Origin of the sequence: Psychrobacter sp. 4Dc (genome assembly GCF_002836715.1) — a bacterium.
GTDB lineage: Bacteria > Pseudomonadota > Gammaproteobacteria > Pseudomonadales > Moraxellaceae > Psychrobacter.
Genome location: NZ_PJAT01000040.1, coordinates 1 through 57,671, shown reverse-complemented (window position 1 = coordinate 57,671; position 57,671 = coordinate 1). Strand labels below are relative to the sequence as shown.

Annotated in this window: 50 protein-coding genes, 1 tRNA gene and 1 other RNA gene (1 of these 52 running past the window's edge); 28 read left to right on the top strand and 24 right to left on the bottom strand. The window is 43.0% G+C overall.

Translation table 11 applies throughout. The features are described 5' to 3' along the window. From fba to CXF61_RS02380, 3 genes are all read right to left on the bottom strand, one after another. A protein-coding gene (gene fba, locus CXF61_RS02390) for a class II fructose-bisphosphate aldolase (RefSeq protein WP_165597024.1) crosses the window boundary here: on the bottom strand, positions 1-1,028 show its 5' portion. Its footprint begins 10 nt before the window's first position; 1,028 of the gene's 1,038 nt are visible here — the first part of the coding sequence; its start codon is at positions 1,026-1,028; the stop codon falls past the left edge of the window. Between the two features lie 427 nt (positions 1,029-1,455). Next, the gene (locus CXF61_RS02385) at positions 1,456-1,821 is read right to left on the bottom strand and encodes a hypothetical protein (protein WP_165597023.1); all 366 of its coding nucleotides are present in this window, start codon (positions 1,819-1,821) and stop codon (positions 1,456-1,458) included. 257 nt (positions 1,822-2,078) lie between these two features. Further along, positions 2,079-3,293, bottom strand: a complete 1,215-nt coding sequence (locus CXF61_RS02380; protein WP_165597022.1) for a phosphoglycerate kinase — start codon at positions 3,291-3,293, stop codon at positions 2,079-2,081. A 505-nt stretch (positions 3,294-3,798) separates the two neighbouring features. On the opposite strand from CXF61_RS02380, the gene CXF61_RS02375 reads away from it, so the two are divergent. Beyond that, entirely contained in the window at positions 3,799-4,128 is a 330-nt protein-coding gene (locus tag CXF61_RS02375) for a TraR/DksA family transcriptional regulator (protein ID WP_165597021.1), read from the top strand. Between the two features lie 65 nt (positions 4,129-4,193). Here the strand turns inward: CXF61_RS02375 and CXF61_RS02370 are convergent, their stop codons facing one another. Both CXF61_RS02370 and CXF61_RS02365 read right to left on the bottom strand, forming a co-directional pair. Next, the gene (locus CXF61_RS02370; RefSeq protein ID WP_165597020.1) at positions 4,194-4,862 is read right to left on the bottom strand and encodes a thiamine phosphate synthase; all 669 of its coding nucleotides are present in this window, start codon (positions 4,860-4,862) and stop codon (positions 4,194-4,196) included. 87 nt (positions 4,863-4,949) lie between these two features. After that, positions 4,950-6,032 carry a serine hydrolase gene (locus tag CXF61_RS02365; RefSeq protein ID WP_165597019.1) on the bottom strand — a complete coding sequence of 361 codons (1,083 nt, stop codon included), beginning with the start codon at positions 6,030-6,032 and terminating at the stop codon, positions 4,950-4,952. 393 nt (positions 6,033-6,425) lie between these two features. On the opposite strand from CXF61_RS02365, the gene CXF61_RS02360 reads away from it, so the two are divergent. The 3 genes from CXF61_RS02360 (at position 6,426) to CXF61_RS02350 (ending at position 10,732) form a co-directional block, all read left to right on the top strand. After that, entirely contained in the window at positions 6,426-7,061 is a 636-nt protein-coding gene (locus tag CXF61_RS02360) for a response regulator (protein ID WP_101206382.1), read from the top strand. 34 nt (positions 7,062-7,095) lie between these two features. Next, entirely contained in the window at positions 7,096-8,853 is a 1,758-nt protein-coding gene (locus CXF61_RS02355) for a sensor histidine kinase (RefSeq protein WP_165597018.1), read from the top strand. 166 nt (positions 8,854-9,019) lie between these two features. Then, positions 9,020-10,732, top strand: a complete 1,713-nt coding sequence (locus CXF61_RS02350) for a sigma-54-dependent transcriptional regulator (RefSeq protein ID WP_165597017.1) — start codon at positions 9,020-9,022, stop codon at positions 10,730-10,732. Positions 10,733-10,806: 74 nt separating this feature from the next. Here the strand turns inward: CXF61_RS02350 and CXF61_RS02345 are convergent, their stop codons facing one another. Both CXF61_RS02345 and gpmI read right to left on the bottom strand, forming a co-directional pair. Continuing rightward, the gene (locus CXF61_RS02345) at positions 10,807-12,276 is read right to left on the bottom strand and encodes a S41 family peptidase (RefSeq protein WP_165597016.1); all 1,470 of its coding nucleotides are present in this window, start codon (positions 12,274-12,276) and stop codon (positions 10,807-10,809) included. A 234-nt stretch (positions 12,277-12,510) separates the two neighbouring features. Beyond that, on the bottom strand, positions 12,511-14,169 hold the full coding sequence (gene gpmI, locus CXF61_RS02340; RefSeq protein ID WP_165597015.1) for a 2,3-bisphosphoglycerate-independent phosphoglycerate mutase: 1,659 nt from the start codon (positions 14,167-14,169) through the stop codon (positions 12,511-12,513). Positions 14,170-14,416: 247 nt separating this feature from the next. On the opposite strand from gpmI, the gene ssrS reads away from it, so the two are divergent. Beyond that, a non-coding RNA gene (gene ssrS, locus CXF61_RS02335) (6S RNA) lies at positions 14,417-14,612 on the top strand. A 106-nt stretch (positions 14,613-14,718) separates the two neighbouring features. On the opposite strand, the gene CXF61_RS02330 is transcribed toward ssrS, so the two are convergent. After that, a complete protein-coding gene (locus CXF61_RS02330) occupies positions 14,719-15,315 on the bottom strand; it encodes an FxsA family protein (RefSeq protein ID WP_165597014.1) in 597 nt (198 codons plus the stop codon). A gap of 258 nt (positions 15,316-15,573) precedes the next feature. Between CXF61_RS02330 and ruvC the strand changes: the two genes are divergently transcribed. Next, positions 15,574-16,158, top strand: a complete 585-nt coding sequence (ruvC, locus tag CXF61_RS02325) for a crossover junction endodeoxyribonuclease RuvC (protein ID WP_057760973.1) — start codon at positions 15,574-15,576, stop codon at positions 16,156-16,158. A 144-nt stretch (positions 16,159-16,302) separates the two neighbouring features. Here the strand turns inward: ruvC and CXF61_RS02320 are convergent, their stop codons facing one another. The 4 genes from CXF61_RS02320 to CXF61_RS02305 all read right to left on the bottom strand — a co-directional run bounded on the left by CXF61_RS02320 (position 16,303) and on the right by CXF61_RS02305 (position 21,431). Beyond that, positions 16,303-17,253, bottom strand: a complete 951-nt coding sequence (locus CXF61_RS02320; protein WP_165597013.1) for an META domain-containing protein — start codon at positions 17,251-17,253, stop codon at positions 16,303-16,305. A 486-nt stretch (positions 17,254-17,739) separates the two neighbouring features. Further along, positions 17,740-18,402, bottom strand: coding sequence for a glutathione S-transferase family protein (locus tag CXF61_RS02315; RefSeq protein WP_101206376.1), 663 nt, complete (start codon positions 18,400-18,402; stop codon positions 17,740-17,742). A gap of 219 nt (positions 18,403-18,621) precedes the next feature. Further along, entirely contained in the window at positions 18,622-19,260 is a 639-nt protein-coding gene (locus CXF61_RS02310) for a peroxiredoxin (RefSeq protein WP_058025912.1), read from the bottom strand. 431 nt (positions 19,261-19,691) lie between these two features. Then, a complete protein-coding gene (locus tag CXF61_RS02305; protein WP_165597012.1) occupies positions 19,692-21,431 on the bottom strand; it encodes a glutamine--tRNA ligase/YqeY domain fusion protein in 1,740 nt (579 codons plus the stop codon). Positions 21,432-21,724: 293 nt separating this feature from the next. Here CXF61_RS02305 and CXF61_RS02300 point away from each other — a divergent pair, with 293 nt between their 5' ends. Both CXF61_RS02300 and CXF61_RS02295 read left to right on the top strand, forming a co-directional pair. After that, positions 21,725-22,240 (top strand): peptidylprolyl isomerase, encoded by a 516-nt coding sequence (locus tag CXF61_RS02300; protein ID WP_057760980.1) that lies wholly within the window; start codon positions 21,725-21,727, stop codon positions 22,238-22,240. Between the two features lie 122 nt (positions 22,241-22,362). Then, positions 22,363-23,262, top strand: coding sequence for a UDP-2,3-diacylglucosamine diphosphatase (locus tag CXF61_RS02295; RefSeq protein ID WP_165597011.1), 900 nt, complete (start codon positions 22,363-22,365; stop codon positions 23,260-23,262). A 119-nt stretch (positions 23,263-23,381) separates the two neighbouring features. On the opposite strand, the gene orn is transcribed toward CXF61_RS02295, so the two are convergent. Then, positions 23,382-23,969: an oligoribonuclease gene (gene orn / locus CXF61_RS02290; RefSeq protein WP_057760984.1), complete on the bottom strand. Its 588-nt coding sequence runs from the start codon at positions 23,967-23,969 to the stop codon at positions 23,382-23,384. Between the two features lie 230 nt (positions 23,970-24,199). Here orn and rsgA point away from each other — a divergent pair, with 230 nt between their 5' ends. From rsgA to secB, 4 genes are all read left to right on the top strand, one after another. Continuing rightward, a complete protein-coding gene (gene rsgA, locus CXF61_RS02285; protein WP_101206372.1) occupies positions 24,200-25,303 on the top strand; it encodes a ribosome small subunit-dependent GTPase A in 1,104 nt (367 codons plus the stop codon). Between the two features lie 221 nt (positions 25,304-25,524). Continuing rightward, positions 25,525-25,980 carry a rhodanese-like domain-containing protein gene (locus CXF61_RS02280; protein WP_057760987.1) on the top strand — a complete coding sequence of 152 codons (456 nt, stop codon included), beginning with the start codon at positions 25,525-25,527 and terminating at the stop codon, positions 25,978-25,980. Between the two features lie 350 nt (positions 25,981-26,330). After that, positions 26,331-26,594, top strand: coding sequence for a glutaredoxin 3 (grxC, locus tag CXF61_RS02275; protein WP_021813631.1), 264 nt, complete (start codon positions 26,331-26,333; stop codon positions 26,592-26,594). A 192-nt stretch (positions 26,595-26,786) separates the two neighbouring features. Then, on the top strand, positions 26,787-27,239 hold the full coding sequence (secB, locus tag CXF61_RS02270; protein WP_057760989.1) for a protein-export chaperone SecB: 453 nt from the start codon (positions 26,787-26,789) through the stop codon (positions 27,237-27,239). Between the two features lie 193 nt (positions 27,240-27,432). On the opposite strand, the gene adk is transcribed toward secB, so the two are convergent. The 6 genes from adk to CXF61_RS02240 all read right to left on the bottom strand — a co-directional run bounded on the left by adk (position 27,433) and on the right by CXF61_RS02240 (position 34,576). After that, on the bottom strand, positions 27,433-28,086 hold the full coding sequence (gene adk, locus CXF61_RS02265; RefSeq protein WP_180952604.1) for an adenylate kinase: 654 nt from the start codon (positions 28,084-28,086) through the stop codon (positions 27,433-27,435). Between the two features lie 334 nt (positions 28,087-28,420). Continuing rightward, positions 28,421-29,701, bottom strand: a complete 1,281-nt coding sequence (gene ccmI / locus CXF61_RS02260) for a c-type cytochrome biogenesis protein CcmI (protein WP_101206371.1) — start codon at positions 29,699-29,701, stop codon at positions 28,421-28,423. Then, positions 29,698-30,255, bottom strand: coding sequence for a cytochrome c-type biogenesis protein (locus CXF61_RS02255; protein ID WP_101206370.1), 558 nt, complete (start codon positions 30,253-30,255; stop codon positions 29,698-29,700). Before CXF61_RS02255 ends, ccmI begins: the two co-directional genes overlap by 4 nt. Further along, positions 30,252-30,929 (bottom strand): DsbE family thiol:disulfide interchange protein, encoded by a 678-nt coding sequence (locus CXF61_RS02250; protein ID WP_165597010.1) that lies wholly within the window; start codon positions 30,927-30,929, stop codon positions 30,252-30,254. The genes CXF61_RS02255 and CXF61_RS02250 overlap by 4 nt, the downstream gene beginning before the upstream one ends. A 1-nt stretch (position 30,930) precedes the next feature. Next, positions 30,931-32,961, bottom strand: coding sequence for a heme lyase CcmF/NrfE family subunit (locus tag CXF61_RS02245; protein ID WP_165597009.1), 2,031 nt, complete (start codon positions 32,959-32,961; stop codon positions 30,931-30,933). Between the two features lie 280 nt (positions 32,962-33,241). Continuing rightward, positions 33,242-34,576, bottom strand: coding sequence for a DUF445 domain-containing protein (locus CXF61_RS02240; RefSeq protein ID WP_165597008.1), 1,335 nt, complete (start codon positions 34,574-34,576; stop codon positions 33,242-33,244). Between the two features lie 502 nt (positions 34,577-35,078). Here CXF61_RS02240 and mrdA point away from each other — a divergent pair. From mrdA to scpB, 8 genes are all read left to right on the top strand, one after another. Continuing rightward, positions 35,079-37,064 carry a penicillin-binding protein 2 gene (mrdA, locus tag CXF61_RS02235; protein WP_165597007.1) on the top strand — a complete coding sequence of 662 codons (1,986 nt, stop codon included), beginning with the start codon at positions 35,079-35,081 and terminating at the stop codon, positions 37,062-37,064. Positions 37,065-37,163: 99 nt separating this feature from the next. After that, positions 37,164-37,850 (top strand): 16S rRNA (guanine(966)-N(2))-methyltransferase RsmD, encoded by a 687-nt coding sequence (gene rsmD, locus CXF61_RS02230; protein ID WP_165597006.1) that lies wholly within the window; start codon positions 37,164-37,166, stop codon positions 37,848-37,850. Positions 37,851-38,060: 210 nt separating this feature from the next. Then, entirely contained in the window at positions 38,061-38,489 is a 429-nt protein-coding gene (gene rplM, locus CXF61_RS02225; protein ID WP_057761004.1) for a 50S ribosomal protein L13, read from the top strand. Between the two features lie 10 nt (positions 38,490-38,499). Next, a complete protein-coding gene (rpsI, locus tag CXF61_RS02220; protein ID WP_021813618.1) occupies positions 38,500-38,886 on the top strand; it encodes a 30S ribosomal protein S9 in 387 nt (128 codons plus the stop codon). Between the two features lie 331 nt (positions 38,887-39,217). Beyond that, a complete protein-coding gene (locus CXF61_RS02215; protein ID WP_165597005.1) occupies positions 39,218-40,306 on the top strand; it encodes an LpxL/LpxP family acyltransferase in 1,089 nt (362 codons plus the stop codon). A 108-nt stretch (positions 40,307-40,414) separates the two neighbouring features. Next, positions 40,415-41,500 (top strand): tryptophan--tRNA ligase, encoded by a 1,086-nt coding sequence (locus CXF61_RS02210; RefSeq protein WP_165597004.1) that lies wholly within the window; start codon positions 40,415-40,417, stop codon positions 41,498-41,500. 180 nt (positions 41,501-41,680) lie between these two features. Further along, positions 41,681-42,499: a segregation and condensation protein A gene (locus CXF61_RS02205; RefSeq protein WP_193834164.1), complete on the top strand. Its 819-nt coding sequence runs from the start codon at positions 41,681-41,683 to the stop codon at positions 42,497-42,499. A gap of 124 nt (positions 42,500-42,623) precedes the next feature. Beyond that, positions 42,624-43,184, top strand: coding sequence for an SMC-Scp complex subunit ScpB (gene scpB / locus CXF61_RS02200; protein WP_165597003.1), 561 nt, complete (start codon positions 42,624-42,626; stop codon positions 43,182-43,184). Positions 43,185-43,304: 120 nt separating this feature from the next. Here the strand turns inward: scpB and lolA are convergent, their stop codons facing one another. The 3 genes from lolA to rplU form a co-directional block, all read right to left on the bottom strand. Next, positions 43,305-43,991: an outer membrane lipoprotein periplasmic chaperone LolA gene (gene lolA / locus CXF61_RS02195; RefSeq protein WP_057761010.1), complete on the bottom strand. Its 687-nt coding sequence runs from the start codon at positions 43,989-43,991 to the stop codon at positions 43,305-43,307. Between the two features lie 425 nt (positions 43,992-44,416). Next, positions 44,417-44,674 (bottom strand): 50S ribosomal protein L27, encoded by a 258-nt coding sequence (gene rpmA, locus CXF61_RS02190; protein WP_021813611.1) that lies wholly within the window; start codon positions 44,672-44,674, stop codon positions 44,417-44,419. A gap of 91 nt (positions 44,675-44,765) precedes the next feature. Continuing rightward, positions 44,766-45,077, bottom strand: a complete 312-nt coding sequence (gene rplU, locus CXF61_RS02185) for a 50S ribosomal protein L21 (protein WP_057761012.1) — start codon at positions 45,075-45,077, stop codon at positions 44,766-44,768. Between the two features lie 569 nt (positions 45,078-45,646). On the opposite strand from rplU, the gene CXF61_RS02180 reads away from it, so the two are divergent. The 5 genes from CXF61_RS02180 to hemB all read left to right on the top strand — a co-directional run bounded on the left by CXF61_RS02180 (position 45,647) and on the right by hemB (position 55,254). Then, entirely contained in the window at positions 45,647-46,672 is a 1,026-nt protein-coding gene (locus CXF61_RS02180; protein ID WP_165597002.1) for a polyprenyl synthetase family protein, read from the top strand. Positions 46,673-47,501: 829 nt separating this feature from the next. Next, positions 47,502-48,902 (top strand): efflux RND transporter periplasmic adaptor subunit, encoded by a 1,401-nt coding sequence (locus tag CXF61_RS02175; protein WP_102091000.1) that lies wholly within the window; start codon positions 47,502-47,504, stop codon positions 48,900-48,902. 34 nt (positions 48,903-48,936) lie between these two features. Continuing rightward, the gene (locus tag CXF61_RS02170; RefSeq protein ID WP_165597001.1) at positions 48,937-52,167 is read left to right on the top strand and encodes an efflux RND transporter permease subunit; all 3,231 of its coding nucleotides are present in this window, start codon (positions 48,937-48,939) and stop codon (positions 52,165-52,167) included. After that, on the top strand, positions 52,164-53,978 hold the full coding sequence (locus CXF61_RS02165) for an efflux transporter outer membrane subunit (RefSeq protein ID WP_165597000.1): 1,815 nt from the start codon (positions 52,164-52,166) through the stop codon (positions 53,976-53,978). Before CXF61_RS02170 ends, CXF61_RS02165 begins: the two co-directional genes overlap by 4 nt. A 268-nt stretch (positions 53,979-54,246) precedes the next feature. Then, positions 54,247-55,254, top strand: a complete 1,008-nt coding sequence (hemB, locus tag CXF61_RS02160; protein WP_101206356.1) for a porphobilinogen synthase — start codon at positions 54,247-54,249, stop codon at positions 55,252-55,254. A gap of 90 nt (positions 55,255-55,344) precedes the next feature. On the opposite strand, the gene CXF61_RS02155 is transcribed toward hemB, so the two are convergent. After that, on the bottom strand, positions 55,345-56,322 hold the full coding sequence (locus tag CXF61_RS02155; RefSeq protein WP_165596999.1) for a glutathione S-transferase family protein: 978 nt from the start codon (positions 56,320-56,322) through the stop codon (positions 55,345-55,347). Positions 56,323-56,633: 311 nt separating this feature from the next. Here CXF61_RS02155 and CXF61_RS02150 point away from each other — a divergent pair. After that, positions 56,634-56,710: transfer RNA gene (locus CXF61_RS02150), tRNA-Val, on the top strand. Between the two features lie 242 nt (positions 56,711-56,952). Here CXF61_RS02150 and CXF61_RS02145 read toward each other — a convergent pair. Then, positions 56,953-57,177, bottom strand: a complete 225-nt coding sequence (locus tag CXF61_RS02145) for a helix-turn-helix domain-containing protein (protein ID WP_165596998.1) — start codon at positions 57,175-57,177, stop codon at positions 56,953-56,955. Between the two features lie 150 nt (positions 57,178-57,327). On the opposite strand from CXF61_RS02145, the gene CXF61_RS02140 reads away from it, so the two are divergent. Further along, the gene (locus tag CXF61_RS02140) at positions 57,328-57,543 is read left to right on the top strand and encodes a hypothetical protein (RefSeq protein WP_058025596.1); all 216 of its coding nucleotides are present in this window, start codon (positions 57,328-57,330) and stop codon (positions 57,541-57,543) included. Positions 57,544-57,554: 11 nt separating this feature from the next. Further along, positions 57,555-57,671: Arm DNA-binding domain-containing protein (locus CXF61_RS02135; RefSeq protein WP_165596997.1), on the top strand; the 117-nt coding region annotated here is incomplete at its 3' end.

The window sequence follows — 57,671 nt, the reverse complement described above, 5'->3', positions numbered from 1 at the left end:
AAACTCACCATACCTTCAAGACTGGTTGGGCGAATTTTGTGTGCTTGACCTGCAGAGCCGAACGCTTCAAAACGATTGGTACAGATATCTGACATCGCTACCATAGACGCTTTGAAGTATTTGCGTGGATCAAATTCACTTGGATTTTTTGCAAGGAATTCACGGATAGCGCCAGTGGATGCCAGACGTAAATCCGTATCGATGTTTACTTTGCGTACGCCATGTTTGATCGCTTCAACGATTTGCTCAACTGGCACACCATAAGTTTCGCCGATATCACCGCCGTTTTCATTGATGACTTTTAGCCATTCTTGCGGCACTGATGAAGAGCCATGCATCACAAGATGCGTGTTAGGAATACGGGCATGAATCTCTTTTACACGCTCAATCGACAAAATATCGCCTGTCGGTGGACGCGTGAACTTATAGGCACCATGGCTAGTACCGATAGCAATCGCTAACGCATCGACATTGGTATCTTTTACAAACTGCTCAGCTTCATCAGCACTGGTCAATAGTTGCTCATGATCTAGCACACCTTCAGCGCCAGAGCCATCTTCTTCGCCAGCCATACCAGTTTCCAGACTACCTAAACAACCGATTTCGCCCTCTACAGAGACACCGCAAGCGTGAGCCATCTTGACAACTTCGCGCGTGACGCTAGCGTTGTAGTCATAGTCCATTGGCGTTTTGCCATCTTCACCAAGTGAGCCGTCCATCATCACTGATGAAAAACCTAACTGGATTGAGCGTTGGCAGATAGCTGGCGACATACCGTGATCTTGATGCATTACTACTGGAATATGTGGCCATTCTTCGATCGCAGCGATAATCAAATGACGCAAAAATGCTGACCCTGCATAGTTACGTGCGCCTGCACTGGCTTGGACAATGACAGGTGAATCACAAGCATCCGCAGCCATCATGATTGCACGCATTTGCTCTAAGTTATTGACGTTAAAGGCAGGAACACCATAGCTGTGTTCAGCGGCATGATCTAGAAGTTGACGTAAGGATATTAGGGCCATAAGACGCTCTCTGATTAGATTTTGAATAGTATTTTAAAAAACAGCTTGATAGCAATCATTTCACTGTATATTTGACCATACTGACCGTATATAGGCTAGTGAAAGTCTGAATGATATTTGGATATGATTACCACGCGGTGATTATAGCAAAAATTGTTCTGTCTTCGTAGCGGTTGACCGACTATTTGTCAGTCTATACCGTCTCTTGATATCAGTTTAATTTTATAAACTGTTACTTTATAAAATGTAACAATGGCATACAACGCAAAAAGCCTTGGCAATCACCAAGGCTTTTCTAGTATTTTGAGGCTTATAAAGCAATGACCCTTTTTAAAAGTTATTTACCAATGAGCATCTATCAATCGATAGCGTCCCAGTAAATCAGTCATTATAGTGCTTAGTTAATAGTGCTTAGTTATCGCGTAGCTTAGTACTGTTGCTCTGCATCAACTGCAACATCATTTGCGCCATCAGCAACAGCTTCAGCAGTATTTTCAACCGCTGTGTTAGTGCCTTCAGCGATAGCATCGCCAGTGTTTTCTAGAGCGTCTGTCGCAGCTGCACCAGCAGTTTCAGCGCCTTCAGCGACTTCTGTACCAGCGTCTTGAGCAGCAGCTTCGGCTTCAGCAGCAGCAGCGTCTGTTTCAGCGGCAGCAGCATCAACATTCGCAGCAGCATCATCGCCAGCAGATTCAACAGCAGCTTCAGTGTTTTCTTCTGTTTGTTGGCTACATGCAGTGATTGCAAAGGTACCAGCAAGTACGCTAGCAAGTAATAAATGACGTTTTAACATAATAAACCTCTCGTAAATAATGCATGTCAAAATACATGGTCGCGCTATTTTATAGAGTGCGAATCAGACATGCAATAATAATTTTCAGTATATAAATAAATAATTACTGCTTAATAATAATCGATGGCTATTGCGCTTACTTATGTCAATAAAAACAAGCAAATCAACAGCCAAAATATTATTTTTACAGACTACCTTAGTTATTTAAAGTTAGTTGTACGTCTAATGTTACTAAGCTACAGAGTATCGTTAACTAATTAGGCATCTATTTGCAGCGCAGCGACTGCCGGAAGCACTTTGCCTTCTACAAACTCCAAAAACGCCCCACCACCAGTTGACATATAGCTCACACCATCAGCAACTTGATATTTATCAATAGCTGCTAACGTATCACCGCCGCCCGCAATAGAGAAACCATCACTGTCTTTTACAGCAGTAGCTAATATTTGTGTGCCTTGCCCGAAAGCATCAACTTCAAAGACACCCACTGGACCATTCCACAAGATAGTTTTTGCATTAATAATGGCATTGGCAAGCTGCTTTGCGCTTTCTGGTGCGATGTCCAGTATCATGTCATTGTCACCGATCGCATCAACTGATTTGATCGTTGCAGTGGCTTTTTGCAATGAGCCAGTAAAGTCAGCGAAATCGATGTCATTTTTATCAGCGACTACGACGTACTCAGGCAGCAAAATTTCAGTCTTGGTCATAATGTCACGTGCAGTATCGAGCAAATCTGCTTCGTACAATGAGGCGCCAACACTGTGTCCTTGTGCTGCTAAGAAAGTATTGGCAATACCGCCACCAACGATAATCTGTGTGCAAACTTCAGCCAAGCTATGTAGCACTTCTAATTTGGTTGATACTTTTGATCCACCAACGATAGCAAGCATTGGCTGTGCTGGTGTTTCAAGTGCTAGGCTCAAAGCATCAAGCTCAGCAGCTAACAATGGCCCTGCACACACAGTTTTGTCTGCTTGACGCATTGCTTGCGTAACACCTTCTGTTGATGCCTGTGCACGGTGCGCTGTACCAAAAGCATCCATCACAAACACATCGCACAAATCAGCGTACTTTTTCGCTAGCGTGGCATCATTTTTCTTTTCACCGTCATTGAAGCGTACATTTTCTAATAGAACCACTTCGCCAGATTTTACATTGGCACCTTGGGTGAGGTAATCAGTATTAAGACGTACAGGTGTCGATAGTTGCGAGCTTAATTTTTCCGTCAGATAATCAGCAACCGGTGCCAATGAATATACAGCTTCAGGATTGCCTTCTGTTGGGCGGCCTAAATGTGAGCAAACAATTACCGCATCGCCCTTTTCGAGCGCCATCTTGATGGTAGGAAGACTGGCTTGCAAGCGCGCATCGCTCGTGACCTTACCGTCCTTAATAGGCACATTTAAATCTTCTCGGATTAAGACCACTTTATCCGTTAAGTTCAACTCACTCATACGCAAAAAATTCATCACCTGCTCCTATGCATCAATATATCTGTTAATTTGCGATTACTATCGTTACTGATATGACTATTATAATCAGCTCTATATAAATCAGACCCATTGCTAAGCTCGATCGATCTACTATTTCGTAGCACTCTCACTAACCGGCTTTATAAATACGCTATTTTATATCCAAGCTATATAGTCACTATCAGCTTTATTAATTTTTAATGTTTTTTAACGCTTAGCTCTGACACTTATTAAGCCACTCTGGTGATTCGATCAAGTAAGCAGAACTCAGCGGCGGTGTATTCTACCAGTTTTCTAGCGCAGTCTCACAAGCAACCTGACACAAATTTCAGCACGTTTAAAATATTTAGTCTAAATTCTCAGAGCGTTATTCAATGGCAACAATTGCAGTTGCTAGCTTTAAGCATAGTCAATAAACCGTAACATTTCGTGGTGGTACTCAGCAGTCAAGCTCTTTATGATAGAAACATTGACAATAAAAATAATCCATTAGGAGAAAATAATGAACATCAACTTAGACACTGCGAAACAAAACCTATTAAAATTAAAAGATGAGTATGAGTCTCGCATTAATAAAATTGAAGATCACATTCAAAACCCACAAGATGATCTTAATGAGCACTGGGAAGATCAGGCCATATCCTATCGTCAAAATGACATGCGCAAAAATTTGATGAGCGAGGCGCGTCAAAGCTTAATCTATGTCGAAAATGCATTGAGTCGAATTGAAAGTGGTACTTATGGCGAGTGCGAAGTCTGCGGTGAACAGATCGAAGAGCAACGCTTAGAAGCGCTACCCTATGCCACCTTATGTATGGAACACGCTGAGTAGCGCTGTCATATTAATATTCTATTGTAAGACTATTGCTACTCCAAAACCTCTCTAAGAAGCGTGCTTCAAGTAGGTGTTTTCCATTTAGAAAATGCCTGCTGCCACTCACAACAGCGCTGAGCTATGTCTGCTACTGGCAAGTCCATGATATCCCCGACTACTGCCACAAGCGCAATGGGCAAATTTACCAGCTCTGAGACATTTTCTGCGGTTAGCCCGCCTATTACACAGATTGGTATGCCTTGCTGACACCCTTCCTCAAGCTGCTGACGTGAAATAATATTAGCATTTGGCTTAGTTGTAGAAGTAAATACTGCACCCATCGCAGCATAACTTGCACCGTCATTTTTTGCTTCTTTAATCAGCGCTACATCACCATGGCAGGTACGACCGATGATTTGATGCGGTGATAGAGACTGTAGAGCATCACCGATACTGCCGTCTGTTTGACCAAGGTGTACCCCAACGCCAAGCTTTTCGGCCAACTTCACGTCATCATTAATTACAACTGGCACGCTATACGTTTTAGCTAACTCAACGAGTTCTTGTGCCTCATCAAAAAGCTTTAAAGCTCCATCAGGTAGGCTAAGAACTTGCTTACGGCGAATTTGTAATAGCGCAATTAACCCTGTCGATAAGGCTGCCTCTAGCTTTTGATACAACAGCTCGAACTCATCGTCGTTGGTCAACAAATATAGCTTAGGCATAACTGAGGAGAATGGTGAATAACTCATAGCGTGCATCCTTAATTCTTAAATTCAACACAATAAAAAAGCTGTTATATGATATAACAGCTTTTTTATACATTTAGAACCGATAGCTTATACTGTACGGCGTGTAGCCAAACTATTTAAGATATTTTTAGCATCGCCCCAACGTGTTGCTGAGCTGTTTGCTCCTAAGATGACAATAATCGCAGGGCGATTGTTGACACGAGTTTCCATCACAACACAACGCCCAGCTTCATTGATAAAGCCTGTCTTAGAGATACCGATTGGATAGCTACCGTCACGAACCAACGTACTGGTATTACTGGCTTTATATGTTCGGTTACCACTTGAGTAGTTTGAGACAAAAAAGTCGTAGCTCTTAGTGGTAGAAAAACGACGAATCACATCATAGTTGCCAGCAGCACGTACCATTTTGACCAAATCTTTTGAAGAAGCTACATTACGCTTATCAAGTCCAGTTGGATCACCAAAAAATGCCGTATTCATGCCCAAATCTTGCGCTTTACGATTCATCGCACGCATAAAGGCATCATATCCACCTGGGTAGTTACGTGCCAGACTCTTCGCCGCTGGATTTTCAGACTTCATCAACGCCATCAATAGCATCTCAGCACGGTTTAAACGATCACCTGATTTCAAACGCGAGCTTGCACGCTTTGGACCAACGAAATCTTCTGGATCAAGCGTGATTTCTTCACGCATATCAAGGCCTGCATCCAATACGACCATAGCCGTCATAACCTTGGTGATACTAGCCATAGGACGCGCGATATCAGCATCTTTTTCGTAGATAGATTCGCCAGTTTCAGCATCGATCACCGCAACACTACGTGAATCAGTGCTAATCGGAATCATATCGCTACTACCGAAAGCCCCACGATAGGTTGTATTGTAGCGAGTAGTATTGGTGTTATTGCTGCTAGCAAAACTATTAGTATTCGTAATATTGGTAGTACCATAGCCATTATCGACTTTCTTAATAGCAGAGCCATTAGACTTGTACATTATGTTACGAGCTTCAGACAAACTATCAGCGCCGCCCCAACTCAGGCGTGCACTAGAGGTAGTGTCAGTGCTACCATTAATTGTAAGTGCGGCTTGTGCAACACTGCCCAAACTCAATGAAATCATAGCAGCGATCAATTGCTGTTTGGTTAATGGTAGTTGCTTCATTATGCCTCCTGCTGTCGCTATTACGCCAGTTACATATTGTCTGACGCCAAAAACGTACGTAGCGTTTATAGATATGTTTGTAAGTACTCACATAGAGCTTTTGTATTTTTAGTGTATCATGGTTTACATTTAAGTTTAATCTATCAAACTGATTTAGTAGTTTTTTTTGGCTTCATTCAAACTTTACTACAACCAATTTATATTCTAGAAACATCAATTCACACTGCAGCAATATAATTTAACTTCGAATGTTATGATTACTCGTATTTTGTTATATTAATCAGCGGTATTTTGAATATACAAAGATAAAAATAACAGTTGAAGTATGTTCGTTTTTTATACTATTTGAACCTAATAAAGCGTTCATTCTGACAATCAATAAAGAGTATGGTTATGATTAAAGTATTAGTGGTAGACGATCATGATTTGGTACGGATGGGTATTAGCCGTATGTTGTCAGACAGCCCCGATATTGAAGTAGTAGGTGAAGCAGACAGCGGTGACATGGCTATCAAACAAGCCAAACAACTACATCCTGATGTAATTTTGCTAGACGTCAACATGCCGAATATTGGCGGGCTCGAAGCAACCAAACGTCTGATACAACTCGACATGGGTATTAAGATTTTGGCGGTCAGTAGTATGTCTGCACAGCCTTATCCCTCAATGCTGATCAAAGCAGGTGTGAATGGTTACATTACTAAAGGCACGCCGCTTGATGAAATGATACGTGCGGTCAAAAAGATTTATCAGGGAGGCCGCTACTTCAGCCAAGATGTCGCTGAACAGTTAGCAGACGTTTTGTTATCTGATAATGCCAACTCACCTTTTGACTTATTAAGTGACAGAGAAAAACAGGTGGCTATGATGGTTGTCAATTGTCAGAGCCCTCAGCAAATAGCCGATCAATTATTTGTTAGCGTCAAGACTATTAATACGTATCGCTACCGTATTTATGAGAAAGTTGGGGTTGATAGTGATGTTAAATTGACACACTTGGCCATTCGCCATGGTCTGATTCAACCATAAAGCATTTTAGCGTTTATTTTATTACGGCCAGTTTATGAACCCTGCTACCAATCTTAGCTCTGCCATTACTCGTTATGTTCATCATGACGATACGCTTCCTCTGCCGCAGTTGCGTAAATTAGGGCTGATCTATAGCAGCTATCGTTTTGTCGTTAGCCTGTTCTCTATGCTCATGCTATACATCTCTGCTCGCACCGGTGATAGCGCTTCTTTACCGAGTTTTTTACAACAAACGACTCTAAGCTTCTATGTACTGTTAAGCTTGATATTACTTGGGTTATTTTATGTCGTTAGAAAACATATGCGCCGCCAACTGGCATTCGGACTGGCCTTAGACGTTATTATATTAAGTCTGCTGCTCTACACGACAGGCAACCCTGATTTGCAGTTAACCATGCTATACATGGTGGTCGTCGCAGCTAGCTTTATGCTACTACATGGTTCACAAGCGCTAGTTATTACTTTACTTGCCATCATTCTCGTTATTTATCAGCAATTTTTTTACGCTATTGCTAATAGCATGAGTCTAGCTAATCTAGGTGATGCGCTACTGATGTCAGCGAGCTTTTTAGCAGTGGGCGGTTTGAGCTGGTCTATCTCTCAGCGATTGGTACAGCTTGAGAAAGTCGCGGCAAACCATGCTAAGGAAGTCGAGCGACTTAACGTGATTAATCAAGAGGTTATCACGCAGATGGTGAATGGTGTTATCGTTATCGATAAGCAACATATTGTCTTAGCAAATCTTGCAGCACATCAATTGCTGAGCCTTTCGCTTGTCACGCCTACTACAGCACAGAATACCCTTGACGATACAAAAGAGACTCATAACAAAGCGCTTCTCTCTAATTTTGAGCAGCAACTCAATGAACAGCATTCCCAGTTGTTTAATGCCTGCTTGTCAGTAGCTTCTGGGCAGTCACGCGTTTTTACCTACGACGTGCCAGCTGTGGCAAATGCCTCAATATTTGGCAAATTACGTGTACAAATTATTCCACTAAAAGACGATAGCAAGCTTGTCATATTAGAAGATTTACGCCGTGAGCAAGCCAGTGCTCAACAGTTGAAACTGGCTTCTTTAGGTCAGTTAACTGCCAGTATTGCCCATGAAATCAGAAACCCATTAGCAGCGATATCGCAAGCCAGCCAGCTATTAATGGAAGATGTTGCAGAACAAATGGAAGATGACAGTGCATTAACAAGTGAATTGAATGCTGCCATGACCGGCAACCATGAGCTTTATGAAATGATATTTTCACAGACAAAGCGTGTAAACCGTATCATTGAGGATATTTTAAAGCTGTCTCGTCAGCAGACGGCTACCCAGCAGGTGCTCGAATTGGCTGAATGGATGCCATCGTTTTTGGAGAATTACTTTCAAGGACACGACATTTTTCTACGAATAAAAACCAAACCCATCATATCATTTGATACTCATCAGTTAGAGCAGATATTGATCAACTTAATTAATAATGGCCTGCGTTATAGTAGCTATTCTCATCCTCATGCTTATGTAGAAATCGACATTTACTGCGCAGACAACGATGTTATAATCGATATATTAGATAATGGTAATGGTGTTAGTGCTGGAAATTTAGAACTTTTGTTTGATCCATTTTTTACAACAGATAAAGCTGGTACAGGACTGGGGCTCTATTTATCACAAGCATTTTGTGAAGCCAATCAAGCGCGTTTACTCTACATTCCTGAACATGAGAAAACATGCTTTCGATTAATTGTACCTTCTATTAAGTCTGATAATAAATTTCAAACTATCGAAGAAAATCTTACCTAGATTTATCCTTCAAAAGCTATGTGATTTCGCATTAATTTTTGCAAAATATAATATTTGAAATGAGATTATAGTATCAGTGAGTTAAGTTCCAACTCTGTATAAAACTATTACACCCATTTAGACCAAGCTATTGATTTGATAGCCATTGAATACGATGAGATGATGTATGACAACAACCGCGCTAGTCGTCGATGATGAAGTGGATTTATGTCGATTGATGCAAATTACCCTAACTAAAATGGGTATCAAAAGTGATGTGGCTTATACATTGTCGCAAGCAAGAACATTTTGGCAAGACAATGACTACGATTTCTGTCTGACGGATTTAAAACTGCCAGATGGCTCGGGACTTGAGCTGGTAAAAGAAATTAGCAATAGCTCTAATATTCCAATAGCGGTGATTACAGCTCATGGCAGCATGGATTTAGCTATTGAGGCATTAAAGCTTGGTGCCTTTGATTTTGTCAATAAACCGCTAGAACTACCACGTTTGCGCCAACTGGTAGAGAATGCCATAAAAGTTATTCATCAAGATAACGAAGTACAGGCCGCACCGGAATGCTCTCCTGAACAGAAAATGCTAGATAGTAGATTGATTGGTAATTCTGCTGTCATGCATCCCCTCAAAAATACCATTTTAAAGCTAGCACGCTCACAGGCACCTGTGTTTTTATCGGGCGCTTCTGGCACAGGTAAAGAAGTGGTCGCCAGATTGATCCACGATTTAAGTCCACGGCGTGATGGCAGCTTTGTACCAGTGAACTGCGGTGCAATACCATCAGAGTTAATGGAATCGGAGTTTTTTGGTCATAAAAAGGGTAGCTTTACAGGGGCTGTCGCTGATAAACAAGGCTTATTCCAACAAGCCAATGGTGGCACGCTATTTTTAGATGAAGTGGCAGATTTACCTTTAGCCATGCAGGTTAAATTGTTACGTGCCATTCAAGAAAAAACAGTAAGGGCAATTGGTGATACAAAAGAAGTGCCAGTAGACATCCGTATTTTGTCTGCCACTCACAAAGACCTGAGCCAATTGGTACAAGATGGTGCATTTCGACAAGACTTATATTATCGCATCAATGTCATTGAGCTAAAGCTTCCAACGCTTAATGCACGCCGTGATGATATTCCTGTATTAGCAGACCACTTTTTGGCGATGATCGCCGATGACTGGCAATTAGAGTCGCCGCCGTCATTGACGATGGAAGCCTGCGAACGCTTACAACGCCACGATTTTGCGGGTAATGTCCGTGAACTACGCAACTTGTTGGAGCGTGCAGTTACGTTAGCTGAAACCTCATACATTGACGTTAGTCATTTAGGTCTTCCTGACATTGAACCTGAGCTTGTAGATATACAAGAGCAAAATCATAGCTCAGCTGTCGATAGCTCTGATCTACCTGCTCGTAACGTAGAAAATCAAATAGACGTTCAATCTACAGTCCAATCAACAAAGGACGATGAGCAAGTCATTCAATCTAGCAATATGGCGAGGCCGGTTGAGCAAAGAGCTATCAATTTACATCTCTATCGTACTAACACCAACCATTACCCATCAATGGTGCAGCATTCGTCAGCTAGTAATGACAGTTCGTCAACCAACGTAGCAAGTACTCATGACGAAGAGTCGCTCCTTGACTCCAACGTCCAACAAGAAACATCTAAAGACATATCGGGTTTACAAGAATTGTTTGACGGTCAACTACCGCCTCAAGGGTTAGAGCATTATTTGCAGGAACAGGAAAAGCAGCTGATTATCACAGCACTCAAACAAACTGGCTGGAACAAAACCCAAGCAGCTGAATTATTAGGAACCACCTTTCGCTCTTTACGCTACCGTATGAAAAAGCTCGAAATTTCTGAAGATGCGTTCGACTAATTTCCTTTAAACGTCATCTTCAAATATTTTTGAGCGTTGAATGGTATGTACTGTTAATTAACTGCTACGAAAGTCTATTCTTTCGTAGCGTTTTTTCTAACAAAGCGAATGCCAGAATCAAGTGCGCGCGCCTTTACTAATTCTAAAGCTTTCTGCTCCCACGTGTTCTCGCTGCCAGATAAGGTCACATCAGGTTCTACACCGATCTCATCTATTTGTTTGCCTGCTGCTGTCATATAGTTGGCCACCGTTAATTTGACGGCTTGCTCATCGTTTAACGGTATGACCGATTGTACTGAGCCCTTACCATAGCTAACTTCACCGATAATAGTAGCGCGTTTTTGTGCTTGTAAACTACTGGCAAGCACCTCTGCTGCTGATGCTGAATAGCGGTTTTGCAATACCACTAATGGCAAAGGTTTAAGTATCGCATCACCTTGGGTCGATAGTACCCGTGATTTATTTTGACGTGCTTGCACCTGCACTACATCGGTATCATCCATAAATAAACTGGCCACGCTCACTGCTGATGTCAGTACGCCACCTGGATTATCACGCATATCTAGTAAAATTCCTGATATCGGAGCATTTAGGTTAATTAAGCCTTCTAGTAATTTTTCACGGCTGTTGTTTTGAAACGCCGGTAATTTGACAATGGCAATACCATCAACCAGTTTGGTCTCGACAATCTGCGGATGACTATTATTACGCTGCAACGTCGTTGTGTGCTTACGGCGACCAGCTTTAGAAGTGATAATATCTACCTGCGTACCAGCAATACCCGTCAAAATCTGCTCAACGTCGTTGACCTGTCGCCCTTCGTCTAGCTTAAACTCATCAACTTGATGCAAATAATCACCAACTGCGATGCCTTTTTTGTCTGCAGGTGAATCATCGATAACCTCTGTCACGACCCAATAACCTGCCTCTGGCTGGTAATTAACTTTAATACCAATATCACCAACGTCACCTTCAGTAAAAGCACGCAGGTTCTCATAAGCTTCTGCATCTAAAAACTCAGCATGGCTGTCAAGTTTGGTCAGCATACCGCTCATCGCATTGCTAAATAACTCTTCGTCATTGACCGCATCGACGTACTGACGACGTACTAAATCCACCACAGCCACAAATGTCTTTAGCGTTTCAGGAGAGATAGCATTTAGCGATACCTGTGCAACTTCTGCTGGAATCTCAGTATCAATATCATCGGCATCATCTGTTAGCGCGCTTTCGTCTGGCACACTATCTATCGAGTCATCTGGCTCATCGGCGACATCTAACATATCAGCAATGTTAGATAAATTATCAGCGTCGTTTTCATCCGCTATCTCATCTGCATTTAGACTAATGAGCTGTAGACCATTCGTAGGATTATCATTATTTGTAGAAGCTCCCACTGCTGCTTGTGCATTTACGCTAATCGCACAACCAAGCACACCTATTAAAATTGCAGGCTGCAAAACCGCAGACGCGACTGATGCCTTCCCTACTGATTTACTTAACCCTTTGGATAAAAAAGAACGTGCAAAAGAAATAGGCTGCATAAAAGAACTCATTTGAATAATAGAGAATGCGAATTTATCGTTATATAGCGGCTTATAAGATAGCACCAAACGCATATTTCGAACTAGCATAGTATTGCAAGTAAATTAAGTAAAATGTATCACAAAAAAAGGAAAGGATAATAGGTTATCCTTTCCTTTTCAATATCTTCTAATACAGCTGTCAAATCAGTATAAACCGCAGTCATTCAAGTACTGTGGTTTAACTCGACTGGCTTAGACTGCTGGAACCAATAAGCTCTCACCTGTCATCTCAGCAGGGGCGTCAACATTCATCAATGATAAAATAGTCGGTGCCACATCACTAAGTTTGCCGCCACGGCGTACTTGTAGCTTTTGCTCGCCTACGTAAATTAATGGTACATGCTCTGTCGTATGCTGTGTATGTACTTGTCCGCTTTCATAGTCTTGCATCTGCTCACAGTTACCATGATCGGCTGTGATAAGCATGTCACCACCAGCTGCTCGCACTGCTGACTCGATACGGCCAACGCATACATCTAAAGCTTCCACTGCTTTTACCGCTGCATCAAAGATACCCGTGTGCCCAACCATATCACCATTGGCATAATTGACCACCAATACATCATACTTACCAGACTCAATTGCTTCTACTAATTTATCAGTGACTTCAGGCGCGCTCATCTCAGGCTGTAAATCATAAGTTGCAACGTCTGGAGATGGCACTAAAATGCGGGTCTCACCCTGATATTCTTCTTCGCGGCCACCACTAAAGAAAAACGTCACATGCGCATATTTTTCAGTTTCAGCGATACGTAGTTGAGTTTTTCCTTGGTCCTGCAAGTACTCTCCCAATGTATTGGCCAAAGAGGTTGGGTAGTAAGCAATGCTGGTTTTTGGATTGTCAGCTAGGACATCTGAATACTTAGTTAACATCACAAATGCCGCCAGCTTTGGCTGTTTTTGACGCGCAAATCCAGAAAACTCATGATCTGGCAGAACAAACGCTTGGGCAAGCTCACGAGCACGGTCAGCACGGAAATTCATAAAAATAAGTGCGTCGTTATCATTGACAGTATATGGCACTTCATCACGTCCAATCACAGTCGTTGGACTGACAAACTCATCAGTCTCACGCGCTTTATAAGCAGCTTGAACAGCGCCATCTGCCCGTGTCGATAGGCGATCAGCTTTACCTTCAGTAATCAGCTCATAAGCTTTTTGCACTCTATCCCAACGATTGTCGCGATCCATTGCATAGTAGCGTCCGATAATACTCGCAATTTGTACGCGGCCACCTTCGTAATGAGCATTCAATTTATCAATATAGTCGCGCAGACGATTGATGTACTTATCAGCAGATTTAGGCGGGGTATCACGGCCATCTAAGAAACAATGAATAAAGACATTTTTGGCACCATGGACCAATGCTGAATGACACATGCCTTCGATATGGTCTTGATGTGAGTGAACGCCGCCATCAGAAAGCAAGCCCATAATATGGACGTTACCGCCACGCTCATTAGCCGCTTTTACGGCATTGACCAATGCTTCGTTCTTATAAAATTCACGATTGGCAAGCTCACTTGAGATACGAGTTGAGTCCTGATAAAGAACACGCCCCGCCCCTAAATTCATGTGACCGACTTCTGAATTACCAAACTGACCATCTGGCAAACCAACATCTTCCCCTGAAGCTGAAATCAGCCCATGAGGATATTGCTGATAAATCTTGTCTAAATTTGGCATATTGGCAGCAGCGATGGCGTTATCTTTATCTTCTTCACGATGACCAAAGCCGTCCAATATCATCAAGACATGCGGTATTTTTTTATTCTGTGCACCGTCTTGGTTATTGCTAAGCTGTGTTTTATTATTATCAATAGAGTCTGATGCTTGTTGGGTACTGGTCATATATTACCGCTCCTCGAGTGAATGAACGCCTATAATGCTGTGTAAGGGAATATAAAGCCCTCTATATTAACACACATCTTGAAATAGCTGAAAAACTGAGCATTTTTCGTGAGTTTATGAATGATTTTATAGGGTTATCTTGCGATGACTTTTCTATACAAGACAATATAAATGCGGCCAATTAACCAAGCTACGTATCAATCTGTAATTCAGACTTGCAATCACTCTTTTCATTGGTTAAGATAAAACTATTCTGAAGTGTTGGCTAGTAGATGTTTATTCCCTGAGCCGATAATGCTTTACCAGGATGTGGTACCTATTGTCTCATTGTGTATGCCTGCACCGCTTGCGGTGTATCAGGAAACCTGCAGAGATGATGACGCATCCGCCCTGAACTTCACGGTTCATGGGTCACCATCTTACAGCGGCACTTCGGTTGTTTCATTCAGTTAGTAAATATATTCCTTATAATTTATTTACTACCACTAAAAAGCCCCTTTCGTCATCGACGAGAGGGGCTTTTTTTCTGCTTATGATTTAACTATATAGTTATTCGTCATTAGCAGACTTGGTAATCTTTTTTACATCTTTAGGGATGTTTTTGGCAGTACCATCAACCGTAGTATGCTGTTTAAACACATCACCAAATGGATTTTGCTGCTGTTGACCAAATGGATTCTGGCTATTCATGCCACCAGCACCGCCAAATGGATTTTGACCGCCGCCCATTTGACCACCCATCTGCTTGGCCATCATTTCCATCATTTTCTGCTGGTTATTCATGACGTAATTATTGGCCAAGTCTTTTAGCTTTTTCTGCACAGGTGGCAATACTACCAACAGCGCCATCAAATCACTAAGTACCCCAGGAATAAGTAGTAAAATACCAGCAGCTGCCATCGCGATACTCTTAATCATCGTGGTCTCTGGCGGGCGCATCGCAGGGTTCATCATGCCACCAGCTTTCATTTGCTGTGCCATTGGATTAAGAGCAGCCATGCCTTTGCGCATCAAAGAGATACCGATAACTGCGGCGATAATAAACCACATAAACACCCACCAGCCGCTCATAAACTGAGCAAGCAAATACCACAGTAGCATCTCGATAATAAACCAAACGATGGCTATACCAACTATCTGACCCATAAAGTGTCGTCCTATAAAATAAAAACCAATAAATTGAGCGCCATGAAAATTAAAATGGCTAACATATGATGTATATGGGGATTGGTTGCTATACTATCAAACTTAAGGCTAATTTTTAAGCCATATAGTCGGTACAATATAATTTGGATACAAGGACGGTAAGTAAAAGTGCTACGAGAGTAGGCTGAGCAAGTCTGACGCCCTATCCGATTTATATAGGATTGAATATAAAATAAAATGTAAGCAAGACGGGATATTATGGCAATTATTATCGGGATTGATCCAGGGTCACGCATGACCGGTTATGGGATAGTACAGCAGACAGGTGACAAGCTGACCTATATCGATGCAGGGACGATTCGCACAGATACCAAAGAGATGCCTGAACGCCTCAAGCGTATCTTTAATGGACTAACCCGTATCACACAGCATCATTTAAAATACGCAGACGAGCCTATCTATACGGCGATTGAGCAAGTATTTATGGCAGAAAACCCTGACTCTGCGCTTAAGCTTGGGCAAGCACGAGGTGCAGCGATTGCCGCGATGGTGGCTTTAGATTTAGAAGTATCAGAATATACGGCTCGGCAGATCAAACAAGCCGTCTGTGGCTATGGAGCGGCAGCCAAAGAACAAGTACAGGAGATGGTGTGCCGGATATTAGCGTTAGAAGTCGTGCCGCAACAAGATGCTGCCGATGGACTTGCCTGCGCCATCTGTCATGCTCACTCAAGCCATTCAATGAACAAACTGATATTGAATAGCGCCATGCGTGGTCGCGGTGCTTCTAAGAAGAAAGGCCGTTGGCGTTTAACAGAAGAAGATTTAGGTAACTTGCGTTAAAGATCAGCGTCAAAATAGCTAGGCGTTAGAGCAAACAATCGTCAAAATAGATAAACAACAAAGTAGACATCCCATTAAAAACACGCGCTACTAGACGCGTGTTTTTTATAACTATGAGCATTTCAAAGCTCAAAATACAGTAAGCTACTCTACAACTGCACTTTCAATGACAGCATCTAGTATATAAGCATACTTTTCATCAGCAGTATCATCTTTAGTTGGCTCATTAGTCTCTAATAATTCATCGATGTTTAGCGGATAGCGTTGTAAGCGTAACACCTCTTCGTGTTTGCTATCATGCTGATAGCCATCGATTTCACCAACGAATACTCGCCACTGTCCTTCGTGATTTTTAATGCCCTGATCATTGTAGGTAATAGGTTTAACTTGTAAACACTGCTCAGAGTTACCTGCTTCGCAAGGTACTGTTTCGGAGTTTACTGCCCAAAACACCGTTTCACCCTTACTGTTATATTTCGCTTGTGCAGTAAGCCTACCATTCCAAACCAGAGTTACATCATCGTCGGTAAACTGGGTCAATACAGGATTATCACCTTGATCAATTTTGAACTCACTACTGCCCTGCATCAACGTGTTTAAAGCATTTTCTGCCACATCTAGCTCGCCACAAGACATCTTCGTACTCATACCCTCTTCAGTAGTTAAGGTATGTCCTTTTAACTGATAGCCAGCACTAATTGTATTACAGCCTACGCTATAGCTTAGCGTGTCTTGCCCTTGATATTGGTTGAATGCAAGCGTTACCTGACTGTTGATATTCGCAAATTCAGCCATAGGTTGTTCATTGGCGTCGACTGCATTTACTAACGTCCAGCGATGATGAGATAAGGTGGTCGTCAGCTTGTCTTGAGCGGTTAATTCAACAGGTTCAGATTCGTCTGATGTAGGGCTCATACTAGATACCAGACCTTCACTTACTGCTGAGTCTGTCATCTCGCCAGCTTCAGCACCCTGCGGTGTATCATTTTCGCTAGACGCCGCTTCTTTTTGACACGCACTTAGCATCAGACTAACTGCCATCATACTGGGTAATAGCAGTAATTTTAACGTTGGCTTATTTCGGCTACCTACCATATTACATACCTCTTAGTAAGCTTGTACAACTTATCTCGCGTACCATCTATATTTTAAAAAACCTATTCAAAAGAAGTCATAATTTAAAAGTATTCTTCTTTAGTGAACAATTTAAAAACATAATTGATATAACTAAGCTAGATTAACCACTATAACCTTGGCTCTATTAACCTATGTAACGAAATGTTGAATTTTATTATATTTCATAAAAAAACAGCTAACGATTGAGGTTAGCTGTTTTGCTTTATAGCGATTAATTTATCGGATAGGTTAATAGATAAATTTTATGATTTAAACTATTTTTCTAGGGCGTATCCTCATTTTAAAAATGGTGATAAAAATGAGATAAATGGCAGTCAAACAAGGAAAATAGCGCAGATAATATCGAGATATTAGTCAGCTATTTGACGCCATTTGGCAAGATTTAGCCATTTTTAACCCATTTAGATAACTATCGATTGAATTGAGGACACGCCCTAGAACCTTTTAGTCATTCACACTTGCAGGTTTGGCTTTAGCCATATTTTTAATACTGAAGCGTTCATTCATCTTTTGATAAAAACGGGCTAGGTTTTCGCCTTGCTCATTAGGATTAATTTTCAATACTTTACCAAAATCTAAGCTGAGATATAGCACGATATCCGCAAAACTTAATTGTTCACCTACTAGGTATTCACGACCTTCTAATATCGTCTCAAAATACGCCATGGCTTTGACAGCACGAGCAATTGATGGTGCAACGAACTCGGGCACTTGCTCAACACGTTGTGCTTTAGATGGATGACTGTGCTGAAACGCGAGCATCAAGTTGTACATCACTTCAAACTCTGCAACACGGCGCATAGAGCAAACCTGCGCACGCTGTACCACATCGTTACCCATGACCGAACGCTCACCGTAAACACGATCCAGATACTCACAAACTGCCTGCGAATCATTGAGCACGGTACCATCATCTAGTGTTAAAACAGGTACGGTCTGCATCGGATTCATTTGCGTAAAGGCTTCTGACATTTGCTCATTTGCCGCAAAATCAATATCGATCACATCCACATCATCCATGTCATCGACATCGATACCTTTTGAAGCCAATAAGATAAGCGCTTTACGTGGATTGGGCGCTGTACGGGTAATATATAGTTTTTTCATAGCAAACTCCTTGTAAGAATGATTGGACAGCGATTTGACGCTGATACGCTTTATTATGGTTGTTGTACTAATAGGCAAAATATTGATACGCTATACCACAGTTATAGCCTAATCTGGCCATCATGGCAAAGTGTTATTAATCATAAAGTAGAAATGATAAAAGCCCCATAACTTTAAGTCACGGGGCTTTATTTAATCATATTTATGCAACCAGTCCAGTTATTTATTAGGGGCTGGGGTCGTACGTAGATACGGCTTAATCTCTTTGTGTCCTTTTGGATATTTTGCAGCAATATCTTCGTTTTTGACACTTGGTGGAATGATTACGTCATCACCGTCCTTCCAATCTACAGGCGTCGCGATGTTATACTCATCCGATAACTGTAGCGCATCAATAACACGGATAATTTCATCGAAGTTACGACCACAGCTGGCCGGATACGTCAGCGTTAGACGCACCTTTTTATTTGGATCAATAATAAAAACGCTGCGTACCGTATGCGTGCTATCTGCATTAGGATGCATCATGTCATATAATTCAGCCACTTCTTTGTTAGGATCAGCGATGATTGGAAAGTTCATCTCTGTCCCTTGCGTCTCACCGATATCACTCGCCCACGCTTTATGGTCCTCTAAGCTATCGACAGAGATACAAATCGGTTTTACATTGCGCTTTTGAAACTCGCCATTGAGTGCTGCTGCACGACCAAGCTCAGTGGTACATACTGGGGTAAAGTCTGATGGATGTGAGAAAAAAACCACCCAATGATCGCCTGCCCACTCGTGGAAATTAATATCGCCTTCTGTGGTCGCAGCGTCAAAGTTTGGTGCGGTATCGCCTAAACGTAAATGTGCCATGCTTTATTCCTTAGCTATGTGAATGAACGCTTGTATCGACACGTCGGCCTCGCGTTCTATTATTGTCATCGACGTGCTCAGCTATCAAATATAACATAAAGCACATCCGTAAAAACTGACTTTATCTTAACAAACTGGTTATGAATGTCTTGTGACGGATTGTAATGCGGTTATTCCATTTACCTCTAAGCTGATGGACAAATCTTTTAATGAATTTTATGGACAAGTAGCTTTGATAAATAATTAAACCACCATACCTGCATCCCATAAGCAAAATTCGCACCATAATCATACTTAACTTTATAACTGCACACAAAAAAGCCCATTCCTAGCGTACTAGAAATAGGCTAACTTGCAAACTACTATTGTTCAGTATTATTTCAAAATATCTATTTGGATAAGGATACTTTTAAACACTAAGCCAACATAAATTAAGCTGGCTTATAACTATCACGTAAGCTAACGATTTGGTTGAATACTGGCTTATCAGTGCTGTGATCTTCGCTGTCAGAGATGAAGTAACCTTCACGCTCAAACTGGAAGCGCGTGCCAGCATCTGCATTGACCAAAGATGGCTCAACCACTGCATTTAGCTCCGTTAATGAGTTAGAATTCAATGCTTGATGGACGTCAGCGACGCTACTTGGATCTTCGACGCTAAATAGCTGCTCATACATACGTACGGTTGCTGGTACGCCTTGACTGGCAGATACCCAGTGAATCACGCCTTTGACCTTGCGGCCTTCAGGATTGTTACCAAGAGTGGCAGGATCGATTGTTGCTTTTAACTCGATGACATTGCCATTTTCATCAGTGATATGTTCAGTGACGGCTAACACGTAGGTGTTACGCAAACGAATCTCTGGCTTTTCTGGAGAGAGACGCTTATAACCTGCTGGTGGTTCAATCTCGTAATCACCTTGATCAATGTATAGCGTCTCGGTAAATGGGATCTCGCGCTCACCCATATCGACGTTAGGATGTTTTGGCTGAGTCAACCAAAGCGTCTGCGTCGCATCGTCAAAACGCGCATTAACGCTATCGGCTTTTTGCGACTCCCAACTGCTGACCGCCTCGCTAAAGTTAGTAATCGTCACTTTTAATGGCTTTAACACCGCCATACCACGACCAGTTGTCGTCTCTAACGATTGACGGACGCTGAATTCTAATAAGCGAAAATCAACCACGCTATCGGCTTTGGTCACACCCACACGCTCACAAAAATCACGCAAGCCCTCTGGCGTATAACCACGGCGGCGCATACCAGCGACAGTCGGCATACGGGGATCATCCCAACCGCTCACGATACCTTCATCGACGAGCTGCTTGAGCTTACGCTTACTGGTCAATGTATGATCCACATTTAAGCGGCTAAACTCGTACTGATGCGGCGGCACGTCAAAGCCGATTTTTTCGATAACCCAATCATAGAATGGACGGTGATCTTCAAACTCAAGCGTGCATAATGAATGGGTAATCCCTTCTAACGCATCCGAGAGTGGATGAGCAAAATCATACATCGGATAGATGCACCATTTATCACCAGTCTGATGATGCGCTTGATGCATCACGCGATAGATAACAGGATCACGTAGGTTCATATTTGGGCTAGCCATATCAATCTTGGCACGCAAAATAGCCTTTCCTTCAGCGTACTTACCGTCTTTCATATCATTAAAAAGCGCTAGGTTTTCTTCAACACTGGCATCACGATATGGTGAAGGCGTTCCCGCTTCATTAAATGAGCCGCGGTTTTCTTTGATTTGCTCAGGGGTTTGCAAATCAACATAAGCGTCGCCTTGCTCAATCAACTGAATTGCCCATGCATGCAACTGATCGAAATAACCTGAGGCATGATGCGCCTCGCCTGCCCACTCAAAACCTAACCACTGCACATCGTTCTTAATATTGTCGATGTAATCTTGCTTTTCAGCGGTTGGGTTGGTGTCATCAAAACGCAGGTTGCACACACCGCCGAACTCTTCGGCCACACCAAAGTTTAAGCAGATAGATTTTACGTGACCTAAATGCAGGTAGCCATTTGGCTCAGGCGGAAAGCGCGTTACAATTTGCTGGTATTTTTGCGCATTGACATCGTCACGAATGATATTACGAATAAAATCGTTTTTTGCTTCGTCTTTTTGTGCATTGTTGCTTGAGTGATCACTCATCGGGCATTGCTCCTAACGCAAATTGTCAGTTCATGATGCGTGCCATCACGCATCACGAAACGTTTAAACTAAAGTGCTAAAATAAAACGAGAATATAAAAACTTAGATAGTGCGACCGCATTATCAAAATTTGTCAAAAATGGGTAAAGTTGCGTTATTCTATCAGGTTTCGCAAACGCATTAACAGCCTGATACATGACACGGGATAAAAAAGCCGTTAGACTACCCGTAACTTTTTAACCACCACTCACAATAGTGCTATTTAAGGCACTGCAATCAAAAAGGAATATCCCATGGTAGACATGCCACCAGTAGTAGAACTTGAAACTAATATGGGTGCGATCGTTATCGAACTCAACGAAGAAAAAGCACCAAAAACCGTAGAAAACTTTTTAAACTACGTAAAATCTGGTCAGTATGACGGTACAATTTTCCATCGAATCATTGATGGTTTCATGATTCAAGGCGGCGGAATGGACGCTGAGATGAATGAAAAACCAACCAACGCGCCTATCGAAAACGAAGCTGACAACGGCCTGAAAAATGACAAAGGTACTATCGCAATGGCGCGTACCCAAGATCCGCATTCAGCGACTAGCCAGTTCTTCATCAACGTAAAAGACAACGACTTCCTAAACCACTCTGGCAAAAATATGCAAGGTTGGGGTTACACCGTATTTGGTAAAGTAACAAGCGGTATGGACGTTATCGAAAAAATGCGCAGCGTACCAACTGGTCGTTTCGGTATGCATGCTGATGTGCCAAAAGAGCCAGTTGTTATCAACTCAGCAACCATCATTACTCAGTAGTAGTTATTTAATAGCAGCTATTCAGTAATAGTTACTTAGCGATAGCTGTGAATGAGCGAGCATTTTCTAGTAGAGTCTATTAAATCATGCTCGCATACGATAAGTCACGAGGACCAAGATAAATGCAACCTTTTAATCACTTAATCACGACCCGCCCTCATCAAGTGCGGCAAGTATTAATTAGCGATTTGCATTTATCGCCTCAGGAGCCTGCCTTAGTGCAGGCTTTTTTGGCGCTGCTCGATGACTGTCTTGCTCTGCCCGCGCTCAAACGCCTCTTTATATTGGGTGATTGGTTTGAGGTGTGGCTAGGTGATGATACCTATTTTTCCCTATCGAAAGAGAAGGATTCAAAAGATGAGCAGTCAGAGGATGAACAAAAAAAACATTGGCTAACCCCGCTTATCACCAAACTCAAGCAGCTACGTATCAATGGCTGTGAGATATTGGTCATGCACGGTAACCGTGATTTTTTATTGGGTCAGCCATTTTGCAATCTGTTCGGCGGTGAGCTAATCAGCGAGCCGTATACTTTGCCTATTGGCCAACAGAATTATCGCTTAGAGCACGGTGATGCGCTCTGTACTGATGATAAAAAATATCAGTTCTTTCGCAAAATTATGCGTAACCGCCTAACTCAGTGGTATTTGCTTAACAAGTCATTAGAAAAACGCTTAGCCATCGCAGATAATATGCGTCAACGAAGCCAGCAGAATAATGCTCATAAAGCTGCTCATATCATGGATGTGAATGATAAAGCTGTACGTCAAGCCATTACTACTAGCGATGCATTATTACACGGACATACTCATCGTCCAGACATTCATCAGGCGACGGCTGATAAAAAGCGCTACGTGCTTGGCGACTGGCGATTATTAGATAAAGACACTCGCCAGCCGAAAGTCAGTGCTGTGATTGGCGCAGTGACAGATGACCAGCATTCAAATGACGGTTTTAGTAGTAACGATTTAAGCAGTAATGATGCCGAGTTTGGATTGTTTGAGTTTACAATGCTTGTTTGACTTGATCGTTGAACCTATCTAAAAAACAAAAGGGTCTGTTGAAATATCAACAGACCCTTTTTATTTTTTACTACAATTCTTTTACTACACTTTTAAATAGCTTACCGCTTGCTAGCTTTTTAAGGTATTAGCTTAAAGAAATGCTGACGATAGTGCTTTAGCTCACGGATAGAGTCACGAATATCATCTAAGGCTAAATGACTGCCACCTTTTTCAAAATTCTTTAAGATATCAGGACGCCAGCGGAAACAAAGCTCTTTGATAGACGACACATCAAGATTGCGATAATGGAAAAACCGCTCAAGCTCTGGCATTTGACGCGCCATAAATCGACGATCTTGGCAAATAGAGTTACCGCACATTGGCGACTTACCACTATCAACCCATTTGTTTAGGAACTTGATGGTCTCAGCTTCGGCTTCTGCCAATGTCACCGTACTACGACGTACACGATCGACCAATCCTGATTGACCATGCTGCTTGGTATTCCAGTCATCCATCTTATTCAAGACTTGATCCGATACCTTGATAGCGAATACAGGTCCTTCAGCAAGTACATTCAAATCTTCGTCAGTAACGACAGTAGCAATCTCGATAATCTCATCGTTTAAGGTATCAAGTCCGGTCATTTCTAAATCAATCCATACCAGCCCTTTTTTGCCTTGATTTTTGATTTTAATCTTATTGGGATGGTCACCGGTAGTCATACAATATCCTATGGTCATTAAATTTTGTGGCAGTTTTAAACATAATTTAAAAAGCGTATTACGGTTGAATACTCATATTCAAGCAGGTTTTTCATGCACTGATTGATTCAAAAAATCTAGCAAGCAGCCAAAATATTACAAAACCACTGTCTGCCGCAGACGCTTTAGGCTGTATGTTAGCAAATTTTCACGCTACACTTAGCAATATTTTTATAATAGGTCAAAAACCCATGGCATTAATCCGGCAACGCAAACTGACTAAACAACAGATTCGTCGCATCGACAAGCAGCAACTGTCCAACCAAGATAGTATTGATGACAGTTTGATGGATGGCGTGGTCATGGCGCATTACGGTAAGCAACTAGAAGTACAAGTCACTAGCCTGCCAGCTGTCATACCTGAGCAGCCAGAGATTGCACCTGATGATCCTGAGCCGTTTTGGCAAACGCTTGAATTGAATGATATCTGGCGCTGTCATGTGCGTACCAATCTACCGATGCTAGCTGCTGGCGATCAAGTACGCTGGAATGCCGATTCTAATACTGGCTTTGGACGTATCGAAGCGGTCAAACCGCGTACATCGCTGGTTTCTCGTCCTGACCGCTATCATAAGCTCAAACCTGTTGCCGCCAATGTCGATATTTTGGCGATTGTTTTTGCACCATTACCTGCCGCCGCGCCAACGTTGATCGATCGCTATCTTGTGGTATGCCATCATGCAGGTGTCAAACCACTATTGGTACTCAACAAAGCCGATTTATTGGCAGAAGAGAACGGCGTGGATACCAATGAGTTATTGGCACAATATGCCGCGCTCGGTTATGAAAGCGTTCTGACTTCGGTCGATTGCCCTGAAAATATCGCTGAGAGCGATGAGCAAGAAGGACTGGATGAGCTAAAACGCTATATAGATAAAAAGCTGGTGATCTTCGCGGGTCAATCTGGTGTCGGCAAAAGCAGCTTAATCAATGCCCTTCTGCCTGACTCTGGACAGAGCGTCAATATCATTTCGCAAAACTCTAAGCTCGGTCAGCACACCACGACAACTAGCCGACTATTACCATTCAATCCAGAAGATCTCACTCAAGGCGGTATCGTCGATACACCAGGGATTCGTGAATATGGCATTTGGCATCTTACCCCTGATGATATTATTTCGGGCTTCGTTGAGCTAGCACCATTGGCCAGCGGTTGCCAATTCCGTGACTGTCGCCATACTCACAACAGCAAAGGCTGCGCACTATGGCAAGCAGTAGCTGATGGTGAGGTATTGCAGCGCCGTGTTGAAAACCTCGTCACGCTACGAGAAGAGGCAGATACTAAGCCTTATTAATATTTGGCTTGTTAGTGTCCGTTTTAATTAAAAGCGGTATTGTGAGTGGATATTTTTATTAGGCTGAGAAGCTCCATAGATAAGTACAATAACCGCCCAATTATTGCCCATGTCATCGCCCGTTTACTATAGATGACCTTATCGGTATAATAGCGCCTTGTTCACTATCATTGGGCTGTCTTCTCAGCTTAATAGAACACTTATTTTTTTGGAGGTATGGTTTGGATCGTGCGCTGGAATTTGTGGGCAACCACCCGTTTTTATTTGGTATATTAGCCGTACTTGCTATACTGTTTTTTACGATTGAAAACAAACGTAGCGGTAGAAAAATATCGCCTAACACGCTTGGCATGATGGTCAATTCTCAAAACGCGCAACTTATCGATATTCGCGCTAAGAAGAAGTTTGAATCAGGCTATATTCAAGGCAGCCGTAACATACCGTTCACTGACCTTAAAGACCGCTTAGAAGAGATTCGCGCGATTGAGCAGCCAGTGATTATCATCTGCGACATGGGCGTCCAAGCAGGCGCTGCGATTCAGATGATTGGTAAAGATAGTGTCTATCGCTTAGAGGGCGGTATTGGCGGCTGGCAAGGCGCTGGCATGCCATTGGTTGGTGTAAAAGACGCCAAAGCAAAGGCTAAAGGTAAAACAAAACCAAGTCTAAGCAAGTAATAGACTTGTATAGGCGCTTAAATAAAGCATTTATACACATCGCTTAGCTGACGTTTATGCGACCTGACTAACATTATCAGCTCTATAAAAAAGACACCTTTTTATCAGGTGTCTTTTTTTGTGGTTTATTTTTTATATTCTATTTATCATGTTTTATAGCACTAAAGGACGTTTTGAGCCAAAACGGCTTGAATTTGTCATGCCCATCCCCACTTTAGTAATGAGCATCACCGAATGCATTTGTACTTTACTCGTTGATAACAGACTATACCAACGCTTAGACTATGATAATTTATCATGCTCTTTATAATACGTTTGTTATCTCATAAATTTATAAATAAGGATTTATCATGACTGTATCTGTAAAAGTTTACACTACCCCTATCTGCCCATACTGCTCAAACGCCAAACAACTACTAAAAACCAAAGGCGTTGATTATGAAGAAATCGGCATGCATGATATGAGCAGCGAAGAGCGCCAAGCGTTAATGAAAAAAACCAATAATTACCGCACTGTGCCGCAAATCTTCGTTGGTGAAACCTTTGTCGGTGGTTTTGATGAGCTCAACCAAATGAACCAGCAAGGCAAACTTGACGAGCTATTGGCAGGTTAATCTGCTATCTTTCTTTACTGTCTGTCTTTACTTATGTAAAGACAGACAGTGGCAGGTTTTAATAGAGCAGTAAGAAGTAATGATAAAAAATATCGAGACAATACCAAAAAATAGTCTCGATTTATATTACAATGAACGTTTATTAAAATGACGATTTGCCCAATCATTTGATTTAATTTTAGAGGATTTACCATGGCTGAAGAACAAGCACAACCACAATTGGCACTAGAACGCATCTACGTAAAAGACATGTCGCTTGAAGTCCCAGGCGCTAGCGTATTCACCAAAGAGTGGAACCCAGAGCTTGATATCAATTTGTCTAGCAACGCTGAAAAACTAGATGACGATCATTATCAAATCATCTTAACTGTAAGCGTTACTGCCAAAAATGCGGAAGAAGCCGCATTTATCGCTGAAGTGCATCAAGCAGGTATCTTCTTACTAAAAGACATTCCAGAAGATCAAATCGGTCAAATCCTAGGCGCATACTGCCCTAACGTTTTGTTCCCATATGCTCGTGAAGTCATCAGTGACATCGTGACGCGTGGTAGCTTCCCACAATTGCTACTAGCACCTGTGAACTTTGATCAAGCGTATGCACAGAGCCAGCAGCAAGCACAAGTTGATGCTCAAGGTAATGCTTAAGCGCTAACCAAAAATATATGAGCTCTACGAATCGTATATTTGATGAAAGACCGTTTACTTATAATGAGTAAGCGGTTTTTTTGTGGGTGTTTTTTATGAGGCGTAAAATCATTGGTCATAAAAAAACCCTGCTATTAAACAGGGTCTTCAACGACTACATCGACTGGCTAAATTACTTAGCTAACATCGATAATTAGCCTTTTAGTGCAGATAGGATTTGCTGCTTAACGTCATCGATACCTTGCGTACCATCAAACTTGTCATAGTTAGGCGCATCATCGCCTTCTTTGGCTTTGTCTTGGTAGAAACCAACCAATGCTGATGTTTGCTCATGATAAGTCGATAGACGGTCACGGATAGTCGCTTCTTGGTCATCTTCACGCTGGATAAGCGCTTCACCAGTAACGTCATCGATGCCTTCAACCTTTGGTGGATTGTGATCAACATGATAAACACGACCTGAACCTGGATGCTGACGACGGCCAGACAAACGGCTCACGATTTCGTCATCAGGTACACTGATTTCGATAACATGGTCGATAGCAACATCAGCGTCTGCAAGTGCTTGCGCTTGAGGAATAGTGCGCGGGAAACCATCTAGGATACAACCATTCACACAATCAGGCTTAGCGATACGCTCTTTCACTAGGTTGATAATGAGGTCATCAGAAACCAAACCACCAGCATTCATGATATCTTTGGCTTTTTTGCCAAGCTCGCTACCTTCTTTAATTGCTGCACGTAGCATGTCGCCAGTTGAGATCTGTGGAATATCATATTCTTTAGAAATAAACTGGGCTTGGGTACCTTTACCGGCGCCTGGTGGTCCTAGTAAAATAATACGCATCATTACACGACTCTCCTTAATAGATAGGATTTTGGGATTAATAAAACTCTGGGATTAGTTGTTTGCAAAGCTACCTTACCTTGTGGCCCTGCAAAGCTCAAGTATTTTCATTATTGATGTGATAAGTTGGCATGACTTATCTGTTCATACATGGTCAATTCAAGATAAAAAGTAGCAGCATTGACTGCGTTTGAAACGCCCATTTATACATCTGGGTTACCTTTATATCTCTTTTAATCAAGTCAATCATAACACTGCTGCTCGCGTCCGTACTAAGCAACAGCGTCTGTATAATAAATACCATTAGCGTCCGGTATTTATATTACTACTATGACTATGGCACTTGTTGATTGATTTCCACGTTGACCTGATTTTGTTCTGCGCTGATAACCACTGGATTGCCCGAAAGGTCGCCTGACTCTGCGGTAGCATTGCCACTATGACTGATACGAGCGATGACCGCTAGCTGCACTTTATCAGAACGAGCCGATCCTAGGGTACGTTCTGGCATCATAGCATCAAGATCACTTAGGCTAATAACTGCTTCGCCTTGTTTGATATTGCTAATTGGTAGACGCTTAGCCGCAAATGGTGGACCACCTTTCACGTCACGTATCGCTACAAATAGCGTATCGTCAGCTTTTACCAATGGTAACAGACTAGCATTTATTTTAACGGTCACTTCGACGCCTTCAGAGGCTTGCTGCTGCTGCATAACCACATTAGCACTAAGCTCGTCTAGACTTGATAGCGCTTGCGTATGATCGCCTGGTTTGGCCGCGATACTGTCACGCAAACGTTTAATCCAGCCTTGCGCTTGATCGAAGTTACTAGCACGGGCTTCACCCATCGCCATAAGCATTTGTGCGCCCTCATGCTCTGGGTTTTTGGCCAGTATGTTTTCTAACACTCGGCGGCTATTGGCATCTAACTGACCCTTATTAGCAAAGAAACTAATCTGCGCATAAGTGGTCGCAATCTCTTCGTTATCAGGTGATAGACGATAAGCGCGCGACAAAGCCTCTAATGCCGAATCAGTCGCCTCTAATGACAAGAACAGCTCCGACAGGCGCATCCAGCGATTGTAGTCACTGGCATGACGATAGACGTTAGTCTGCATGGCACTAATCAGCTGATTACCATCTTCAATTGCCCAAGCCGGTGGCTGATCGATTCTACCTGTTAATAGATCGTCTGCCACTTGACCGACTTTGTCCTCAGCAGCCCATAGCTCAAATACAGGTGTGCGATCACCGACCATCAGATATGCCATGGCCGTTAATACAGGCACCCAAACCATAATAATCAATCGGCTTTTGATACCTGGCGTGACCATTGGTGACACTTCACGCTGAGCATCCAAAAGCTGACGTTCAAGCTCAAGCTTCTGGTTTTGATAGTGATGGTCATCAATGATACCACTGTCTTTGTCTGTTTTCAGCTCTGCTAGTCGCTCACGAAACACAGCAACGTTGATATCCAGCAGTTGATTGTCCACAGGCATGCTATGCGAACGCGGTGCTCTTAACCACGGCTTAATGGTGATAACACCCAATAAAAGAGCGACAAGTAAACTTAGCGCAATAAATAAGCCAACAGTAGAAAATATGGTCATTTTTTGCCCCCAAGGCTTGTAGTGTCGTCTTTGTCATCGTTATTGGCTCGTGACAATAAGCGATCAAGTTCTGCTTTTTCAGCGGCAGACAACGCTTTGACATGGTTGTCTACTGCTACACCACTCTCACCGCTGGCGACAAGCTGACGGCGTTTACTTTGCCAAAACCAACCGACCAATAACACAATCAATAATAACGGTGGGAAAAACCATAAAATCCATGTTGAAGGACGTACTGGCGGCTTATAACTGATAAAGTCGCCATAACGCTCTTGCATATAGGCTCGAATCTCGCCGTCGCTACGCCCATCTTTTATCAAGTCGTAGGTTTTTTGCTTTAAGTCTTGCGCAATGGGTGCATCAGACCCTGCCAAGTTTTGGTTTTGACATTTTGGACAGCGTAGCTCTTCGATAAGACCACGGTACTGGGCTTCTTGTTGCACAGAATCAAAATCGTAGACATCAATGGCAGCAAAGCTTGCCATACTCAATAGACAAGCGATAAACAAACTTGCTAACTTTATGGTCGCCTTTCTTATTTGGTAGGCTATCATTTGCACGCCTCCGCAACTTGGCTCGGATCTGGACTGACCCCATTATTACTAGCGTCATTGAGTACCATCAAGCAAGGCGTGATACGACTTTGCCAATTGCTCTCATTGATCTCACCGATGATATGCTGACGAATAACTCCATCACCATCGACGATAAAAGTCTCAGGCGCACCAGTCAGACCTAAGTCAAGAGCGAACTGCCCTGACAAGTCCTGAATAGACATAGAGAACGGGTCGCCACCGCGATTCAGATACCCTAACGCATCACCAATATCATCCTTGTAGTTTACGCCTACTAAGTTAACACCGCGCTCTTCTAGTTTCATTAGAAAAGGATGCTCAATGATACAAGTTGGACACCAAGAGCCCCAAATATTCATGAGGAATGGCTTATCTGGCAAGTTATCATTGGTCATAATACGACTGGTATCTGATAACAATGGCAACTCAAAGGCAGGTACTGGACGCTCAAGCGCCGTATTGGTCACGATATCAGTCGGCTTGCCCAAACGCATATAGAGCATAGCGACCAAACCAATAAAGATAACCAGCGGAATCAAAAACCCGATTTTAAGTTTTTTCTTAGTTTTTACTTTATTGCTGCTTGGCGCTTTAATCTCGTTGACAGCCTCTTGCTGAGCTTTTTTATCAGGTTCATTGTTTGAGGTAGTCATATTAACGCTCCCCTATCTTTGTAGCTGACGTATCCAAATCTGCAACCGTCGCAAAGCCTGATTTTTTGGCCGCGATTTGCGCAGGTGTTTTGATTTTTTTGATACGGTAACGATTGTCTAGCATACTGAGCAATGCGCCAAACGCCATGATAAGCGCGCCCAACCATATCCAGCGGATAAGCGGTTTGACATAGATACGGAAAGCCCATTCATTGCTATCTTCAGCAATCGGCTCACCAAGTGCTACGTAGACATCGCGCATCAAATTGGCATCAATCGCAGCTTCTGTCATCGGCATCATACTGATAATGTAGTTACGCTTTTCAGGGTATAACGTGGTCACTTCTTGACCGTCTTTACTGACTGTTACTTCTGCTTGGGTGGCGTCAAAGTTACTGCCTTTTACCTCACTAAAGCCTTTTACCGTAAAGTCATAACCTTGCACATTGACACTGTCATTAGGCCCTAATGCTACATCGCGCTCAATGCTCAACGTAGTGGTAAATGCCACGCCGATGACAGCAATGATGACGCCAATATGAGCAGTCTGCTGACCCCAGTAGCTTAGACGCAACTGACGTAAACCGTTTAAGCGACTTGGTGCATTTTTGGTTTTGTCTTTAAAATCGACAACCATCCATAACAACACCCAAAAGCTCACAGCCAATGTGACACCGATATTTAGCATCGCTGATGGACTGGTGAAATAGGTAATAATGGCGGCCAATACCAAACTACTTACCGCGATAACCATACCAGCACCCAATAATGGGCGGCTGTCTTGTTTCCAGCGGATATTAGAGCCCATACCCATCGCCACCAATAGCAGCCATGTCAACGGCACAAATAGAGCGTTGAAGTAAGGAGGGCCAACAGATACCTGACCTAAGTTAAAAGCATCAGCAATAATAGGATAGAGCGTCCCAAGTAGTACCACTAAGGTTGAAATGAGAATAATAACGTTGTTAATTACCAAAAATGATTCACGTGAGATAAGTCGATACTGACTCTCGACCGTCAAACGCCAACCACGTACAGCAAACATCAGCAGACCACCACCGACGATGATACCGAGGATGACTAAAATCACTAGACCACGCGTTGGATCAGCGGCAAATGAATGCACTGAGGTGATGACACCTGAACGTACTAAGAACGTACCAAGCAAGCTAAGCGCAAAAGCAAAGATTGCGAGCATGATTGTCCATGCTTTAAATACACCGCGTTTTTCGGTGACAGCAAGTGAGTGCAGTAGCGCCGTTCCTGCCAACCATGGCATCAATGAGGCGTTCTCTACTGGATCCCAAAACCACCAACCGCCCCAGCCAAGCTCATAATAAGCCCACCACGAGCCAAGCGCGATACCAACTGTTAAGAAACCCCAAGCAGCCAATGCCCATGGACGCGACCAACGTGTCCATACCGCATCCAAACGCCCTTCCCACAATGCAGCCATACAAAACGCAAATGGTACTACCATGCCTACGTAGCCCATATAAAGCATCGGTGGGTGAATGATCAGACCAAAATCTTGCAATACAGGGTTTAGATCCGCGCCATCAACAGGTAGATTGGGTAACGTACGATCAAATGGTGATGAGGTAAAGATAAGCATCGCTAGCATCATCATCTGCACGCCTGCTAATATCACCAGCACTCGCGCACGCATAGACAACGGCAACCCACGACTGAAGTAAGAGACCAGCGCACACCAAGTGGCCATGATGGTCATCCAAAGCAGCAGCGAGCCTTCATGCCCGCCCCATGTCGCCGACAGCTTGTAATACCAAGGCAGCAATGTATTGGAATGCTGAGTGACATAGACGAGACTAAAGTCGTTGTAATAAAAGCCTGCCATCAATGCTGCAAATGAGGTAATCATTGCCGCAAATTGTGCCCATGCCAGACTTGGCGCCAAACGCTGCCAAGCGACGTGGTCACGCATAACGCCAATGGTTGGTAGTACCACCTGCAAAATCGCCAATATAAAAGCGGCCAGCAAGGCAAAATAACCCAATTCTGTGATTAACATACGGTCTAACCTTGTTTACCTTGGATACAATTAAGGGTTCACCGATGGCATTGCTAGCCACTGGCAAACGCTAATAGTCCTTTATGCGGTCATAGTTTACGGTTAAAAACTGAGGTTTCAATTGCTGTAGAAGCACATAAAACCCGCTACTATCATTGTGACGTATCAATATGAATGATTGATACAAAATGCTTATCTGTTGTTAACTTTACATTTTTTAGTTATTCAAAGCTTATTCAATACAGCCGTTCATAACTAATTAAAAATAATTATTAGTGCATTATTGCATTGAGGGGAAAAATACTAACACTAAATGCAACCAACCTGCTAGGAAACCAGTCAAACCACCCAAAACAATCAACGTCATCTCATCCTCTCGGAAAGCTGGACGTAACAGATTTTGAAACTCATTTGGCGTGAGCGCACGTATTCTATCGCGAAACAGACCGAATATCTTACTGGCTCGGCTTTCATTTAGCTCAGGATCTCGCAGTGGTACCATTGTTGCGACAATAGACTTGTCGATAATGGTATTTTTGAGTTGTCCATAATCACGGCGACCCAATCCCACACGTAATGTCGTACTAATCACTGGTGACTCTAGCACCGTATATAGATGCGATTTCATCAAATCACGGGTTTGCGCTGAGCGATCGCCATACATCATTTCATTCATGATGTTTTCTAAAGTGACCAAATCCTTTACCACAATTTCAGCAAAAACCTCAGAAACTTCCTCTTGGCGCTTCATGAAGCCGCCTTGTAAACGATACTTTGCGATATGCGGTATGACGGGTCTGACAAATGGAAATCGCCTCTGCACCGTAAACAGCTTCAAATAAGGTATAAAGTGCGGCTCTACTGGATTAAACACCATCCAAATGGCAATCCAATTGGTGAGAAAACCCCAAATTGCAGCAAAGAACGGTACGGTCCAATGCTGCGGCACCACCAAAAATATAAACATCTGGATAATACCAAATACCAGACCAATCAAAGCACTGATGTGCCAAATAAAGTCTATCTCTTTTTGCCCGACCTTGAGAAACATATTGACCATCAAACGACGATCGTTTTCCATGGTATTGACAATCATTTTGCGCATATCGACCAAGTCTTCGACATGATAAGTCAAATCTGTCACAAGCGACTGCATAATACTGGGCAGCTCTTTATGGGCTTGCGCATAGACACGGCGCTTTAGGGCGTAAGGTAGATTGCCCCACAATGCTGGTGAGTGATCTAGCATAATCTCATCAATCAATGGCTCAAGGTTTTTGTCCACCGTATCAGTGACAAATATCGCCATTTGCTCAGGTTCCATCGCCTTAAAAAACTCATCAAGCGAACCGAGTTTTGAGAGTGTCTGGTCAACGATAACTCCTGATATCTTGCCCGCTTTGCGCGGAACAATACCTTGCCAACCGATACCTGGCAGCCCAAAAAATGGGAAGTTAGGAATACGAATACCCCAAAACTTGACCGGATAGAACAGCATTTTGAGCGCCATCCACACATGTACCCAAGTGACGAATGCCGTCACTGGTGGGATGGTCAGCATGGCAAAGAACTCTGGGTGTTCAGCTATCGTCTGCCATAATGAATTTACGTCCATGACTTATCTAGTCCCTGACAGGTTGATTGTCGTTGCTAATATTGTCGCTACTGATAACGAGACTTTAGCAAAATGAGAACGTTTCAAAAGACGCTCCGCCCATAATAACTACTATAAAATAAATCGCCTGATTTTAGCATACTTGCCATTTATTAGCACATATAGACCAGCGGCAAGTTGTGACTAAAGATGACATGATTCATATCGTCTGCTACCCAACAAAAACCTAAATATAAGCCAGTTATTGGTCAGTAGATAATCAAGACAAAATATATGACTGAGTACTGCGCCTGCTCATTTGTTCTGTTATAATTTGTAGTGCAATGACAAAGACTACCTGCGTATAAATGACTGCATGACGATTTCACACCATACCCTTCTATCCCTTCTATGTGATTGAAACCATTTGCATTATCTTTTAGACTCACCGCACTTTGGTTAACCAACCTGCCCTCTTATTTTTCTTTTATTGACTCACTGACCGTTTGGGCTCTGATCTTCTATGAATAAACCGATAACTCCCAATACCGAACAGGTCAACAGTACCTTTACCAATCGTATTATCATCTTTGGGATTATAATATTGATTGGTTTGGGCGGTTTGATAACACGTTATGGGTATTTGCAAGTCTACGCTCATGATCAGTACACAACGCAAGCCGATAACAACCGTATCAAACTGATATCTGCGCCACCTAGTCGTGGGTATATCTATGATCGTAACGGGGTAATACTGGCAGACAATCAGCCTGTATTTACAGCGATGCTCAGCCCTGATGAGGTGGAAAATCCTGAGCGTACGTTGCATCTGCTTGCGCCGATTTTTGATTTAACCGATACAGATATTACTGATATCTTGGCGCGTCTAAGTAAAAATAAAAATGACCCTGTAACGATTAAGATTGATTTAACAGAAGCACAATTGGCTCAGTTTAGTGAGCGAAAGCCATTCTTCCGTGGGGTCTCTATCCAGAGCAAGCTTACGCGCTCTTATCCTTATGACGAGCTGTTTGCCCATGTCATCGGCTATGTCGGGCGTATCAACGACAAAGAGTCAAAGCGTATTGATAAAGACCGTTACGCTGGTACTGACTTGATTGGTAAGATTGGTATTGAAGACTACTACGAAGATATTTTGCTTGGGCAACCGGGTTATCAATCGGTAGAAACAGACGCACATGGCAATATTTTGCGTCAACTGGATACCAAGCCGCCGATAGCGGGTAACGATATTACGTTGAGCTTGGATTATGGTCTGCAAACCATCGCCCAGCAGCAACTCGATGGACGCCGCGGTGCAATCGTTGCGATAGACCCAAAAAACGGTGACGTCTTGGCATTTGTTAGTAATCCAAGCTACGACCCTAACCCTTTTATATCAGGTATTTCTTTTAAAGATTACGACGATCTGCGCGAAGATTTAGATCAGCCACTGTATAACCGTGCACTCCAAGGTACCTACCCACCTGGCTCTACTATCAAGCCATTTGAAGGTTTGGGTGGTATTCATTATGGTCTACGTGATTGGAACAGCACTATCTATGACCCTGGTTATTTTAGCTTACCTGGTGACAGCCATCGATTCCGCGACTGGAAACGTGGCGGTCATGGTACGGTAGATCTGAAAAAATCCATCGCGATGTCGGTCGATACTTATTATTATAAGTTGGCTTATGAGATGGGTATTCAGCGTCTGCATGACTGGATGGTGCGTTTTGGTTTTGGTGAAGATACTGGTATTGATTTGCCTAACGAAAAATCAGGCATCATGCCATCACCAAAATGGAAAAAAGACACTTACGATAAAGACTGGCTACCGGGCGAAACCATCTCTGTCAGTATTGGACAAGGGTATTTCTTGGCGACGCCGCTACAGATTGCCAACGCTACAGCCATGACAGCCAGTAAAGGTCAGCATATCACCCCGCACTTATTAAAGAGCAGTGACGGCGCCGCAGACGTCAAAATCATCACTAAGCCAGATGGTAAAATTGACTATAACGGTAAGCCGTCTGACTGGTTGCGCATGCATGATGCGATGGAAAGCGTGGTAGAAAACGGTACAGGACGCGGTATCTATACCCCGCGCTATCGTATCGCTGGTAAAACAGGTACTGCACAGGTAAAGTCTATCGCGCAGGGCAAACGCTATGACAAGTCGGCAATCGATAAGCGCCACTGGGATCATGCTTGGTTTAATGGTTTTGCGCCAGTAGAAGACCCGCAGATTGCCCTTGCGGTATTGGTCGAAAATGGCGGCGGTGGTAGTGCTGTTGCAGCGCCTATTGGCCGTGCTCTATTTGACTACTGGGTATTACAACGTAAAACAGATCCTGTGCTGCCACCTTCTGCTGATGAGCTAAAAGTCATTAAACGCCAAAAGGCTTTTGAAAAAGCGATGCGTGATGCCATTCGAGATAAAGAAGCAAAAGCATTGGAAGAAAAAGAAGCCGCGGAAGCTGAAGCGGCAGCAGCGACGTCTGAGTAACTAGACGTTTAAGTACTTAATAGTATAAAAAGTAAAACCTAGCAAAGAAAAGCCTAGTAAAGTAAAACCTAGCAAAGAATTGGTAAGCGAGACACGATAATGAAAAAAGCCTCAAATGGACGCGCACCAAAGAATAACCGTAAGGCGAAAAGTGCGGCAGCGGGTGATGTGCGCATTATCGGTGGTCAGTTTAAGCGCCGTATTGTAAGTTTTATCGATGCAGATGGCCTGCGCCCGACCCCAGATCGCTTACGGGAGACTTTATTTAACTGGCTACTCGCTGACATTCATGATGCGCATGTACTTGATAGCTGTGCTGGTAGTGGCGTATTAGGATTTGAAGCGCTATCTCGCGGCGCTGCCCACACGACATTTATCGAAATCAATCCAGCACAAAGTAACATGCTACGTCAGAGCGCTGAGCAATTACGTCTTGAGTCTACTGCTTACCAAATCATCACTGGCACTGCTGAGCAAGTATTGCGTCAAGAGCATCTGACTGCACGCCCTTTTGATATCGTATTTATCGATCCACCTTATGCTCAGGATTTATGGCAGCCTATTTTGACTGCGCTTATTACCAATGCCTTAATAAATACTGAAACATTAATTTATTTAGAAGCTGATAAAGATTTGTCAGCACAGCTTAAGCAGTTGGAAGCGTCGCTAAATGAGAATTTAGACCTCCAACCAAGCGTTACTCAGCAACCAATCGCTTTTGAATGCTTGAAACAAACCAAAGTCGGACAAGTTGTCGCTGGACTTTATCGTCTATCATCGTCATAATTGTCGGGTTAATGAAAGCCGTTAACGTATTTTACAAATGTTTAGAACCGCTAAAAACTGGCCGACGCTGCAGTTTAATGTATATAAGGCGAAAATAAACCCCAATGCAGCTTGCAAGCGTAGGCGCTACTGCTTATAATGTGCAGTCTGTTTTTTGAGAGCCCCGTTCCCAGCTAAACTCTCAACGAATTCTAATTTTAAGGTTTTATCATGAAAACACTTAGTGCAAAACCAGCTGAAGTGACCCATGACTGGTATGTCGTAGATGCTGACGGCAAAACCCTTGGTCGCTTAGCCACTCAAATCGCAACTCGCTTACGTGGCAAGCACAAGCCTTCTTTTACTCCGCACGTTGATACTGGTGACTTTATTGTTGTCATCAATGCTGACAAAATCACGGTAACGGGTAAAAAAGCACAAGACAAAAAGTACTATCGTCACAGTGGCTACCCAGGTGGTATTAAAGAAACCAACTTCAATAAGTTGCTTGCACATAAGCCTGAAGATGTTCTACACAAAGCAGTTAAGGGTATGCTTCCAAAGGGCCCTCTTGGCTATGCGATGATCAAGAAGCTGAAACTTTATGCGGGTACTGATCATCCACATACTGCACAGCAACCTAAAGAACTAGACATCTAAGGATATACTTATGGAACGCAATTACGGAACTGGTCGCCGCAAGACGTCTACTGCTCGTGTATTTTTATCAAAAGGTACTGGTAGTATCGTTGTTAACGGTAAGCCACTTGACGAATACTTCAGCCGTGAAACTTCACGCATGGTTGTACGTCAGCCATTAGAACTACTAGACTCTGCTAACGCATATGACTTATATGTAACTGTTGCAGGCGGTGGTATTAGTGGTCAAGCTGGCGCAATCCGCCACGGCATCACACGTGCATTAATCGAAGCTGACGAAACTTTGAAGCCTGCCCTAAAAGCAGCTGGTTTTGTTACTCGTGATTCACGTCAAGTTGAACGTAAGAAACTGGGTCTACGTAAAGCACGTAAACGTCCACAGTTCTCAAAACGTTAATCAAAACTATCTCTTATATTTTTGCTGCTGTTGTCTTTTCTCAGAGCTTCAGTAGCAAAGTTAAATAAGAGTCTGGTTTTGCAAAACCTTATAAGCTGGTCACAGCTTATAAGGTTTTTTTATGCCTACTGATAGCGTGTTATTTATCTGATTGTCTTCATCAAACCAGCTTTGTTTTACGGCAATAACTAACATGAGTGCCTTGTTTCGACACTACAAAGTAGACCGTCTGTAGAAATTCTAACTTGCAAAGCGTTTAACGCTACCCCATCATATCAGTAACTTTTTATTATTTGCCATGATGCCTCAAACCGTGCTGCAGAAGGATATTATGAAAGCGCCAGAACAATTTGACCCTAGCAAACCATCTGCCAATAGCAGCGTGCCGCCTAGCATGAAACAGTCGGCTAAGTCGCCTGCGATACCTGCTGGCACACCGACAATTACCCAAAATCATAAGCGTACAGCGCAAGCAGATAACAAGCCATTTCAGTGGCAGTTTTTATCACCAAAGAATTGGGGCATTTGGTTATTATTCTTAATAATGCTACCAATGATATATCTGCCACTACGTTGGCAGTTTTGGCTAGGTCGTAAGCTTGGTATATTGATTTATAAAGCTGCTGGCTCGCGTAGACGCGATACGCTAATCAATCTGAAGCTGGCATTTCCAGAAAAGCCCGAAGCTGAACGTGAACTAATGGCCAAGCAAGTATTTGTCAATCAAGGCATTGGTGTGTTTGAAACGTTATGCGCTTGGTTCAGGCCAAATATATTTACTAGAACTGTTTCCATTTCAGGGCTACAGCATATTGTTAATGCGCAAAATGAGCAGCGACCAGTTATCCTGCTCGGTGCACATTATACGATGCTAGATTTGGGTGGCCTATTATGTGCGCAGTTTTTCCCAGTAGATTGTATGTATCGTACGCAAAACAACCCTTTGCTGGACTGGTTTATCTATAATGGTCGTACCAATATATTTGGTAAGCAAATCTCTAGTCGTGATATGCGAAGCTTAGTTACTTCTATCAAAGCAGGACACGTCATTTGGTACTCTCCTGACCAAGACTATGGTCTTAAGCAAGGGGTCATGGCACCATTTTTCGGTGTGCCCGCCGCGACTATCACTGCATCGCGTCGCATGGCAAAACTGGGTAGCAAAGCACAGCCGCCAGCTGTCATGGCATTGCATACTTATCGGCAAACGCCTGACAACTTGCCACGTGGTAAACGTCCCCATTATCATTTAACAATTACGCCAGAATTAGACAACTATCCAAGTAAAGATGAAGTCGCTGATGCCACTCGGGTCAATGAAGTTTTAGAAGGGCTCATTCGTATTGATCCTACGCAGTGGATGTGGTTCCATCGTCGTTTTAAACATGGGCCAAACGGTCGTACTGATATCTATAAGTAAGCCTTTATTCCCAAAAATACTGGTGAAGTTTGCTATACTTTGCGGCTAATATTTTGCATTTTAGCTATGCACTGATAATAATTTGATAAACAAAATAACGGATTTTCCATGAGCAATAACAGTACTCCTGACAATCAAACTTCTGATACTTCAACCGAAGCTAAGCGCATCTTGACTGGTATCAAACCAACTGGTATTCCACATTTAGGTAACTATGTTGGCGCGATTCGTCCAGCGATTGAGTCTATTCAAAATAGTGATCATGAAGCGTTTTTCTTTTTAGCAGACTACCATGGCATTATCGGTTGTTATGACCCTGCTATCATTCATGAGTCGACGAGAGCCATTGCCGCTACGTGGATTGCTTGTGGTCTAGACCCAGAGCGTGTGACATTCTACCGTCAGTCAGACGTACCTGAAATTCCAGAACTTGCTTGGATTTTGAACTGCTCATGTGCCAAAGGTTTGATGAACCGCGCTCATGCTTATAAAGCAGCCGTTGATATCAATACAGAAAAAGCCGATGTCGATCCTGATCAAGGTGTCACCATGGGTCTGTTTGGTTATCCCGTGCTAATGGCGGCTGATATCTTGATGTTTAATGCGACCCATGTGCCTGTTGGTCGTGATCAAGTACAGCATATCGAGATGGCGCGTGATATCGCAGGTACTTTTAATCATCGTTATAAGTCGCTTTTCACGCTACCGTCAGCAGTCGTTGATAACGATATACCGCTGCTTACTGGACTTGATGGCCGCAAGATGAGTAAGAGCTATAGCAATACGATTCCCCTATTCGGTGAGCCAAATCCACAAATTAGTCCTGAAAAACAGATGCATAAAGCCATCATGAAAATTGTGACTAACTCACAGCTACCTGATGAGCCAAAAGATCCTGATGATTCAGCTATCTTTGAGATTTATAAAGCATTTGCGACCGCTGAAGAGATTGCTGATATGCGTGCGCGTTATGCCGCTGGTATTGGCTGGGGTGACGCTAAGCAAGCTCTATTTGATAAGATTAATGATGAAATCGCGCCATTCCGTGCACGTTATGAAGAGCTGATGGCCAATCCAAAAGAGCTAGAAGAGATCTTGCAGATGGGTGCAAATAAAGCCCGTCGTCATAGTCGCAAGCAACTAGACAAAGCTCGCCGTGCTATCGGTATCCGTCCGCTTGCTAAGCTTAAATAACCGTTGCTGGGATAGTCGTTTCACTGACGCAATTTATTATCAAAGCGGGTGCTAAACGTGCAAACTGAACCAAACACCAAGCAGGCGGCTTTGTCTAAAGCCGCCTTATCTGCCATGGCTGCTTCAACCTCCGAGCTTACAGACAATCAGAGCGAGCATGATGAATCAGTCAACCATGATATGTCGCTGCGTATCTATCAAACGCCTGTGCAGCATTTGCCAGAAGACCTGTATGTACCACCGCAAGCCTTTGCTATTTGGTTAGAGCAATTTGCTGGTCCATTGGATTTTCTATTGTATTTGGTCAAAAAGAACAACGTCGATTTGACCCAAATGCCCATTTTGCCTATCACTGAGCAGTACTTAGCTTATATCGGTGAATTGGATACCGAGCACTTTGAATTAGCGGGTGATTATCTTCTTATGGCATCAACGCTTATCGCTATCAAAACCGAACTGCTATTACCTGCCCCTGATACCCCTACCGATGAGCGTGACCCAAAATCAGAACTGATCGAACGCCTCGAAGAATACGCGCAAATCAAAGTGGTCAGTCAACGCCTAGACAATCTAGTACGTCTAGAGCGCGATGTGTTTTTGGCCATGGTTAGTATGCCTGGTCAAGACGTTATGAATGCGGAACTGCCAAGCTACTCACCTAACTTGCTGATTGATAGCTTATTTAAAATGCAGTTACAGCCTGACTATCAAATGCATACGATCAAAGTTGATGCAGTACCCCTTGCCGATCGTATTGCCAGTATTAGCAGACAATTAAGTACAGATGGGGCGCGCTCCTTTTATGAGCTACTGGATAAGGCACAAGGTAAAATAGGCGTGGTCGTGAGTTTTGTCGCCGTACTTGAGCTTATAAAGCGGCAGTTAGTTGGTGTGGTCAATATTGAGACAGATAGCGGTGTCGTCAACTCTGTTTCCAATGACGAACCGTCTGATATGAATAATGAATCCACAAATCTCACATTACAGTGGTTAGCCTAGTAGGCTCTAAGACTGTCTCTTAGACTACTCTCTATTAAAATCACAATATTGAAATAAGAGCATACTTTAGATGGTAGATATTGAAGACCCAAAGCAACATGATAAGACCCTAGAATCAACAACTATGACTACATCACCATCAGCTGAAGCGCAGCATAATTCTCTTGAAGAGATGAGTAAACGTATTGAAGTACTGTTGCATGCATCAGAAGCACCGCTGACCGCTCACGCATTAAAGAAACATTTGTCATTATCTACTAAAGAATTAAAGCAAACCTTGGAAGTGCTGCAACAACGCTTAGATACAGGTGTGCTTAGGCTACATGAGACCGCCAGCGGTTATCGTTTACAGATATCTGATGACTATAGCAGTCTAATTCAGCGTATTTTTCCGCAGCGTCAGGAACGCCTGAGCCAAGCTTTACTTGAAACCCTAAGTGTCATTGCTTATAAACAACCTGTGACACGCAGTGATATCGAGCATGTGCGCGGAGTAACATTATCGAGCAATATACTGCGCCAGTTGTTTGATAAAGGCTGGATTGTGGAGAAAGGCTTTAAAGATACTTTAGGCCGTCCTGCATTGCTTCATACTACTGCGCAGTTTTTAGATGCCTTTGGATTAAGCCATTTAGATGAATTACCACCTATGCCAGATATGGAAACCATACGAGCCATGTCTTAAATTTTCTGCTGAACAAACTATAGTTACTCACATAAAAAAGGACAGACCTCATAGGATCTGTCCTTTTTATTATGTTGCTAATTTTGAACTGATATCAAAACCTAGCAATATCTATGTTAATTACTGATTAATCACATCAACACCCTTTGGTGGTGTAAATTTAAACTGACTGCTACCGATACTTGGGTTCATTTTGATACCGCTAAACTTGATAGAAGTTGTTTGACCCAAGGTATCATTCAATACCATCATGACAGGTTTGCCACCACTAAAGCTTATTGAAAGACTTTTAAAACTTGCGCTGTCTGACTTAGGATAGAGCACATAGTAGTTTTTGTTGTCATATGGCTGAGTGATTTTGAAGTTTTGATCAATTTTGCTCGGATCACCTGACAGTAGCAAAGCTGGTGTATTACCTACTTGGCTGTCGACGTTTTGCTTAGTCGCTTGCTCTAAATCCTTGTCATAAACCCACATAGAGTTCCCATTAGCAACGATCAGCTGCTCTGATGGCGACTTGGTTTCCCAGCGGAAGTTATTTGGACGTTGGACACTCATAGAGCCTTTAAACGTACCACTACTCGCGCCTTTAGTTGTTTGACTAAAATTGGCCGTCATACTCTTGGTATTGGTCAGCAATTTATTCAGACGTTTAGCGGCTGTTAGGTTATCAGCAGGAGCTGCTGTAGCCGTTTGAGTCAATGCCATCATTGGCGCTGCGATACCTAGCGATGTCATTAACACACCTGCTAAAGCACCACTCATCATTTTTTGTTTGGTTGATTTTTTCGTAGATAAGTTCATCATAAATCCTCTCTAAAAAAGCGTAGTCGCTTAAAGATTGTCGCTTTAAAGTTGTCGCTAAAAATAAAATGTTCTATTGAAATTTTTGTTTTCTATAAATACTGATTTTACCAAGCTAAAGCTGGTAACCATCAGCAATGGCAACAGTGTGCCAGTTTTTTTATTACGCGCCTAGTCATGATTTGCAATCTTTACTACGGCTGCCATACACGCTTGTAACCAATACAGTTACACGGTAAAAGTTTGCATTTAGAATTCTTAGCTATAATAATTATGATAATAGTGGCCTTAAAAATATCGCTTAAAAGAATTATTATTAATTTATATCACCCTACAAACATAAAAAGCCCCTACTACCATAAGGCAGTAAGGGCTTTTTTAATTATCTGATCATTCTATCCAAAGAATAAAATAATCTAAATAGATAATTATGCGTTTTCAACCGTAACATAACGACGGTTAAATTTACCTTTGGTCGCAAACTTTACAACACCATCATTCAGTGCAAATAAAGTATGGTCACGACCCATGCCAACGCCTTCGCCTGCGTGGAATTCTGTACCACGTTGACGAACGATGATGTTACCAGCTGTGATAGCTTGGCCACCAAAGATTTTTACGCCTAGCATTTTTGGGTTTGAATCACGACCGTTACGGCTCGAACCGGCAGCTTTTTTATGTGCCATGAGAAAATCTCCTTGTTAATTTGACTTATCGCTGATGCGATAACTCTTAAGCATTTAGTGCGCTATTTAGCAATAATTGCTAAATGGATAATTAGGCATTAATCGCTTTGATTTTTAACAAGGTGTACCATTGGCGGTGACCTTGTTCTTTGTGATAATGCTTACGACGGTTGTGCTTGATGATACGGATTTTTTCGCCGCGACCATGCTCAACAACTTCAACTTCTACGCTAGCTCCGTCAACAACAGGCTGACCGATTTTGACGTTATCGCCGTCAACAACCATCAACACGTCTTCAAATTTGATTGTTTCGCCTTTTTCTGCTTTTAGTAGTTCAACTTTAAGCAATTCATCGACGACTACACGGTGCTGTTTACCACCAGTTTTGATTACTGCGTACATTGTATGACTCCGTTTAACCCGTGTGCCGTGGCTGATGTTATACCAACGCTTTTACGACGAACACGACAGGGAAAAATTAAAGGCAAGATTTTACGGCTTTTTGCTCATAAAAGCAAGCCGCGCCTCTCGTTTTTGCAAGGTGGTTACACTAATGACCATCTCTCATTTGGCTATAACTGCTGCTCATCAAGGAAAGTCGATAAACGACAATGCGAATATAAACATGAGAAATAGTAATGATAAGTGATAGATTAAGCCCAACAGCGGCCATTATAACTTATGCAATCAGTTACTTACAGCCTTTTATGAATCATTTATGTGACCAATAAGCTTAAAATGCGCTAGAAGATATATCTGTAAAACATAAGACATTTCTTACAGTTTTTATTCTATTCAATAGGCATAGTAAGCCCTATATACCATATGCTTGACCTACTTGTGCTATATACTTTAACCAACAATTTAAGCAGATAGCTATGCTATCATAAGCGAAATAATACCTTACCTATAGATAGATAAAGTCAAGGTTACACCAACTCTCTTTACTCTTATTAATATGACTATTTATTATGACTAGTACCTCTTTAAAGAATACCGTGCCTGCCTCTCAATCGACGCCTAGCTATGCTGATATTCAAAGTATTGTAGCCAATGACTTTGAGGTGATGGACAAGCAAGTGTTTGGCAGTTTGAACTCAAAAGTACAACTCGTTATGAGCGTCTCGCAACACGTGATAAATGCTGGTGGCAAGCGTATGCGTCCGCTGATTACATTGCTTTGCGCACGTATGTTTGATGACAATCCTTCAGAAAAGGCCATGCATCTAGCAGCTATCACTGAAATGCTACATACCGCTACCCTAGTCCACGACGATGTCATCGATGAGTCAGGGCAACGCCGTGGAAAACCGACGGCAAATGCAACGTGGGACAACGCCACTGCCGTGTTGGTCGGTGACTATTTGATTGCTCGCGCGTTCAATCTGTTGGTTGGTTTTCAGAGCTTGCCATTGTTACAAGTGTTCTCTGATGGGACCTGTGATATTGCTGAAGGCGAAGTGTTACAGCTACAGCACCAACATAACCCTGCCGCAACAGAGGAAGATTACTTACGCATTATCGATGGCAAAACATCACGCCTGTTCATGATGGCGACCCAAGGTGCTGCTATCTTGCAAGACAAGACAGAATATATGACGGCATTGGGCGATTTCGGACAGCATTTTGGTAATGCGTTCCAAATTATCGATGATGTGCTCGACTATAGTGGCGACAGTGAAGTGATGGGCAAAAACTTAGGCGATGATCTTGCTGAAGGCAAACCTACCCTACCGACTATCAAAGCACTCGAGCTACTCAAAGACAGCGACACTGAAGGCTATGAGCAGTTACGTATTGCCGTTCAGACAGGTAAGACACCAAATGCTGAACAGCTTATTGAATTGGTACGTAGTTCTGGCTCATTGGCTTATTGTAAGCAGCGCGCTCTAGAAGAAACTAAACTGGCACAAGATGCACTGAGTACGCTACCAGACAACCGTTATCGTACAGGCTTATATCAATTGACTGAACTCGCTAGCGCCCGATTAGTATAATTAACGCTGAGTCGTCTGTGTTATTAACTAATTAAGACGACTCTTTTTTTTGACAGAATTTTTTAGCATGGCTTTTTAGCAAACTCCTTCAGCAATTGATGAATAAGAAGCTCATAAATTAAGAAGTACCTTCTCAAAAACTAGCATGTCAGCCAAATCGTTACCTTTCTTTAAGTTTCATACATTCTTGCAGTACTATAATCGTATAAGGCTTTTTGACAGTCGGTTAAAGTTTGATAACGCTAGGTAGAGAGATACTGATAGTTATTTTTTATGACTGGAATTAGGGGTTGCTAAAATCATCATTTTGTTAACAAAGTAGTTTTTTGGCTATTTAAAGACCTTAACACTACTAAGGCTTTACGATTATAACAAAAAATTACAATAAATTTCGATAGTAGGTTGTATGTCTTCTTATTAGCTGCTAGTTGGTGTAGCGGTTACTATGGCGGGATTTTATTTACTCAGCGAGCACAGTGCGGTCAGTTTTTGTCAGCTTTCCTATCGTGAATCACTTGACTATGGGGTTACCCCAATAGTTTATAATAACTCTTTAAATTTATTAATCCATTCTGTGGTTTGCTTAAACAATTAATGCTAAATAATCCTTTCGATACTTAATCCATATCGATGTCAGATTTTCTATTAGTCATATTTCGCTAACGGAAACATCTGAAACTGGAGTAAATAGCGCCAGCTTAGGCTATTTATTCTCTTTCTTCAGCATTAGCAAGTTATTTAGTATTAGCAAGACCCTTGTATTCAGTACGCCAAACTTATTGATCGATTTTTATACTGTCACTATTTATATATATTGCCGAGGACATTGATGAAGCACTCTTATCTTGCGCTTGTAATAGCATCTGTACTATCTGGAGCTGTACTGGTTGGCTGTGACAACAACGAGGACGCCGCTGGTGAGCAAGCCGCACAGCAGCAAATGCCGCCTGCGGTTGTCAACGTTCAGACAGTCACTCTCGATACCGTCCCTCAAGTACAAACTTTTTCTGGTCGTACTGCAGCTTATCAAACTGCTGACGTCCGCCCACAGGTCAACGGTGTGATTGACGAAGTACTATTCCGTGAAGGAAGCAACGTCAAAAAAGGTCAGCCACTGTATCGCATCAACACCGATAACTATGCCTCATCTGTAACGAGTGGCCAAGCTGCCGTACAGCAATCACAGGCTAACTATCAAACTGCTGTGGCAAACAATGCCAATGCAAAAGCTGAGCTAGTCAGTCGTCAAGCGTCATTAGCACAAGCACAAAATGACTTACAACGTCTGCAAGGTCTGGTCAGTATTGATGCCATCTCAAAGCAGCAGTACGATCAAGCACAAACAGCCGTACGTACGGCACAAGCAGCTGTACAAAGTGCCGCCGCCGCTGTCGGTCAAACTCAAGCAGGTATTGAGAGTGCAAAAGCAGGCATTCAGACCGCAAAAGCAGGTTTAGAAGCCAGTACCTTAGATCTAAACCGTACAATCGTACGCGCACCGCTTACTGGCCGTACTGATCGCTCTAGCGTCACTGCTGGTACTCTAGTCAGTGCTGGTCAAGCAGATCCATTGGTAACTATTTCACGCTTAGACCCTATCTACGTTGATATCAGCCAGTCTTCTTCTGAGTTGCTAAAGCTTCGTCAGCAGATAGCAGATGGTACTGCTCAGCCAGGTATGAACTCAGTTGAATTGGTACTAGAAGATGGGTCTGTTTACCCAGTACGCGGTAAGCTTGCACTGTCTGAAGCCAAAGTTGACGAGTCAACAGGTGCTGTCACCTTACGTGCTATTTTCCCAAACAGCAATAATATCCTGCTACCAGGTATGTATGTCACGGCACGTTTGACACAAAGCGTTATTACCAACGCAGCCCTTGTCCCGCAAAGTGCAGTCACTCGTACGCCGAAGAGTGAGACGCAAGTCTATATCGTTGACGAAAATAATAAAATCCAAGTACGTCCGGTCACCATTAATGGTACTTACGATGGACAATGGGTCGTCACTGAAGGCTTGAAAGCAGGTGACAAAGTAGTTGTGATTGGCGGTGCTAAGGTCAAACCTGACCAAGAAGTGGTCGCCAAACCATTAGAAAGTGCAAATCCAGCACCAGCTGCACAAAGTGCGCCTAATACCAAAACGCCGCAGCAAGCCGCAAAAACGATGGATAAAAAGCCAGCTGGCGATGAGACTTCTACCAAAAAACCAACAGAAGCCGCTGCCAACTAATTCCATTCAAGACAGGAAGACTTAGGGATATACTATGTCACGTTTTTTTATTAATCGCCCTATTTTTGCATGGGTGCTGGCTGTTTTGGTCATGCTCATCGGGGTAATATCCGTTATCAATCTACCGATTGAACAATATCCACGCATCGCACCACCAACGATTTCGGTCAGTGCAAGCTACCCTGGTGCTAATGCGCAAACCGTAGAAAATTCAGTAGTACAGATCATTGAGCAACGTATGAAAGGCCTAGACGGCCTGATGTACATGTCATCATCAAGCTCGTCAAACGGTAGTGCGTCAGTGACGCTAACCTTTGAAAACGGTACAGATCCTGACACAGCTCAAGTACAAGTACAGAACAAACTGCAAGCAGCGATGAGCTCCTTGCCTGAGTCTGTTCAGCGTCAAGGTGTCAACGTCAATAAATCGTCTAGCAGCTTTTTGATGGTGCAAGCATTTATTTCTGAAGATGGCACCATGGATCGGGCAGATATTGCCGATTATATTAACTCTAATGTCGTCGATTCGATCAGTCGTGTAGAGGGTGTGGGTGAAGTTCAGGTCTTTGGTTCTACTTATGCGATGCGTGTTTGGTTAGACCCATCACGCCTACGTAGCTACAACATGATACCTTCAGATGTCGTCAATGCGATACGAGCACAGAATGCTCAGGTATCTGCTGGTCAATTGGGTCAAGCACCTGCCGACACAGACAAACAAGTTATCAACGCCACTGTTACTGTACAAAGTTATCTACAAACGCCTGAAGAATTTAAAAACATTCTACTAAAAACGGATACTTCTGGTGCACAAGTGCGCTTGGGTGATGTAGCAGATGTTGAAATCGGTAGTGAGAACTATAGCGTTGTCTCTCTCTACAATGGTCAAGAAGCAGCCGGTTTAGGTATTTCACTCGCTGGTGGCGCAAACGCCCTTGAGACTCGTGAAGCCGTCGGCGCACGTATGGCTGAGCTGGAAAAAAACTTCCCAATTGGTCTAGCCTCAGTCGTTCCGTATGACACCACACCATTTGTACGCTTGTCTATCGAACAAGTCGTTATGACCCTCATTGAAGCGATTGTGTTGGTATTTATCGTTATGTTCATTTTCTTACAGAACTGGCGTGCCACCATTATCCCGACCCTTGCCGTACCTGTCGTACTCTTGGGTACCTTTGCAGTGTTGTATATTGCAGGCTTTAGTATCAACGTCTTGACCATGTTTGCCATGGTATTGTCCATCGGTCTGTTGGTCGATGATGCGATCGTCGTCGTAGAGAACGTCGAGCGAATACTAGAAGAAGATCCTCACATCTCTATCAAAGATGCAACTATCCAGTCGATGGGTGAAATCAGTAAAATCGTTATTGGTATTGCGCTTATCTTGTCTGCAGTATTCGTACCGATGGCCTTCTTTGGTGGCTCAACAGGTGTGATTTATCGTCAGTTCTCTATTACGCTGATTACCAGCATGGTGCTCTCTGCCATGGTCGCGCTTGTATTCACCCCTGCCCTATGTGTGACCTTGCTAAAACGTGGCAAAAGTCATGAAAAAGGCAGTACCGAAAAGCAAAAAGGCTTCTTCGGTTGGTTCAACCGCGGCTTCTTCAAACTTAGCCGTTCGTACGAAAACTTTGTCGGCAAAAGTATTCGTTTTAAATGGTTATACATGATTGGTTATGCAGCCATCATCGGTATTATGGCGGTCGTGTTCTTACGTATTCCAGGCTCGTTTTTACCAGAAGAAGATCAGGGTATTATGTTTACCTTGGTTCAGCTTCCTGCTGGTTCGACATTAGATGAAACGCAAGAAGTGCTCGATAAAGTCAGAAACTATTACGACACTCAAGAAACCGATAACATTGCCTCTGTCTTTACCATTGCAGGCTTCAGCTTTGCAGGTCAAGGTCAGAATATGGGTCTGGCGTTTGTGCGCTTATCAGACTGGGAGGAACGCTCGGGCGATGAAAACACCGCTCAAGCTGTCGCTGGTCGAGCAATGGGGTACTTCTTTACACAGCTAAACGAAGCACAAGTATTTGCCATTGTACCGCCAGCAATTACCGAGCTTGGTAATGCCAGTGGTTTTGATTTGATGCTTCAGGACAGTGGTAACCTCGGGCACGACGGATTACTTGAAGCCCGAAATATGCTCTTAGGGATGGCAGCACAGAACGATCAAGTGTCTGGTGTGCGTCCTAACGGTCAAGAAGATTCGCCACAACTTAAAGTAAATATCAATCAAGAACAAGCGGCGGCTTATGGCCTGTCACTAAGCAATATCAATAGCGTTATCTCAACAGCGTGGGGCTCAAGCTACGTTAATGATTTCATCGATCGTGGCCGTATCAAACGCGTCTATGTACAAGGTGAAGCCAGCAGTCGTACCAACCCTGATGATATTGGCAAATGGTATGTACGAAATGACATGAATGATATGATTTCGTTTGATGCCTTCTCTAGTAGTGAGTGGCAGTCAGGCTCACCGCGTCTTACTCGTTACAACAGCCTACCGTCAATGAACATCCAGGGTAGCGCCGCACCAGGACTAAGTACTGGTGAAGCAATGAGCTCAATGGAAGCGATGATAGACAAGCTACCTGAGGGTATCAGTTACGAGTGGACAGGCATGTCATTGGAAGAACAGAAGTCAGGTGCCCAAGCGCCGATGCTTTATGCGCTTTCAATTCTAGTTGTCTTCTTATGTTTGGCAGCTTTGTACGAAAGCTGGTCGATTCCTTTCTCTGTGCTACTAGTGATTCCACTTGGGGTATTGGGTGCAGTGATATTTACCTGGCTACGTGGTTTTGCCAATGATATCTACTTGCAAGTTGGTCTACTGACTGTCGTTGGTCTATCCGCCAAAAACGCCATTTTGATTATCGAGTTTGCAAAAGAACACCAAGAGGAAGGTTACAGTCTCAGAGAAGCCGTCATGACCGCAGCACGCCAACGTTTGCGTCCGATTATCATGACCTCACTTGCCTTTGGTTTGGGTGTTGTGCCATTATTCTTGGCGAATGGGCCAGGTTCAGGCAGTCAAAACGCTATTGGTACTAGTGTTGTTGGTGGGGTAGTCACAGCAACCCTCCTAGGTATCTTCTTTATCCCAATGTTCTATATCTGGGTGCGTAGCGCGTTCCCGCATAAATATGAGAACAACACACCCAATGATAAAGATGGTGGCAATGGTACGCCTAACTCGCATAACCCAACACCTTCTGAGAGTTATCAGCCTGCAAGTCTTGGAGACAATACACAATGAGTGCTCAAAAAACATCTATCATCAACTCATCATCGGTAGCTATTACAGCTATCGATGCGCAGCCAGCACTATCTCGTTTGCGCAAAAACAGTGGCCGCCTGTTAGGGCTGACTGCATTGGCAATCAGCATGGCCGCTTGTAACACCATTCCAAAAGCGGATATGCGTCCTGTGCTAGCAGAGCCAAATATTCCTATGCAGCAATCTTACGGTGCATTTGATAAAGAGACTGTCAGTAGTGCTGACCAAGCAAGCATTGCCAGTCAACGCTGGCAGAATTTTTATAGCGATGAGCGGCTAAAAGGTTTGATTGCTCTCGGTCTTGAAAAAAACAAAGACTTTGAAAGTGCGCGCCTAGCGATTGAAAAAGCACGTGCACAGTATCAGATTACCGATATTAACGACTTACCAGCTATCAACGGCAGTGCTGGTTATACTCGCTCAGCACAGAATCGTACTGATCGAAACGCTAGTAGTAGCTACAGTGTCAACTTGGGCCTTGCCAATTACGAGCTCGACTTTTGGGGTAAAATCTCAAGCTTAAAAGATCAAGCATTGCAGAACTTTTTGGCGACGACAGCAGCCAAAGATGCGACCCAAATCAGCTTGATTAGTAATATTGCCCAAAGCTACGCTAACCTAAGCTATAGCTTAGCGCAGTTAAAGCTGGCTGAAGCTACAGTCGAGAGTCGTGAGCGCTCGCTATTTATCGCGGATAAACGTTTTGAAGCAGGTATTGACGCAAAACTGCCTTCATTGCAGGCTGCTGCCTCATTAGAGAGTGCCAAGCTTGCCGTATTACGTGCACAGACCAGCGTTCTCCAATCACGCAATGCATTGCAGTACTTGGTTGGTGGCGCGATTCCAAACGAGCTTATCCCAACACCTGCTGTCAGCAATATCACTAGCCAGCAGATATTTAATGCCGGTCTACCAAGTGAATTACTACGTTATCGTCCTGACGTACTACAAGCGGAATACAATCTAAAAGCGGCTGGTGCAAATATCGAAGTGGCCCGTGCCTCTTACTTCCCATCTATTAGCTTAACCAGTAGTGTGGGCGTCAGTAGCGGCAGCCTAAATGACTTGTTCAAAAATGGTGCCGTTGGCTGGTCATTTGGACCTAATGTGAGCGTCCCTATCTTTGATGCAGGTCGTTTAGACGCCAATTACGATGTGGCTCAAATTGAACGTAAGCAAACGCTTGCTAGTTATGAGAGCTCTATTCAAACGGCATTCCGCGAAGTGTCAGATGTACTTGCTACACGTGCGACGCTCGGTGAGCAGTTAGAGGCGCAGTATCGTCTGCAAGATAATTTTGAGCAGACCTATCAGATAGCAGATGCGCGCTTTAAAGCAGGTCTGGACAATTACTTAGACGTACTTGACGCGCAGCGTTCACTATTCTCTACTCAGCAAGGTATCCTAGATTTAGAGCTACAGAAAATCGTTAGCCAGATTGAGTTGTACCAAGCGCTTGGTGGCGGTGCGAACCTTGATGTACCGTCTGTCATTCCTGTACCGCAGCACACCAACTTGGCACAGATTGTCACTGGAACTGCTACTAGTGCAAAAACCAAAGCGACAAATGCCATCAAAGCAGCTGGTTCAGCGCGTGTGACTACGCCGCAAGAAGCGGTCGCTATTAAGCAGTCACAAGCGGTAGAAACGACTACTTTCAAACCGACTGCTATCGTCGATGTGAATGATGATGGTAAAAAGGATGCCGCTGTCGGCGTGGTTACTGAAGAGACTCGCTTCAATAACAATAGTGTTGAGCAAGTTCCTGTGACCCAGATTGTTGAGCCTTAAATAACCCAATCTTAATCTGATGACGCAGCTCTATCATCACATTGACAGTCGATACGTACTATCAGCCCTACCAACTTAACGTGGTAGGGCCTTTTGCTTTTATTGACGTCTTTTGGTTATAGTAGGTTCACTTTATGTAAGCTCTCTTTATCTATAGCCACTTATAAAGCACAGATTTTGATAAGCTGATTCTATAAAACACCGCTTATAGCGATATTATTTTAACCATGTAATATGATAACTATTAAAACAATCATAAGGAATTATTATGAGCTATACCTTTAACCGTCAATACCCTGCCACTCGCTTACGTCGCCTGCGCTATAACGACAATGTACGTTCAATGATTCGTGAGGTGGAGCTGCATCCTAAGCACTTTATTGCCCCTGTCTTTGTATTAGAAGGCGAAAACCAGCGCGAAACCATTGCTAGTATGCCGGGCGTTGAACGCTTATCGATTGATTTGCTAATCAACTATGCTAAAGAGTTACTAGCAGAAGGTGTCACGACCATCGACCTTTTTCCTGTGATTGATAACGCTTTGAAAACACCAGATGGTAGCGCCGCTTATGACGAAAACGCCCTGACTGCACGTACGATAAAAGCGGTCAAAGACGCTGTGCCAGAAATGGTCGTCATGACTGATGTAGCGTTAGACCCTTATACCTCACACGGTCAAGATGGTCTGCTTGATGATAGCGGTTACGTCATCAATGATGCAACCATCGAAGTATTGGTCAAGCAAGCGCTGGTACATGCGCGTGCCGGTGCAGATATCATCTCTCCTAGTGACATGATGGACGGCCGTATCAAGGCCATGCGTGACGCGTTTGAAGCAGAAGGTTTTGTGAATACGGCTATCATGGCTTACTCAGCCAAATATGCGTCTGCTTACTACGGTCCATTCCGTGATGCCGTCGGCAGTGCTGGCAACCTAAAAGGTGGCCATAAGAAACAGTATCAGATGGACTTTGGCAATCGTGCTGAGGCGCTACATGAAGTGGCTATGGATATCAACGAAGGCGCAGATATGGTCATGATTAAACCAGGTCAGCCTTATCTTGATTTGATTCGTGAAGTCAAAGACACCTTTGGCGTACCAACCTTTGCGTATCAAGTATCTGGCGAATATGCCATGCATATGGCAGCCATTCAAAACGGCTGGTTAAGTGATGCGGTGATTTTAGAGTCACTGATTGGTTTCCGCCGTGCTGGTGCTGATGGTATCTTGACCTACTTTGCTCTAGAAGCGGCTCGTCAGCTAAACAATGCCTAATAGTAGTTGTACTACCTTTTATAATGTAAAAACCCCAGCTACTAATAAGTAGCTGGGGCTTTTTTATGCGGTTACTCTATTAAAATAAAACTATAGACGTGCACGGTCATGTGGCTCATTAAAATCAAGCACTGGGCCAGCAGGGACAATACGCGTGGGATTGATATTGCCATGACTGGTGTAATAATGCTGCTTGATATGATTCATATTTACCGTCTCTGCAATGCCAGGTACTTGATATAAATCACGTAGATACCCCCAAAGGTTTGGATAGTCAACGATACGGCGCAGATTGCATTTAAAGTGCCCAACATAGACAGCATCAAAACGAACCAACGTCGTAAACAGTCGCCAATCGGCCTCAGTTATAGTACTACCTGTCAGATAACGCTGATGTGCTAAGCGCGTCTCAAGTGTATCTAATGCCGCAAATAGCTCAATCACTGCCTCTTCGTAAGCCTCTTGTGTGGTAGAGAATCCTGTCTTGTACACGCCATTATTAATAGTTGAATAGACAAAGGTATTGATATCATCAATTTCTTGTAACAACTCTGCTGGCACAAAATCACCTGCTAGCGCACCAACCTCATCAAAGGCAGAGTTAAACATGCGAATAATTTCAGATGATTCATTACTCACGATTGTGTTTGTTTTTTTATCCCACAAGATAGGTACGGTGACACGGCCTGTATAGTCTGGCTTGGCCTTGGTATACAGCTCATAGGTATAGTCTGCATTGATAACTGGATCAGCAACGACGCCTGCACCTTCTGCAAACGTCCAACCATACTCACCCATATATGGATGTACTACAGACAACGGAATGATGTCTTCTAAGCCTTTAAGCTTGCGGTAGATAAGGGTACGGTGTGCCCAAGGACAGGCTAGCGACACGTATAGATGATAGCGGTCAGGTTCGGCTTTAAAGCCCTCAATACCTGTAGGCCCTGCGCTACCATCTACCGTTACCCAGTTTCTAAAACCAGCATCTTCACGCTGAAAGCGGCCGCCACTCTCTTTTGTCTCATACCACTTGTCTTGCCACTGCCCATCTACCAAGAGACCCATGTTATTCTCCAACTATTTCTAATATTTGTTTAACGTTTACTAAGCATGACTGACTTGAAGTCATTATTATCATGATGATTGCATCGCTTAGAAAGATATCATACCAGTTATAAGGGTTTAATCATTAGCGTCACCCTGTTTGTTAACAATAAAAACTAAACGTATTAAATTAAATGTTTAGTAAATATTTACAAAAATATATCCCCCTAACTGATATAAGCCTGAATAGCAGATATTATGATAATAAAAGAGGTTTATGCTAAAAAAGACTTGCAAAGTCTGGGAAACTTGCTAAAATGCTCAACCTAAATAGGCGTATAGCTCAGTTGGTTAGAGCGCTACCTTGACATGGTAGAGGTCAGCAGTTCGAATCTGCTTATGCCTACCAAATATTTAGAAAGCCCCGGTCTAATGACTGGGGCTTTTTTTGTCCGAAAAATATAGGCTGTAGCGTAAGAGGAGTGTTAATACCAATTAAAACACTAGCTTTTCCAACCCTAATTAAACTGCATCAAAAAACCTTTGTGCCCAAAATGTGCCCAAGTCGTGCCTTCTCTTAATCCTTCCTATTTATTAATATAGTCTTTTCGACCTCTACCCTGGTTTTTCTAAAACTACCTTAAAACTAATCTACTTCTCTTTATTTAGCGACTCATTAGGTACATAAGTAAATAAATCACCTACTCCAATATCTAATGCTTCACAAATCTTATCCATAGTTTCAAAATCTATTCTCGATGTTTGTTCGTTATAGATCTTGTGCATAGTCGACTTGCTAATCCCCGTCATTCTTATCAAATCTGCTACTTTCATGCGCCGTTCAGCTAGTAGCACTGGTAAATTACATAAAATCATCAATAAATCCTTAATAGACTAAAAAAGTACTTGCATCGACTTACGATAGCTAGTAAAGTACTTCTATCGAATAACAAAATACTTCAATAAAATTACTTGTTATCTCGATAAAACTATCTAGTTGTTTAATTAGCTTACAAGGAATTTATTATGTCACATACCTACCTAACTACCCAAGAGCTTTCTGAGCTCATTAAGTATAACCCTCGTACTATTCGTAATGAGCTCAAAGATACTGTGCTCATCGAAGGTATTCATTATATACGCCCATTCGGGGGTCGTAAGATCTTATATGTATGGGAAGAAATCGAAAAAGATATGCGTACTGGTGTCGCCGGTAGCATCAACGCTATGGCACTACAATAAGGAGAGATATCATGGCTAGTATTAGAACACGCAAGGGTAGCAATATGCTATTCGTCGACTTTCGTTATATGAACAAACGGTGTAGGGAGACGACAAACCTCATAGACACCCCGTCGAATCGCAAGAAA

Excerpts from the sequence above, each read along its gene's own strand:
- CXF61_RS02385 (WP_165597023.1), bottom strand. The coding sequence starts at position 1,821 with ATGTTAAAACGTCATTTATTACTTGCTAGCGTACTTGCTGGTACCTTT.
- CXF61_RS02380 (WP_165597022.1), bottom strand. The coding sequence starts at position 3,293 with ATGAATTTTTTGCGTATGAGTGAGTTGAACTTAACGGATAAAGTGGTC.
- CXF61_RS02375 (WP_165597021.1), top strand. The coding sequence starts at position 3,799 with ATGAACATCAACTTAGACACTGCGAAACAAAACCTATTAAAATTAAAA.
- CXF61_RS02370 (WP_165597020.1), bottom strand. The coding sequence starts at position 4,862 with ATGAGTTATTCACCATTCTCCTCAGTTATGCCTAAGCTATATTTGTTG.
- CXF61_RS02365 (WP_165597019.1), bottom strand. The coding sequence starts at position 6,032 with ATGAAGCAACTACCATTAACCAAACAGCAATTGATCGCTGCTATGATT.
- CXF61_RS02360 (WP_101206382.1), top strand. The coding sequence starts at position 6,426 with ATGATTAAAGTATTAGTGGTAGACGATCATGATTTGGTACGGATGGGT.
- CXF61_RS02355 (WP_165597018.1), top strand. The coding sequence starts at position 7,096 with ATGAACCCTGCTACCAATCTTAGCTCTGCCATTACTCGTTATGTTCAT.
- CXF61_RS02350 (WP_165597017.1), top strand. The coding sequence starts at position 9,020 with ATGACAACAACCGCGCTAGTCGTCGATGATGAAGTGGATTTATGTCGA.
- CXF61_RS02345 (WP_165597016.1), bottom strand. The coding sequence starts at position 12,276 with ATGCAGCCTATTTCTTTTGCACGTTCTTTTTTATCCAAAGGGTTAAGT.
- gpmI (WP_165597015.1), bottom strand. The coding sequence starts at position 14,169 with ATGACCAGTACCCAACAAGCATCAGACTCTATTGATAATAATAAAACA.
- CXF61_RS02330 (WP_165597014.1), bottom strand. The coding sequence starts at position 15,315 with ATGGGTCAGATAGTTGGTATAGCCATCGTTTGGTTTATTATCGAGATG.
- ruvC (WP_057760973.1), top strand. The coding sequence starts at position 15,574 with ATGGCAATTATTATCGGGATTGATCCAGGGTCACGCATGACCGGTTAT.
- CXF61_RS02320 (WP_165597013.1), bottom strand. The coding sequence starts at position 17,253 with ATGGTAGGTAGCCGAAATAAGCCAACGTTAAAATTACTGCTATTACCC.
- CXF61_RS02315 (WP_101206376.1), bottom strand. The coding sequence starts at position 18,402 with ATGAAAAAACTATATATTACCCGTACAGCGCCCAATCCACGTAAAGCG.
- CXF61_RS02310 (WP_058025912.1), bottom strand. The coding sequence starts at position 19,260 with ATGGCACATTTACGTTTAGGCGATACCGCACCAAACTTTGACGCTGCG.
- CXF61_RS02305 (WP_165597012.1), bottom strand. The coding sequence starts at position 21,431 with ATGAGTGATCACTCAAGCAACAATGCACAAAAAGACGAAGCAAAAAAC.
- CXF61_RS02300 (WP_057760980.1), top strand. The coding sequence starts at position 21,725 with ATGGTAGACATGCCACCAGTAGTAGAACTTGAAACTAATATGGGTGCG.
- CXF61_RS02295 (WP_165597011.1), top strand. The coding sequence starts at position 22,363 with ATGCAACCTTTTAATCACTTAATCACGACCCGCCCTCATCAAGTGCGG.
- orn (WP_057760984.1), bottom strand. The coding sequence starts at position 23,969 with ATGACTACCGGTGACCATCCCAATAAGATTAAAATCAAAAATCAAGGC.
- rsgA (WP_101206372.1), top strand. The coding sequence starts at position 24,200 with ATGGCATTAATCCGGCAACGCAAACTGACTAAACAACAGATTCGTCGC.
- grxC (WP_021813631.1), top strand. The coding sequence starts at position 26,331 with ATGACTGTATCTGTAAAAGTTTACACTACCCCTATCTGCCCATACTGC.
- secB (WP_057760989.1), top strand. The coding sequence starts at position 26,787 with ATGGCTGAAGAACAAGCACAACCACAATTGGCACTAGAACGCATCTAC.
- adk (WP_180952604.1), bottom strand. The coding sequence starts at position 28,086 with ATGCGTATTATTTTACTAGGACCACCAGGCGCCGGTAAAGGTACCCAA.
- ccmI (WP_101206371.1), bottom strand. The coding sequence starts at position 29,701 with ATGACCATATTTTCTACTGTTGGCTTATTTATTGCGCTAAGTTTACTT.
- CXF61_RS02255 (WP_101206370.1), bottom strand. The coding sequence starts at position 30,255 with ATGATAGCCTACCAAATAAGAAAGGCGACCATAAAGTTAGCAAGTTTG.
- CXF61_RS02250 (WP_165597010.1), bottom strand. The coding sequence starts at position 30,929 with ATGACTACCTCAAACAATGAACCTGATAAAAAAGCTCAGCAAGAGGCT.
- CXF61_RS02245 (WP_165597009.1), bottom strand. The coding sequence starts at position 32,961 with ATGTTAATCACAGAATTGGGTTATTTTGCCTTGCTGGCCGCTTTTATA.
- CXF61_RS02240 (WP_165597008.1), bottom strand. The coding sequence starts at position 34,576 with ATGGACGTAAATTCATTATGGCAGACGATAGCTGAACACCCAGAGTTC.
- mrdA (WP_165597007.1), top strand. The coding sequence starts at position 35,079 with ATGAATAAACCGATAACTCCCAATACCGAACAGGTCAACAGTACCTTT.
- rsmD (WP_165597006.1), top strand. The coding sequence starts at position 37,164 with ATGAAAAAAGCCTCAAATGGACGCGCACCAAAGAATAACCGTAAGGCG.
- rplM (WP_057761004.1), top strand. The coding sequence starts at position 38,061 with ATGAAAACACTTAGTGCAAAACCAGCTGAAGTGACCCATGACTGGTAT.
- rpsI (WP_021813618.1), top strand. The coding sequence starts at position 38,500 with ATGGAACGCAATTACGGAACTGGTCGCCGCAAGACGTCTACTGCTCGT.
- CXF61_RS02215 (WP_165597005.1), top strand. The coding sequence starts at position 39,218 with ATGAAAGCGCCAGAACAATTTGACCCTAGCAAACCATCTGCCAATAGC.
- CXF61_RS02210 (WP_165597004.1), top strand. The coding sequence starts at position 40,415 with ATGAGCAATAACAGTACTCCTGACAATCAAACTTCTGATACTTCAACC.
- CXF61_RS02205 (WP_193834164.1), top strand. The coding sequence starts at position 41,681 with ATGTCGCTGCGTATCTATCAAACGCCTGTGCAGCATTTGCCAGAAGAC.
- scpB (WP_165597003.1), top strand. The coding sequence starts at position 42,624 with ATGACTACATCACCATCAGCTGAAGCGCAGCATAATTCTCTTGAAGAG.
- lolA (WP_057761010.1), bottom strand. The coding sequence starts at position 43,991 with ATGATGAACTTATCTACGAAAAAATCAACCAAACAAAAAATGATGAGT.
- rpmA (WP_021813611.1), bottom strand. The coding sequence starts at position 44,674 with ATGGCACATAAAAAAGCTGCCGGTTCGAGCCGTAACGGTCGTGATTCA.
- rplU (WP_057761012.1), bottom strand. The coding sequence starts at position 45,077 with ATGTACGCAGTAATCAAAACTGGTGGTAAACAGCACCGTGTAGTCGTC.
- CXF61_RS02180 (WP_165597002.1), top strand. The coding sequence starts at position 45,647 with ATGACTAGTACCTCTTTAAAGAATACCGTGCCTGCCTCTCAATCGACG.
- CXF61_RS02175 (WP_102091000.1), top strand. The coding sequence starts at position 47,502 with ATGAAGCACTCTTATCTTGCGCTTGTAATAGCATCTGTACTATCTGGA.
- CXF61_RS02170 (WP_165597001.1), top strand. The coding sequence starts at position 48,937 with ATGTCACGTTTTTTTATTAATCGCCCTATTTTTGCATGGGTGCTGGCT.
- CXF61_RS02165 (WP_165597000.1), top strand. The coding sequence starts at position 52,164 with ATGAGTGCTCAAAAAACATCTATCATCAACTCATCATCGGTAGCTATT.
- hemB (WP_101206356.1), top strand. The coding sequence starts at position 54,247 with ATGAGCTATACCTTTAACCGTCAATACCCTGCCACTCGCTTACGTCGC.
- CXF61_RS02155 (WP_165596999.1), bottom strand. The coding sequence starts at position 56,322 with ATGGGTCTCTTGGTAGATGGGCAGTGGCAAGACAAGTGGTATGAGACA.
- CXF61_RS02145 (WP_165596998.1), bottom strand. The coding sequence starts at position 57,177 with ATGATTTTATGTAATTTACCAGTGCTACTAGCTGAACGGCGCATGAAA.
- CXF61_RS02140 (WP_058025596.1), top strand. The coding sequence starts at position 57,328 with ATGTCACATACCTACCTAACTACCCAAGAGCTTTCTGAGCTCATTAAG.